Annotated in this window: 35 protein-coding genes (2 of these 35 only partly in view); 26 read left to right on the forward strand and 9 right to left on the reverse strand. The window is 66.0% G+C overall.

The genetic code is table 11. The features are described 5' to 3' along the window. The 6 genes from MWN34_RS03200 to MWN34_RS03225 all read left to right on the forward strand — a co-directional run. Nucleotides 1-1,793, forward strand: the 3' portion of a protein-coding gene (locus tag MWN34_RS03200; protein WP_247026361.1) for an ArnT family glycosyltransferase. 1 nt of this gene lie to the left of the window's left edge; the window shows 1,793 of its 1,794 coding nt (coding positions 2-1,794); its start codon straddles the left edge of the window (only 2 of its three bases are visible, at nt 1-2); its stop codon occupies nt 1,791-1,793. A 72-nt stretch (nt 1,794-1,865) separates the two neighbouring features. Next, nucleotides 1,866-2,366, forward strand: a complete 501-nt coding sequence (locus tag MWN34_RS03205) for a GtrA family protein (RefSeq protein WP_247026363.1) — start codon at nt 1,866-1,868, stop codon at nt 2,364-2,366. Nucleotides 2,367-2,483: 117 nt separating this feature from the next. Then, on the forward strand, nt 2,484-3,335 hold the full coding sequence (locus tag MWN34_RS03210) for an ImuA family protein (protein WP_247026365.1): 852 nt from the start codon (nt 2,484-2,486) through the stop codon (nt 3,333-3,335). 247 nt (nt 3,336-3,582) lie between these two features. Beyond that, nucleotides 3,583-5,187, forward strand: coding sequence for a Y-family DNA polymerase (locus MWN34_RS03215; RefSeq protein WP_247026367.1), 1,605 nt, complete (start codon nt 3,583-3,585; stop codon nt 5,185-5,187). Nucleotides 5,188-5,303: 116 nt separating this feature from the next. Beyond that, the gene (locus tag MWN34_RS03220) at nt 5,304-9,059 is read left to right on the forward strand and encodes an error-prone DNA polymerase (protein ID WP_247026369.1); all 3,756 of its coding nucleotides are present in this window, start codon (nt 5,304-5,306) and stop codon (nt 9,057-9,059) included. Nucleotides 9,060-9,631: 572 nt separating this feature from the next. Further along, nucleotides 9,632-10,915 carry an MFS transporter gene (locus tag MWN34_RS03225; protein ID WP_247026371.1) on the forward strand — a complete coding sequence of 428 codons (1,284 nt, stop codon included), beginning with the start codon at nt 9,632-9,634 and terminating at the stop codon, nt 10,913-10,915. A 26-nt stretch (nt 10,916-10,941) separates the two neighbouring features. Here the strand turns inward: MWN34_RS03225 and tagF are convergent, their stop codons facing one another. From tagF to MWN34_RS03260, 7 genes are all read right to left on the reverse strand, one after another. Then, complete coding sequence (gene tagF / locus MWN34_RS03230; RefSeq protein ID WP_247026381.1) at nt 10,942-11,643, reverse strand: type VI secretion system-associated protein TagF; 702 nt, start codon at nt 11,641-11,643, stop codon at nt 10,942-10,944. A gap of 3 nt (nt 11,644-11,646) precedes the next feature. Next, nucleotides 11,647-15,228: a type VI secretion system membrane subunit TssM gene (gene tssM, locus MWN34_RS03235; protein ID WP_247026383.1), complete on the reverse strand. Its 3,582-nt coding sequence runs from the start codon at nt 15,226-15,228 to the stop codon at nt 11,647-11,649. A 30-nt stretch (nt 15,229-15,258) separates the two neighbouring features. After that, a complete protein-coding gene (icmH, locus tag MWN34_RS03240) occupies nt 15,259-16,668 on the reverse strand; it encodes a type IVB secretion system protein IcmH/DotU (protein ID WP_247026385.1) in 1,410 nt (469 codons plus the stop codon). Then, entirely contained in the window at nt 16,665-18,002 is a 1,338-nt protein-coding gene (gene tssK / locus MWN34_RS03245) for a type VI secretion system baseplate subunit TssK (RefSeq protein WP_247026393.1), read from the reverse strand. Before tssK ends, icmH begins: the two co-directional genes overlap by 4 nt. 16 nt (nt 18,003-18,018) lie before the next feature. After that, a complete protein-coding gene (gene tagH, locus MWN34_RS03250; protein WP_247026395.1) occupies nt 18,019-19,671 on the reverse strand; it encodes a type VI secretion system-associated FHA domain protein TagH in 1,653 nt (550 codons plus the stop codon). Between the two features lie 153 nt (nt 19,672-19,824). Further along, the gene (locus MWN34_RS03255) at nt 19,825-20,382 is read right to left on the reverse strand and encodes a DUF6931 family protein (RefSeq protein ID WP_247026397.1); all 558 of its coding nucleotides are present in this window, start codon (nt 20,380-20,382) and stop codon (nt 19,825-19,827) included. A gap of 80 nt (nt 20,383-20,462) precedes the next feature. After that, the gene (locus MWN34_RS03260; protein ID WP_247026405.1) at nt 20,463-22,421 is read right to left on the reverse strand and encodes a type VI secretion system Vgr family protein; all 1,959 of its coding nucleotides are present in this window, start codon (nt 22,419-22,421) and stop codon (nt 20,463-20,465) included. A gap of 308 nt (nt 22,422-22,729) precedes the next feature. On the opposite strand from MWN34_RS03260, the gene MWN34_RS03265 reads away from it, so the two are divergent. The 17 genes from MWN34_RS03265 to MWN34_RS03345 all read left to right on the forward strand — a co-directional run bounded on the left by MWN34_RS03265 (nt 22,730) and on the right by MWN34_RS03345 (nt 48,746). Then, entirely contained in the window at nt 22,730-24,088 is a 1,359-nt protein-coding gene (locus tag MWN34_RS03265; protein ID WP_247026413.1) for a type VI secretion system protein TssA, read from the forward strand. Nucleotides 24,089-24,259: 171 nt separating this feature from the next. Beyond that, a complete protein-coding gene (gene tssB / locus MWN34_RS03270) occupies nt 24,260-24,802 on the forward strand; it encodes a type VI secretion system contractile sheath small subunit (protein WP_247026426.1) in 543 nt (180 codons plus the stop codon). Then, a complete protein-coding gene (gene tssC / locus MWN34_RS03275) occupies nt 24,802-26,295 on the forward strand; it encodes a type VI secretion system contractile sheath large subunit (RefSeq protein WP_247026428.1) in 1,494 nt (497 codons plus the stop codon). Before tssB ends, tssC begins: the two co-directional genes overlap by 1 nt. 234 nt (nt 26,296-26,529) lie before the next feature. Next, nucleotides 26,530-27,018 (forward strand): Hcp family type VI secretion system effector, encoded by a 489-nt coding sequence (locus MWN34_RS03280; RefSeq protein ID WP_247026430.1) that lies wholly within the window; start codon nt 26,530-26,532, stop codon nt 27,016-27,018. A 287-nt stretch (nt 27,019-27,305) separates the two neighbouring features. Beyond that, complete coding sequence (tssE, locus tag MWN34_RS03285; RefSeq protein ID WP_247026432.1) at nt 27,306-27,851, forward strand: type VI secretion system baseplate subunit TssE; 546 nt, start codon at nt 27,306-27,308, stop codon at nt 27,849-27,851. 4 nt (nt 27,852-27,855) lie between these two features. Continuing rightward, complete coding sequence (gene tssF, locus MWN34_RS03290) at nt 27,856-29,820, forward strand: type VI secretion system baseplate subunit TssF (protein ID WP_247026434.1); 1,965 nt, start codon at nt 27,856-27,858, stop codon at nt 29,818-29,820. A gap of 26 nt (nt 29,821-29,846) precedes the next feature. Beyond that, nucleotides 29,847-30,953 (forward strand): type VI secretion system baseplate subunit TssG, encoded by a 1,107-nt coding sequence (tssG, locus tag MWN34_RS03295; RefSeq protein ID WP_247026436.1) that lies wholly within the window; start codon nt 29,847-29,849, stop codon nt 30,951-30,953. A gap of 14 nt (nt 30,954-30,967) precedes the next feature. After that, complete coding sequence (gene tssH / locus MWN34_RS03300; protein WP_247026438.1) at nt 30,968-33,598, forward strand: type VI secretion system ATPase TssH; 2,631 nt, start codon at nt 30,968-30,970, stop codon at nt 33,596-33,598. Nucleotides 33,599-33,669: 71 nt separating this feature from the next. After that, nucleotides 33,670-34,044: a peptidoglycan-binding domain-containing protein gene (locus tag MWN34_RS03305; RefSeq protein WP_247026440.1), complete on the forward strand. Its 375-nt coding sequence runs from the start codon at nt 33,670-33,672 to the stop codon at nt 34,042-34,044. A 139-nt stretch (nt 34,045-34,183) separates the two neighbouring features. After that, a complete protein-coding gene (locus MWN34_RS03310) occupies nt 34,184-34,993 on the forward strand; it encodes a hypothetical protein (RefSeq protein ID WP_247026442.1) in 810 nt (269 codons plus the stop codon). A gap of 745 nt (nt 34,994-35,738) precedes the next feature. Continuing rightward, nucleotides 35,739-37,127 carry a tetratricopeptide repeat protein gene (locus tag MWN34_RS03315; RefSeq protein WP_247026444.1) on the forward strand — a complete coding sequence of 463 codons (1,389 nt, stop codon included), beginning with the start codon at nt 35,739-35,741 and terminating at the stop codon, nt 37,125-37,127. Nucleotides 37,128-37,213: 86 nt separating this feature from the next. Further along, a complete protein-coding gene (locus MWN34_RS03320) occupies nt 37,214-38,194 on the forward strand; it encodes a DUF4424 family protein (RefSeq protein WP_247026445.1) in 981 nt (326 codons plus the stop codon). A gap of 162 nt (nt 38,195-38,356) precedes the next feature. Next, a complete protein-coding gene (locus tag MWN34_RS03325; protein WP_247026454.1) occupies nt 38,357-40,114 on the forward strand; it encodes a hypothetical protein in 1,758 nt (585 codons plus the stop codon). A 127-nt stretch (nt 40,115-40,241) separates the two neighbouring features. Beyond that, entirely contained in the window at nt 40,242-43,922 is a 3,681-nt protein-coding gene (locus MWN34_RS03330; RefSeq protein WP_247026456.1) for a caspase family protein, read from the forward strand. Nucleotides 43,923-44,209: 287 nt separating this feature from the next. Then, nucleotides 44,210-44,989: a PP2C family protein-serine/threonine phosphatase gene (locus tag MWN34_RS03335; RefSeq protein WP_247026463.1), complete on the forward strand. Its 780-nt coding sequence runs from the start codon at nt 44,210-44,212 to the stop codon at nt 44,987-44,989. Nucleotides 44,990-44,993: 4 nt separating this feature from the next. Continuing rightward, nucleotides 44,994-47,054 carry a serine/threonine-protein kinase gene (locus MWN34_RS03340; protein WP_247026465.1) on the forward strand — a complete coding sequence of 687 codons (2,061 nt, stop codon included), beginning with the start codon at nt 44,994-44,996 and terminating at the stop codon, nt 47,052-47,054. Between the two features lie 45 nt (nt 47,055-47,099). After that, nucleotides 47,100-48,746, forward strand: a complete 1,647-nt coding sequence (locus MWN34_RS03345; RefSeq protein ID WP_247026474.1) for a nucleotidyltransferase family protein — start codon at nt 47,100-47,102, stop codon at nt 48,744-48,746. On the opposite strand, the gene MWN34_RS03350 is transcribed toward MWN34_RS03345, so the two are convergent. Beyond that, a complete protein-coding gene (locus MWN34_RS03350) occupies nt 48,671-49,033 on the reverse strand; it encodes a hypothetical protein (protein WP_247026475.1) in 363 nt (120 codons plus the stop codon). The genes MWN34_RS03345 and MWN34_RS03350 overlap by 76 nt on opposite strands. 36 nt (nt 49,034-49,069) lie before the next feature. On the opposite strand from MWN34_RS03350, the gene MWN34_RS03355 reads away from it, so the two are divergent. The 3 genes from MWN34_RS03355 to MWN34_RS03365 all read left to right on the forward strand — a co-directional run bounded on the left by MWN34_RS03355 (nt 49,070) and on the right by MWN34_RS03365 (nt 56,798). Then, nucleotides 49,070-49,393: a hypothetical protein gene (locus MWN34_RS03355; protein ID WP_247026477.1), complete on the forward strand. Its 324-nt coding sequence runs from the start codon at nt 49,070-49,072 to the stop codon at nt 49,391-49,393. 560 nt (nt 49,394-49,953) lie between these two features. Continuing rightward, a complete protein-coding gene (locus MWN34_RS03360) occupies nt 49,954-52,290 on the forward strand; it encodes a trypsin-like serine protease (protein ID WP_247026479.1) in 2,337 nt (778 codons plus the stop codon). Between the two features lie 341 nt (nt 52,291-52,631). Then, the gene (locus MWN34_RS03365; protein WP_247026481.1) at nt 52,632-56,798 is read left to right on the forward strand and encodes a beta strand repeat-containing protein; all 4,167 of its coding nucleotides are present in this window, start codon (nt 52,632-52,634) and stop codon (nt 56,796-56,798) included. Nucleotides 56,799-57,040: 242 nt separating this feature from the next. On the opposite strand, the gene MWN34_RS03370 is transcribed toward MWN34_RS03365, so the two are convergent. Beyond that, nucleotides 57,041-57,671, reverse strand: the 3' portion of a protein-coding gene (locus MWN34_RS03370) for an FAD-dependent monooxygenase (RefSeq protein WP_247026482.1). The gene runs 476 nt beyond the window's last position; the window shows 631 of its 1,107 coding nt (coding positions 477-1,107); its start codon lies off the right edge, out of view — the gene reads right to left on this strand; its stop codon occupies nt 57,041-57,043.

Genomic DNA, 57,671 nt, shown 5'->3' on the forward strand with positions numbered 1-57,671 from the left:
TGAGCCTGCGCGTTTCGGAACTCCCCCTGGCGGGTGACGAGCCTGCCTCCTTCATCGCCCGTGCCTGGCGGTCCGCCCGGCTTACCCGCCTCGCCAGCCTCGGGCTATTCGCGGCGCTCACCGCCTTCGTGCTGCTGACCTTCCGCGATTACGGGATCAGCAATGACGAGCCGGTGCAGCATACCTATGGCCAGCTCCTGCTGACCTGGTACGCCAGCGGCTTCACCGACGACCGGGCTTTCCACTATATCAACCTCTATCTCTATGGCGGCCTGTTCGACATGATCGCCGCCGGGCTGGAGCATGTCGTCCCGCTGCCGGTCTATGAATGGCGGCACCTTCTCTCGGCGATGTTCGGCCTGTTCGGCTTCGTCGGAGTGTGGAAGCTGGCGCGGCTGCTCGGCAGCGAGAAGGCCGGCATTCTCGCCGTCGCGCTGCTCGCGGTCACGGGCATGTATGGCGGGGCGATGTTCACCCACACCAAGGACGTGCCCTTCGCGGCCTTCATGGTGTGGAGCCTCTACTGCATCACCGCGCTGGTGGTGCGGCTGCCGGAACAGCCCCGCTGGCGTGTCGTCGTCGGCCTCGGCCTTGCGGTCGGCTGTGCCTTCGGCCAGAGGGTCGGCGGCGTGTTCGCGGTGCTCTATCTGCTGCTCACCGTCGGCATTGCGGCCGTCGTGTTCCGCGACATCCGCCTGCCGTTGCGCCTGCTGCCTCGCCTCTGCGTCGCCGGGCTGATCGCGTTGGCCATCATCGCCGTCACCTGGCCGTGGTCGATGCTGCCGCCCACCAATTTCTTCAAGGCGATGGGCGCCTTCAGCAACTTCACCTTCGACCTGTCGACCCTCATCAACGGGCAGGACACCCCGATCAACGAGCTGCCGGGCACCTATATGTCCGAGTATCTGCTGATCAAGCTGCCGGAAGCGACGCTGCTTGGCCTCGTCGCGGCGCTGGCGGTGGCGATCGTCGCGGCGGCCGGGCTGGTGCGAGCCGGCGGTACGGGCGCCGCGATCCGCCTTCATCCGCGCCGGGTTCTCGCTTTCCTGCCGCTCGGCCTCGCCATCGCGGTGCCGGTCGCCTTCACCCTGATCGAGCATCCCCCGCTTTATAACGGCATCCGTCACTTCCTGTTCGTGATGCCGCCGGTCACCATCCTCGCGGCGCTCGGCTTCCGGGCTGCGTGGCGGCGGATGAACGCGAGGGCGCTGCCGCTCGGCCTCGCCTTCGGCGCCGCGGCGCTTGCGGTCTATGCCTACAACCTCGACATCTTCGTGCGAATGCACCCCTATCAGTACGTGACCTATAACGAACTGGTCGGTGGCACGGCCGGAGCCTGGGGCCGCTTCGAGGGCGACTACTGGTCCGACAGCCTGCGCGAGGCGGCGATCGACCTGCGACGCGGCATCGAGCACGAGGTGCAGGCTGCCCCGCACCGCTACAAGGTCGCGGTCTGCGCCGAGGATGTGCAGGCTTCCACCTATCTCGGCCCTAATGTCGATATGACCGAGAACTGGGACGAAGCCGACTTTCTGTTGACCGCACGCAATATCGGCTGCGACGACGTGGTCTCGGGGATGACCTACAAGACCGTGACCCGGATGGGCATTCCGCTCGCCATGGCGGTGGACATGCGCGCCCGCCACACCCCGCTCGCCGAGCCGCTGCCGTGGGACGACCGCGACGACGGCACCAGCAAGGGTGTGGATCCCGATGCGCCGGCCGTCTCGCTGAAGGACAGCGGCGGCACGGCGGTGGCCACCCAGACCAACCCCCTGAGCGCGACCCCTTGAGCGATGAGATCGTTGCGGGACGGCCCCGATGCCGCCCCGCAGCCGGTACAGGCAGGATTGAGGACACAGGCGATGACCCCCGGCGAGGCACAGGCCCGATCGGTTTCGGCAGAAGGTGTGGCGGCAGCCCTGCCGGCCGGCGGCCTGTCGGCGAGGCTGCGCCATATTGCGCTGTTCGCTGCGCTGGGCGCGGTCGGCACGCTCGCCCATTACACGGTGCTGATCGGACTGGTGCATGGCGCCGGCCTCGGGCCGGTCGCGGCGTCCAGCGCCGGCTTCGTCACCGGCGGTCTGGTGAACTACCAACTCAGCCGCCGCATCGCCTTCCGCTCCTCGAAGCCGCATGGCGAGGCCCTCGGAAAGTTCTTCATTGTGGCCGGCATCGGGCTGGTGTTGAACGCGCTGCTCATGGCGCTGCTCACCGGCCCCTTCAGCCTGCCTTATCTGCCCGCGCAGGTCGGAGTGACCGCCTTTCTTGTGCTTTGGCACTATGGCGGCAACGCGGTATGGACCTTCCGCGAGGCGCGCCGCGAGCACGCGCCCGGGGCCGGTCCTGTCCTGCCCCCGGCGTGAGCCCTGTCATATCTTTCTTTTTCCGTTGTTCTTTCGAAAGCCGCACGGTCCGTCACGGACCGCTTGACTCTTGCGCGGCACGGAGTCGTTTTAAGAGAGAACAAAACGGAAACATTTATGCGTCCGACTCCCGACATCACCGCCTTGCGGAAGACGCTGGCGAGCCACGAAGCCCCGCGGCTTTCCGTGGCCGGGCGGCGCTTCTCCTTCGGCGTGGAGGGGCTCGACAGCGCGTTGGGCGGAGGCCTTCCGGCCGGCGCGTTGCACGAGATCATCGGCGCCGCGGGAGCCGACCTGCCGGAGGGAGAGGCCTTCACCGCCCTGCTCGCGGCTCGGGCGGCACAGGGGCGGCCGATCCTGTGGATCCGGCAGGATCTGATGGCGAATGAGGGTGGCATGCCGGATGCGCGCGGGCTCGCGGCGCTGGGGCTGGATCCCGGCGCCTTCCTGCTGGTGCGGGCGCGCAATGGCGAACAGGCCCTACGCGCGGCGTCTGATGGCGCGGCCTGCACCGCCCTCGGCGCGGTGCTGATCGAGATCTGGGGCGAGCCGCGCCGACTCGACCTCACCGCCACCCGGCGTCTGGCCCTGCGCGCGGCCGAATCCGGCGTAACGCTGCTAATGCTGCGCCTCGCCGCCCGTGTCCTTCCGAGCGCCAGTCATTCGCGCTGGCGGGTCGCCCCCCTGCTTTCGGTGCCGCTGGAAGCCCGGGCGCCGGGCCCGCCGGCCTTCGCCCTCACTTTGCTGCGCCAGCGCGCCGGTCCTTCCGGCGTTGCCGGGGAAGCACCCGGACAGAACTGGAATCTCACCTGGCAGCTGGAGTGGGACCGTGACCAGCAGCGTTTCCGCACACCCGATTCCCGGCGCAAGCCCCGCTTCCTCGACGGGCCGGCGCTATCTCGCCCTGTGGCTGCCCTTCCTGCCGGCCGACCGGCTGGCGCGGGACGCGCGGACCGCAAGGCCGGGTGAAGGGCGTGCGGCATCAGAAGGGGCGCCGGAATATGGAGTCTATGCCGCTGCTCCGGTGGAGGGAAGAAATGCAGGCAGCGGAAACCATGGGGGAGCGGACGGAGCGGTCGGAGGGCATGGCGGGCACCGCCCGGCCGGGAACATGGCATCTTCGGCCAGACCGGCTCCCACTCCAACCTTTCCCCCCCATGAGGCTGACGGGGCAGGCGCGCAGCCTGCCTCCGCTTCTGCAGGGTGCGAGGAAGCAATGACCGCCCACACAGGCGGACAGGCGCGCACGGGACAGCATGCAACTCCGCAAAAGCCGGAGCATCAGGAAAAGTCGTGGCATGAGGACGAGCGGCCCAGTGCGTCTCCGCTCGCCTTCATCGAACGGGTGCGCGGGGCGGTGCGGCTGGTGGCGCTCGATCCTGCGGGGCTCGCCCTCGGTCTCAGACCCGGCCTTACCCTGGCAGATGCCCGCGCTCGCGTGCCGCATCTTGTGGCGGTGGAAGCCGACCCTGCGGCCGATGTCCGGCTGCTGGAGCGGCTGGCGGATGATTGCGATCGCTGGACCCCCCTGGTCTGCCTCGACCTCCCCGACGGACTGATCCTCGACATTACCGGCTGCGCCCATCTGTTCGGCGGCGAGACGGCGCTGCGCCAGCGTCTGCTCGCGCGGTTGGAAAGGCTCGGGTTCAGGGCCCATGCCGTCATAGCCGGCACGCCGGATGCCGCTCGCGCTCTGGCTCGCTTCGGGCGTTCCGGTCTCGTGCCGGAGGGCGAAGAGGCTCGATACGTCGCCTCCCTGCCGGTGGGTGCGCTCGATCTCGGCGAGGAGGCGACGCTGGCATTGGCCCGTGCCGGGCTCAAGACCATCGGTGCGCTCGCCGGCCGGCCGAGCCTGCCGCTCTCCGCCCGTTTCGGCGAGGCGGTGCGGGTTCGGCTTGCCCGCGTGACCGGACGAGAGGACATCCGCCTGACCCCGCGCCGAGCGCTGCCGGACCTGATCGCCGAGCACCGTTTCGCCGAGCCGATCGGCCGGGCCGAGGATATCGAGGCGACGCTGGAAGGACTGGTGCGCCAGCTGGCGACGATGCTGGAGGCGCGCGGGCAGGGCGGCCGGCGCTTCGAGGCGAGCTTCTTCCGGGCGGATGGCGCGGTGCGCCGCATCCCGGTCGAGACCGGCCGGCCGACCCGCGAGCCCGGTGCGGTGCTACGCCTGCTGCGCGAGCGGCTGGACAGCCTTGCCGATCCCGTCGATCCCGGCTTCGGCTTCGATCTGGTGCGGCTGGCGGCGAGTCGTGCCGAGCCGCTCGGTGCGCTTCAGGTGAGGCTCGACGGCCGGGTGGTGGAGGATGAGGAGATCGCCGCGCTTCTCGATCGCCTGACCGCCCGCTTCGGTCGTGCCCGCGTGCTGCGCTTCATCGCCCGCGACACCCATGATCCCGGGCGTGCCACCGGGCTTGTGCCGGCCCACGATGCGCCGGCGGGGGCCGGTTCCGCCCTCCCGCACGGCGAGCCGGATGAGGCGCCCACGCGGCCCTTCACCCTGTTCGATCCGCCCCATCCGGTGGAGGTGGTCGCCGAGGTGCCGGATGGCCCGCCTTTGCGGTTCCGCTGGCGCCGTGTGCTGCATCAGGTGATGCATGCCGAGGGACCGGAGCGCATCGCGCCGGAATGGTGGCGCTTCCCCCATGGCGGCACGCTGTCGCCCGTGCGCGATTATTACCGGGTGGAGGACCGGGAGGGCCGGCGCTTCTGGCTGTTCCGCGCCGGTCTCTATGAAGAGGCCTCGCACCCGGACGTTGGGATGGATACTGCGCCGGCTATGGATATGCCGCGCTGGTTTCTGCACGGGCTTTTCGCATGAGCGGGGCGGGGGAGGAGTGCGCGGCGGAGCCGGGCCGGGCAAAGGATGAGGCACCTGCGCAGGGAAAGGGAAACTGCGCGCCGGCAGGGCCGTGGCTCAATGACGAGGCTTCATCCGTGCTTCGTTTGCCGGGTGTCGAGAGCCGCGCGAGGCGGGCGCGGCACATTCAGGAAGGAGTCTCGGCCGGGCGTGCGGACCGGGCCGGCAAGGCTGGAAACGAGGGGCCGGCCTTCACCGCGCCGTTCTATGCCGAGCTGTCCACCGCGACCAATTTCTCCTTCCTGCGCGGGGCCTCGCGCGCGGACGAACTGGTGATGACCGCCCTGCTGCTCGGCCACGCCGCCATCGGCGTCGCCGACCGCAACAGCGTCGCCGGGGTGGTGCGCGCTTATTCGGCGCTGTGCACGGTGAGCGAGGCCTATCGCGACCTCCGCGCCGAGGAGGAAGCGGCGCGGAAGAAGCCGGCGGAGGCCCCCGCAACGGCCGACCCAGAGCCCCACGCGTCCGTGTCCCACGCGCCCGTGCCCCAAGCGGCTGCGGCCCAGCAGGCCGGGGCTCAAGAGGCTGCCCTCCAAACCGCGCTGCCCCCCGATTCGTCATTCCGCGACATTCCCCCCGAAGAGCGCGTGCGCGAGGATCGGCGCCGGCTGGAGGATCCGCTGGCGCGGCTGGGGCGGGATCTGGCGGGGCAAGCGCGCTTTGCGGGATATGAGGAACTGCCCTTCCGGCTGGTGGTCGGCGCCCGCCTTGTCTTTGCCGATGGCACGCCGGACATCCTTGCCTATCCCGAAAGCCGCGCAGGCTGGGGGAGGCTGTGCCGCCTGCTCACGGAAGGCAACCTGCGCGCGCGCAAGGGATCGTGTACCCTCCACCTCGACGATCTCCTCGCCGATGCGCGCGGGCTGCTGCTCATTCCGGTGCCGCCTGTGGAGCTGGGCCCCGAAACGCTGACGGCGCTGGCCGCCACGCTCGGCCGGCTGAAGGAGGCGGCGCCCGGTGCGCTCTGGCTCGGCGCCGCCATGCTGCGCCGGGGCGGCGACCGCCGCCGCCTCGCGCGGCTGAAGGAGGTGGGCGAGGCTCTTGGCGTGCCGCTCCTCGCCATCAACGAGGTGCTTTATGCCGACCCCGCCGCGCGCGACCTTCAGGATGTGATGAGCTGCATCCGCGAGGGGGTGACGCTGGAGAATGCCGGCCGCCGGCTGGAGCCCAATGGCGAGCGGCATCTCAAGACCCCCGCAGAGATGGCGCGGCTGTTCGGCGATGCGCCGGAAGCGATCGGCGAGATTGCCGACCTTCTGGCCCGCATCGACTTTTCGCTGGGTGACCTCACCTATGAATATCCGAGCGAGCCGGTGCCGCCCGGCCGTACCGCGCAGAGCCATCTGGAGGATATCGTCTGGCAGCGCGCGGCCTTGCGGTACCCGTCGGGGGTGCCGGAAAAGGCAGAGCATCAGCTCGTCAAGGAACTCGCCCTGATCGGCGAGCTGAACTACGCCCCCTATTTCCTCACCATTCGCGACATCGTCGCCTTCGCCGAGGAGGAGGGCATTCTCTGCCAGGGGCGCGGTTCGGCAGCCAATTCGGCGGTTTGCTACGTGCTTGGCATCACCGCGGTGGATCCCAACGAGAACGAGCTGCTGTTCGACCGCTTCATCTCGAAGGACCGCACTGAACCGCCCGACATCGACGTCGATTTCGAGCATGCACGGCGCGAAACCGTCATCCAGTACATTTATGAGCGTTACGGACGTACGCGTGCGGGCATAGCCGCCACCGTCGTCTCCTATCGCCCGCGCAGCGCGATCCGTGAGGTCGGCAAGGTGCTGGGCCTCACCGACGACATCACCGCGCGCCTTGCTTCCACCGTGTGGGGAAGTTGGGGCGACGGGCTCCCGGACCCTCAGGTGCGGCAGGCGGGGCTCGACCCGGACAATCCGCTGATTCGCCGCGCGGTGGCGCTGGCGACGCGGCTCATCGGCTTTCCGCGCCATCTCTCCCAGCATGTCGGCGGTTTCGTGCTGACTCAGAACCGGCTCGACGAGACCGTGCCCATCGCCCATGCAGCGATGAAAGACCGCACCTTTATCGAATGGGACAAGGACGACATCGACGCGTTGAAGCTGCTCAAGGTCGACGTGCTGGCGCTCGGCATGCTGACCTGCATCCGCAAGGCGTTCGAGCTGATCGCCGGCCATGAGCAGGTCGAGTACGAGCTCGCCACCGTCCCGCCCGAGCAGCCGGATGTCTATGCCATGCTGTGCCGGGGCGATTCCATCGGCGTGTTCCAGGTGGAAAGCCGGGCGCAGATCAACATGCTGCCGCGCATGAAGCCGCGGCGGCTCTACGACCTCGTCATCCAGGTGGCGATCGTGCGCCCCGGTCCGATCCAGGGCGACATGGTGCATCCTTATCTGCGCCGCCGGGCCGGACTGGAGGCGGTGGATTACCCATCGCCCGCCCCGCCGCACGATCCCGACGAACTGCGGGCCGTGCTGTCGCGCACCAAGGGGGTGCCGCTGTTCCAGGAACAGGCGATGAAGCTCGCTATGGTGGCGGCGGACTTCACCCCGAAGGAGGCCAACGAATTGCGGCGTGCCATGGCCACCTTCCGCCACATGGGCACCATCCACCGATTCGAGACGCTGATGGTCGAGCGCATGGTGGCGCGCGGCTATGAGGAGGCGTTCGCCGCACGCTGCTTCAACCAGATCAAAGGCTTCGGCGAATACGGCTTTCCCGAGAGCCATGCCGCCTCCTTCGCCAAGCTGGTCTATGTCTCGGCCTATCTGAAATGCCGGCACCCGGCGGCGTTCGCCTGCGCGCTGCTCAATGCGCAGCCCATGGGATTCTATGCCCCCGCGCAGATCGTGCGCGATGCGCGCGAGCACGGGGTCGAGGTGCGCGGAATCGACGTCAATCACAGCACCCATGACAACACGCTGGAGGGCGAGGAGGACGCGCCGGTGCTGCGCCTCGGCTTCCGCCAGATCGACGGGTTCGCGGAAGGCTGGTCGGACAGGCTGGTGACGGCGCGCGGCGCGGGCTTTGCCGATGTCGAGACGCTGGCGCGTTCGACCGGCCTGCCGGGCGAGGCGCTGCGCAAACTGGCGGATGCCGACGCCTTCGGTTCACTCGGCCTCGGTCGGCGGCAGGCGGGGTGGGAAGTGCGGCGCCAGCCGGGCGATGCGCCGCTGCCGCTTTTCGCTGCGGCGGATGCCCGCGAACTGGGGAGCGAGCCGGATATGGCGCTGCCGGCCATGCCGCTGCCGGAGGAGATCGCCATCGACTACCAGACCACCCGGCTCTCGCTGAAGGGCCACCCCATGGCGATGCTGCGCCCGCTGTTCCGGGCGGAAGGAGGTGTCTCCCGGGGAATCCGCGCCCGCATCCTGAGCTGCGCCGAGGCGACGGTGCAGGAGGATGGGGCGCTGGTCCGGGCCGCCGGCATCGTGCTGGTGCGCCAGCGGCCCGGCAAGGGCAACGCCATCTTCATGACGCTGGAGGACGAGACCGGCATCCTCAATGTGCTGTTCTGGGCGCGGGTGTTCGAGCGTTTTCGCGGCACCATAATGGGGGCGCGGCTGGTGACGGTGACCGGGCGCATCCAGCGCAGTTCTGAAGGCGTGATTCACCTCATGGGCGAGCATGCGGAGGACCACACCGCCAGGCTGTCCAAGCTGTTCGAGGGAGAGGTCGAGGAAACGCCGGCACCGGCGCTGGCCTTGCCGCTAGATGCCGGGACGGCCCGGAATACCGACGGCGCGCCGCAGCCTGCGGAAGAGAGCCCGCCGCATCCTCCGGGGCGGGGCTCTCCGCGCCACGGTCATCCCCGCAACGAACGCCTGCTGCCGAAATCCCGTGACTTCCATTGAGGCAACGCTGATCAAGCCTGTGGCGTATCGTGGGGAGATCCTCCGCCCCTCCCTCCGGATGCCATCCCGTTCCCACCGGCGCGCAACGTAGAGCCGGCATCGGGATGGAGGCGCGCCTCCAGCGCCCATGCCGCATAGGGCGACCCACGAACCACATCGGCGAGCTAACGGCGCCCGGCTCTCTGGCCGGGATGACGACAGACTCATAACGACGGATCGAAGATGGCAGTGCGGAGGTCGGTGAGTTGCGGGTTCGAATGTCGACGTCAAAATGACGTTAAGTAATATATATTTTGAATTTTACATTTCGTTTGAATGAAATCCACAGAACCATAACATGATACGTCGATTAGCATCGATTGGTCAGAAATGTTCGCCTAATGGTGAATTGGCGAGGGAAGTGGGCGCTTCTATTTCTGTAGAAACTGTCCATGCGTGAGAACTATTCTTGACGCAGCGGCAGGTGGTCGCGACCTCCAGGCAGCCCGCGCCGGCGGCCGGGCCGCCCTCTGACGCCCGCGCGGAAAGCCCGCGAGCGTTCCACCAACGCTCATCACAGCCGAGGAAGCGCCATGGCCATCCTGTCCGAACTTCGGGAACTGACCGCGCCGCAGCGCAAGGTCATCGTCGCCAGCTATCTCGGCTGGACGCTCGATGCGTTCGACTTCTTCATCATGGTCTTCGTGCTCAAGGATATCGCCCAGACCTTCGGCACCGATATCACGTCTGTCACCTTCGCCATCATGCTGACGCTGGCGATGCGTCCGGTTGGCGCGCTGCTGTTCGGTCTCGCCGCGGACCGCTATGGCCGCCGCCCGGTGCTGATGCTGAACGTTCTGCTCTATTCGGCGCTGGAATTCGCCTCCGGCTTCGCACCTTCGCTCACCGCGCTCATTCTCCTGCGCGCACTTTACGGCGTCGCGATGGGTGGCGAATGGGGTGTCGGCGCCTCGCTCACCATGGAAACCATACCGGAGAAGGCGCGCGGACTGGTCTCGGGCATTCTGCAGGCCGGCTACCCGTCGGGCTACCTGCTGGCCTCCATCGTGTTCTTCGTGCTCTACCCGTTCATCGGCTGGCGCGGCATGTTCATGGTCGGCGCGCTGCCCGCCCTTCTGGTGCTCTATATCCGCCAGCATGTCGAGGAATCGCCTGCCTTCGAGCGGCGGCGCGTGCTGGCGGCGCAGGGCGTGCGCATGGTCGGCATCTTCGAGGCGATCCGGGGGAACCTCGGCCTGTTCCTGTGGGCGGTAGCGCTGATGACCGCCTTCAACTTCTTCAGCCACGGCACGCAGGATCTCTATCCCACCTTCCTGGAGGTGCAGCGTGGCCTCTCCACCCATGCGGTCGGCGCCATCGCCATCTTCTACAATATCGGCGCCATCATCGGCGGCCTAACCTTCGGCGTGATCTCGCAGCGCATCGGTCGGCGCCGTGCCATCGTCATCGCCTCGCTCATCGCGCTGCCGGTCATCCCGCTCTGGGCCTATGCGCCCAATGCCATTCTGTTGGCGGTGGGCGCCTTCCTGATGCAGTTCGCGGTTCAGGGCGCTTGGGGCGTGGTGCCCGTTCATCTCAACGAATTGTCGCCCGATGCCGTGCGCGGCACCTTCCCCGGCTTCACCTACCAGCTCGGCAATCTCATCGCCTCGGTGAACGCGACCCTGCAGGCCGGCCTCGCCCAGTCCCATGGTGGCGATTATGCTTATGCGCTGGCGGTGGTCATCGGCGTGGTGGCGCTTGCCGTCGCCTTGCTGGCCGGCTTCGGCTTCGAGGCCAAGGGCGTTCGCTTCGGCCATGTGGAAGGCGAAACGCCGGCCGAGGCGAGCAGGCGCCAAGCCTCCTCGCTGGGATAGCCTCTCCTCCTCGCTGGGATAACCTCTTACGTCTGGGGACGGATCGTCTCAAAGACACCGTTCATCAAGCCGGCGAATTGCTCGACGGCAGGCAGTTTCAGCCCCACCAGCGCCTGGGCGGGAATATCCTGTCCGCCCAGGGTCCAGAACACGCAGCCTCGACCCCATTGGGCGTGGTCCGCGCCCTGGTCGAGTCGGGCCAGCACCTTCAGGAGCCCTTCCGCGGGTTCCGTCGCTGTGACCCGCAAAGTCCCATCGGCAAGCAGGTGCAAGCCCTCTGGTGGTTGCGGCGGCAGGATGGTGGCCGGCTCGGGCAATCCATGCAAATCCGCCAGCACGGATTCAAAGTCGCGCCCTTCCTCGAGGGTAGAGAGCAGCAGATCCTCGACCGACGCGAACCAATCCTCCCGCGGGTCGGCCTGCGGCGGCGCGAAGGCCTGCCCCGGGGGTGCCGTTGCGACGAGCAGAAGCGGAAAAGGTCGCCCCACCCCGTCGATGGAAGGCATCAGAGCTCCGAGCACGCTGGCACCGCAATAGCCCGGCGCCAGCCAGAACCGCCAGATCGGTGCAGCGTAATAGATCGCCTGCCAGCGCGCTCCGAGCGTGATCCGGCTCGCGCTGATGCCGCCCTGCAGCCACGGCTCGAAAACATCGAGGAAGCCGCGCGAAACGGATTCGGCGATGAAATCGCGCTTGGCCGTAAGCTTCCCGTAGAGACCGCAAGCCATGTTCTATTGCAGCGTCGAAGGGCAGTTGAATTCGCGCAGTGCAGGCATCGTCAGGGGATTGACCGTCGAGGTCGTGTTGTACTGGTAGCGATAGTCCCGCCCGCTTACGGGGATGGTAAGTATATAGGCGCTGCCCTGGCGCTGCACGCCATATTGGTCGGCAACGCGGAACAACGCCCAAGTGCCGGGTTTTTCCATCAAGGGAAAAATGTCGCCGGTGCTGTCGGCGACGGCGAACAGCGCGACCCGCTCCCGGCCGAGCAGCCCCGGCCATTGGACCAGCGTCGGCGTGGCCGGCTGTGGCTTGGCCGCCGGCGGGGGCGGCGGCGCAAACAGGCCGCCGGCGGCCGGTGGCGGCTCCGCTACCTTTGCGGAGGTCACCTGAACGCCATTGACCTCGAGCTTCACTGTCGTGCCGGGAATGGACGGGGTAAGTGCCAGGAATGAGAGATTGAGGTTGGGCTGGGTGCCGCCGGCGCCGAAGAAGACATCCTTTATCTGGGATGCGCGCTGGAATTCGCGCACCGAGGCCGGCGCGAGCATCGCGCCGATGCGGCTGTCCTTGAGGGGGGTCCAGACTTCGCGCGAGGTATCGATATAGCTCTTGAGTTCCTGCGTGTAGAAACGGTCCATCAGGCCGCCGGGAGAGAACACCCTGGCGAAGTCCCCCAGCGCGACGTCCTTGTCGCTCTTGTCGAACGGGTAGCGCCCGGTGATCGCCTGCCGACAAGCCTGGGTGACGTTCGCGGCAAGGCTCTTCTGCAGGTCGGCGATGACCGAGGTCGCCACGTTGCCGTCGAGTTCGTCGGCGGCATTGCGGAGCAATCGGTCGAACGGGGCGGGGAAGCGTGCCGAGCTCGCCCGCAGCGAGCGGATGCTGTCGCGCGTCGCTGCGTTGATCTGTGTCGTCGGACCACTTTCGGTCGCGGTGCCGATGAGGCCCTGGAAGATGTCGTTGAGAATACCGACGACCTGATCGACCGGTCGGTTGGCGCCGTCACCCTGCAGCATCGCATAGAAGGGGCGGAAATAGGTCTCTATGCTGCGCCCGGCCGCATTGTCGGAAGAAAACACCACCGGCGGGCGTGCGGGATTGGCCGGCGGGGGGCTGCCGGTGGCCACGTTCGAGGCGGGCTGTCCCGCGGGTGCAGGCTTGCGCTCGCGCGAGAGATCGGTCTTCTCCTTGATCTGCTCGAAGATCTGCTTCAGCGGCGAGGCCGCCGCGGAAATGGCCGCAAGCGCGAGGTAGCGTGGCTTGTCGGCCGTCAACGGCTTGATCTGCAGTCGGCCCAGCGCCGCGCTCCAGGCGGCGATGAAGTCCTTCGCATAGAGCTTCAATATGTCGTCGGCCAGCGTGTCGAACTGGCTGGTGACGATCGACTGCTGGCCGGCATCGCCCAGCACCCACCGGTCACGTTCGAGTTGGCCCGCGATGTCGGGCAGCCCATCGATCAGTCCGTATTGGAACCCGTCATAGGTGTAGAAGCCGGGCACCTCGATCGCGTCGAGCCCCCCATTGTCCGTGGAGGTGAAGACCGTCGCCATGTCACTGCCGGAGCGAGCGGGCGACCACGGCTTGATGCGGTCGCTATGGGCGCGGGACCGGAGGATCTGATAGGCACGTTCCGCAACGTTCATACGTACCAGTGATTGCTGCACCTGCCGCATCAGCGTGTCATTGAGCGGAACCATCGGTTCTGCTCCGGTGTCGAGGTCGAGCATCGCGGTCAGATGCCCTTCCAATGCCTCGCGCATGCCGGCGCGCTCGGGACCTGGATAAAGCCGATTGGTCCAATCCTGCCGCATCCAATCAACGATCATGCCCTTCTCGACAGGTCCCCGCCGACCGAGCATCAGATAGACCTTGAAGGCATCGTAGATGCCGCTGTTGTCGGAGCGCGTGGTGTCGGCATTGGCCTGCTCGATCACCTCTTCCAGTCGAAACAGCATGCGTGGGCGCAGATAGCGCTCGAGGCCGGAGCGGTAGGCCGACTGGGTGGAGGACGCGAGGCGGGGCCGCTGGGCGAGGCCGAAGCCCTCGCTGAGCGGTACGCCCTGGTCGCGCTCGGCATAGCCTGTCGGCAGTCGTGCCAGCTCCTCCAGTACGGGAAGGATCTTCTCATATTGCCGGTCGGCAATCTGGGTCTCGGCCAAGGCCGGCGCCGCTGTGGTCTTGTAGTTCGAGACACCTTCACCCGTGGCGCCGACCAGCCGGTCGTTGCGGGTGTAGCTTGTCGTCCATGCGGCCACGCCACCAGCGACCACGGCAAACAGCAGTCCGTAACCGGCGCTCTTCCACAGGACGTTGCGCCGGACCGCCGCCCGGTCAGTGGAAACCCACGCCGCCTCGCCGATGATGACCTTCCGGATCAGGTCGTTGAGAAAATAACTCTTGCCCGTGCCCGACAGGAAACCTTCGCCCAGAGCTTCGGCGCCGAACGACTTGGAAAGCGAGCCGATGATGCGATCGATCGGCGTGCCCTGCTGCGTCCCCGAGGTGAAGTAGAAGCCCCGCAGCGTAGCGTTGGCGTGGTAGCGCGTCGGCTCGAAGATCTGGTTGACGAAGTCGACAACCGGCTGTTTCAGCGTGGCGACCTGCGCTGGAAAGCCGAAGATGCGCAGGCGCGCGGTTGGGTCGTTCTCCTGCTGCAGCCGGTCGGGAACGAATTCGGTCAGGCGCTCGACCAGTGCGTCGAATTCCTCGCCCACACGCCCGACCTGGTTATCGTTTTTCTTCTCCGGCCGGAACGTGGTGCCCCATACCATGCGCCGTTGGAGTTCGTTCAGATTGATGAAGAACTCGGAGAAACCCGCGATGAGGTCGAATTTGGTGAGGATGACATAGATCGGAAAGTCGATCTTCAGACGCTCGTGAAGTTCCTGCAGGCGGGCCCGGATTGCGCTGGCATGGGCCAGTCGCTCGGCTTCGCTCAGTTCGACGATGTCGGCGATGTTGATGGCAACGATCACGCCATTGATCGGCTGTCGTGCGCGGTTCTTCTTCAGCAGGTCCAGAAAGGCGAACCAGCTCTTCTTGTCCGCTTTCTCGTTGGAATCCTGCGTGGTGTAGCGCCCGGCCGTGTCGACGAGGACCGCATCCTCGGTGAACCACCAGTCGCAATAGCGCGTGCCGCCGACGCCCGCGATCGCTTGCGGCGACCGGCCCTTGGCAAGCGGGAAGCTGAGCCCGCAATTCACGAGCGCGGTGGTTTTCCCCGACCCGGGAGGTCCGATGATGAGGTACCACGGCAGATCATAGAGAAAGTCGCCGTGGCCTCCGCCCGAGGCCTTCAGCGTTGCAAGCGCATCCTTCATCCGGTCGCGCAGCACATCGCCGTCATCGACCGGCTCGGCGACCGCTTCGGCGATATTGCGCGTCGATCGCAGCCGGCTGTGGATCTCATAGCCGATATAGGCAAAGCCACCCAGGCCGATCAGCGCGATGGTGAGAAGACGTATCCATTCCTCGTCGAATGGAGCAAAGCCCGCGACGGCGATGAGCGGCGCCACGAACCAGACCACGCCGGCCAGGGCGAGGGCACCGGCGGCGATAGCCGCCACTGTGAGCCACATGTTCTGACTCATCGCGACACTCTGCCTGACGTTGCGCGCAACTCAATCCACCTTGTCGATGAGGATTTCGACACGCCGGTTCTTCGCCTTGTTGGCGGGCGTCGTGTCCGGCACGAGGGGCTCGTCCTGTCCACGTCCCTCCGCGACCAGCCGTGTCGAATCCGACAGTTTCGGTGAGAGGGCGTCTACCACGGCCTTCGCCCGCGCTACTGAAAGCTCGAAATTCGACTTGAACCTTTTCGTGCGCAACGGTGTGGAATCAGTGTGGCCGATCACCTTGATGGGACCGGCCTCGCGGTTCAGCACGCTCGCGAGCTTGCCGGTCATGGCGAGGAATTCCGACTTGACCTCTGCCTTGCCCGCGTCGAAAAGCGCTGCATTGGCCAGCCTTATCGCGATATGCGTGCCTACGGCTTCGGCACTCGCTTCGCCTGCGGCGATTTCCGACGCCAGCGTGGTGCGGATGCGCTGCAACTGCGTCGGCACCGCATCAGGCGGCAGATCGGCCGGCGGAGGCGGGGGAGGGGCCGGTACCTTGCGGTACAGGGTGAGATCAACCGGGGGATGCAGCCCGGATGCCTCGCTCGCGACTGCTTCGGCCTCTCCGGAGAGCAGCGTCCAATAGGTGAGATAAAGGCCGGAAAGAGCGGCCACCGCGACCGCCGCCACCGCCCAGAAGGGCAATCGCGCGCGGCCATGGCGGGATTTGAGATCCATGCCGACCCATCGAGGCGACAGCTCGGAAGGCGTTGGGGGCTTGACGCCCTTCAGCACTTCATAGGTGCGGCGCTGCGTGTTCTGCAGCACCGCCTGGCCGTTGGACGCCGTGCGCTGGATGCCCTGGAACCCGAGGGCGAGGCAGGCGTGAAGCAGCTCCAGAAGATCCGCATTCGCCACCGGATCGGCGATGGCCTTGTCGAGTTCCTGAAAGAACCGCACGCCGCCGGTGCGCTCGCCGAAGAACCGGCTCAGCATGGAATATTGCGTCCAGACGTGGCGGTCCTCGGAGGGAATGTGCTGGACGATGTCGTCCGCTGTCGCGCACAGAACATATTTGGCGGCGGTGGCCTGCGCGGCGGGAACGCCGGCCTTGTGCACCTCGACGTCGAACGCTTTTATCGTCTCCGCCGCATGATCCATCAGTTCGGCGAACGAGGCCCGCATGAGTGCGACCCGCAGGCGCCCCAGCAACAGCAGTAGCGGTCCCGCCGCGCGCATGATCGGGTTTTTCTGGGGCAGCGTCATCAGGCTGCGTTCGAGCAGGGCGGGTCGCGGATAGGCTTGCGCCGGGGGAGGCTCGCGCTCCTGTGGAGAGCCCCAGTTGTCGCGCGCGACAGGCGCCTGCGGGGCCGCGATGTCTGGTGCAGTCGGTGCCGGGCTCGGGCGGCGCCCTCCGGGATTGGGCCGGAAGACGGTGCGGCCGTCATTGTCGTCGAATGGATCGCCGCTCATCGACGGTCCTCCAGGACCGCCCACAGATCAAGCGTCAGGCCAGGCCATTCGTCGGAGAAGTGCATGCCGATCGAAGATGCCGTGCTGAATTCGGCCCAGAGCGGCGAGGTGCGGTCCAGATAGAAATAGACATGGTTGGTGATGGTTCGGATCTGCGGCGGCGGGGTCGGGAGGTGGACCAGCGGAACGCCGGGCAAATGGGCATGCACGATCTCGTTCATCTTGGACGAGGGGCCTACCTTGAACAGCGGAGGAAACTGCAACTGGATCTCGCTCAGCGGGCGGGATGCACCGACTTCCAGAACGAAGGTGGCATTGCGAAACAGCGAGCGGTCGCGAATGACCGAAATGAACGCGTTGGGCGCGCGCTCGATGATGTCCAACCGGATGGCGCGACGGCCCAACCGGGCGCTCAGGAAGTCCTGGATGTCGCGCAGGACGGGTTCGAACACGGCTTCGAGGTCGTCATGGTTGTAGGCCGGGTAGTCGCGGGCGCGTCGTTCCGCGGAAGCAAAGGTGGCGAGTTCGCCGGCAAGCCGCAGGAACTCCTCATAGAGTCGTTCGGGATGCACATAAGTCGAGCGGCGCAGATGCCGGAACACCGGGATCGCGCGGTTGAGAAGCTGCAGCACGAGATAATCGACGCTCTGGAGGCCACCGCCGGCGGAAGGGTCGGCGGCGTAGCGGGCGAGTTCTTCGAGCTTGGTGTCGATCCAGCCGATGACGCGGTCGATCCAGCCATCAACCACCAGACTTGCCGAGGCAATGAGGATCGGCGGGATATACTTCTCGTCGAGCAAGACGGTGCGGTCGCGGACTTCGAGAATGCGGGCGATGCCAAGATTGACGTGACCCGGCTTCGGGGTCTTCCGCAGGTCGTAGCTCAGCCGCAACTGGGCAACGTCGATCTCCTCCTCCTGCCGCAGATCGGCGGTGGAATCGATGAAGATCTCGGGTTTGGGGAAATAGCGAGCCGCACTCTCTCCGTTGCGCTGGTCGATCTCGCGGACATTGACGGAGGCACTCGGCAGCGTCAGCCAGACAATCTGCTTCGCGGCTCCTGCAGGAACCGGGATGGGCTCGGGCGGAAGACAGTTGGCCGGAACGTCGAACGGCGTTCCGTCGGGCAGGATTCCGGTGGCGCGGCGAACGCCGAAACGCCCCTGCTGGGCGAGGTCGCGGTCGATCTCAAGGTGAGAAAAGCCCCAGGGATAAGGCGTTACATGGCGCACGCGTGCTTCGAGAAGCGCTTCGACGTAGCGGTCGCTTTGCTGGAAATGCTGGGGGCGCATGAACAGCCCCTCTGACCAGACTACCTTGCTATGCCACGACATGACCGGGCTCGATCCGTTACCGTCCGCCACCGGGAATAGTCGGCCGGCTGGACGGTTCACGGCGTCGCTCGCCCTCCGCACCGTGCTCGCGCTGCATCGCACCAAGCCTGTCGTAGCATTCCGCAAAGTACGTCATGAACAAGCCGACCATCCCATCGTCGCTGCGTTCGGTCTTCGCCCGCCAAACAGCGGTATATTGATCCCATAGCCGTGCCCGGCGAGAACCGCCGAGCAGCGCGCCCATCCCGCGATCGGAGGCGACGGAAACATCTATCGCCGCGGGATCGAGGTCCTCGACCACCATCGCAAGTGCCTGTTGCATGGCGGAGAAGACCCGGAGCTGGTGGTTCGCGAGGTCCTCGAAACCTTGGGCGAACGCAGCGCTGCCGGTCAGGTAGCTGCGCGTGGGCGGGCCGAACAGCACGCGCAATGCTTCATCGGGCGTCGGCTGGAACTTCATCGGATTGTTGTCCAGCGGGCCGATCATGGTGTGTTCGGCACTGCGCATCGAGCGCTTGGCGCCCGCCCTGGCTGCGAGAAGCTGCATCATGCTCTGCACGACGACGTGCAGCGTGCGGCCGATCTCCTCCATCAATTCCTCGCCCCCGCGCCGGGTGAAGGTATCGACAGACACGCCGGCGCCCCGCGCCAGTGCGGCAAGTGCTGCTTCCGTCGCCGAGGGGTGCGCAGTGTTGTCGTTCGGCGAGGCGGGAGGCGTGACGGGGTGGGGCGGCGCGACCGGGGAGGCAGCCGGTGTTGGCTCTGGAATCGACTCGGCGGACGCGGTTTCCTGACCAGCCGGTGGCTGGAATGTCGCCGGTGGAAGCTTCCTCGACGGAAATGCCGCATCCTGCGCCGGCTGGGGACGCAACCAGTCCGACTCCGCAAGATTCGGGGAGACCAGATCCCGCGAACCAGGATTGGATGACGCAAGATCAGACGCGATCACGTTCGACGATGCCTCGTCCGATGCAGCGGGTGCCTCGCGCGGCGGTTCGGGCAATGGGCTGGCCGGCGTGTTATCCGGCGGGTTAGGCCGCACCGGACGTGGCGTGCTCAGCGCCCATGCACCCGTCGGAGTCGAAGAGTCGACCCAGAAGGACCGTGACGGTGCCTCGGCCGGCTGGCCGGCGCCGCCCCGTGGCGCCCCGAAGCTGCTGTCGCCGGGGACAAAACCGCCGCCTGCAGGCGGAACGTCGACCGCCCAATCGAGAAAATCGGGCTCGGCCGACCGCTTCGCCACGCGCGCCGCAACCTCATCACGCTCCACCGGCGGCGCGGCTCCTTCGCCACCCCAGATGTCCTGTGACGGTGGCCGCGGCCACGCCGGCATCTGGGCCGCGGAGGCCGGGGCATCGACCGTTGCGAGAATGATGTAGTTGCCGATCAGGACGCGATCGCCGTCCCTCAGCGTATGGGGACCCTGCATCCGCCGGTCACTGCCATTCACGAAAGTGCCGTTGGTGGAGACGTCGTAGAGAACATAGTCGCCGTTCTGGAAGCGCACTTCGCAATGTTTGCCGGAGATGTATCGGGAGGAGTCCGGCAAGGTCCAGTCGAGGTGCGGATCGCGGCCGATGTCGATTCCCCGCCGTCCGCTGACACGAATGCTGAGAGGCCCGCCATCAGGCAGGCTGGTTTCGTTGTCGATGCGCAGCGTCAGCGCCATCCGGCACGACCTCCGGCCGACATCTTCGGCGGCATGCCGGCAAGATCGCTCATCGGCCCCGCACGCCATCCCATGTTCGATCCCCTTCGCTGCCGGATCAACACGCCGGGCACGTGCCCCTCGTGTCCTTCAAGTATTTGTTGCATGACATCTTCAGAAAGTCAGGGCACCTCCTGCGGCAAATCGTGCGCCGGCATCGACACAACATCGTGCCGAAGCCGCCCATTTCAATGGATCGGTCATGCCGAGGCCGACCATGAGCGCCGCGTTGATCGCTTTCGGGGTGAGGTGGGGCTGGGCCGCCATTGGACGGTCCTCGATCAGCGAAACGTTCCCGCCCGACCACCCGGCCGCCTGGGCACACCATACGCCGGGTTGTCGCTTGTCGCCTTCCACGGCAATCCGCAGTGCCGCACGCTGGCGGGCATCGCTGGGCTCCTTCACCCAGTCTTCCGCAGCGGCAATGCGGGCCTCTTCTGCCGGCACCGGTTCGGGCAGCAGATGGCGCACGCAGCGGCACGCCCACCAGACGGCCTCGCGCCGCGGCAGCAGATAGGCGAGGAAGGCGATCGCCTGTTCCGGGTGGCCTGCGGCGAGCCGGGTGACGAAATCGAGCGGTGGAATCTCCTCCGCCGGCGCACGGATGTCCTGCTCCGCTGTATCGAAGGCAGCATAGACATCCGAAGCATGCGCGAAACGGATGCGGGACATGGCGGGCGAGGCTCCAGCTCTCGATCGGGCGAGGGGCACGCCATGCGCCGCCGTGACCGGGCGGGCAGGGCCTGTGTCGTCTAGGTGAGTGTCACGTTCATTCCGGGATAGGGGATCATACCCGCACCCGCACCCTGCAGAAGGATCGACGGTGCGAGCACCGTCACATTGGCCGAGCCCAGCACCTGTACCATCGGCGCGACGATCGTGAGGCCCGCGGGGCTCAGCGTCAGCGACGTCGGGCCGCAAGACAGGGTAATTGACATCGGCGCAATCACCGTGACCGACATGCCGGCTGTCAACGAATCCGACATGCCGATGCTGGTGGAGCGGTTCATCCCGACCGTCGTGGTGTCGTTGACAGAGACATTCGTCGTCCGGTTCAGCCCAATCGTCAGATTTTGTTCCTGGGCAATGGTGATGTTCTGATCGCCGGTCGAGATGTCGAGCTGGTCGTCGCCTTTTTCGATCGTCGTCTTGCGCGACGGACTTCCCTTCGGGGTTTCGAAGGTCTCACCGATCTTCGTCGTTTCGGCGTGGCGGATCGTGACCTCATGGTCCTTCTCCGCATGCATCCGTATTTTTTCCGAACCCTTCTTGTCGTCGAAGACGAACTCGTTGTACCCGCCGCCGCCTATGCTGGAATTCGATTTCCAGCCGGTGATCGTCTTGTTGTCGGGCAGCGCATAAGGGGGCGTATTCTCCCCGTTGTAGACGACGCCGGTGACGAGAGGCCGGTCGGGATCGCCCTCCAGGAAGCTGACCACGACCTCCTGCCCATGGCGCGGATGGAATACGCCGCCCCATCCCTTGCTCGCCCATAGCTCCGCAACGCGGATCCAGCAGGATTGCGTGGCCTTGCGATCCCAGTGGAACTGCACCTTGATCCGACCATGCTCGTCGACGGTGATCTCCTCGCCGGAGTCGCCGACGACCTTTGCGGTCTGGATGCCGTGGACGACCGGCTTCGGCGTCACCATCGGAGCGCGATAGGGACGCGAGGCCGGCACCAGGACGTAATTGCCCTGATACGGCGTGTCGACGCCCCGACCACCTCCAGACGAGCGATAGGACTGCTCGGCAACCACATGCGACGCGCGCACGGCGAGATACTTGACGTTCTCCGACTCCGGCTGCAGGCCCGTCACGGAAAGCGTGCCGCCGGCATAGACGTTTGGCGCCTCTCCCGCGGTCACGCGGCGGTGGTCGAGCGCCTGCTCGGCCTCGAGGCGGAACTTGGCCAGTTGTTCGCCCCAGCTCCGGTCGATGTAGCGTCCCGGATAGTCGTAGACTTCCAGCTTTGAGCGCTCGTAGGGTTCATTACCCTCGCCTTCGGCCTCGATCTTGGCATTGGGTTTCTTGAAATCATAATCATTGACCACGAAGCGACCGGAGCGGAAACGGCGTTCGCTGTTCCATTGCTGGAGGTGCTCCTCATTCCGCGCGTAGCTGCCGCTCAGCGGAATATAGGCCAGCGTCCCCGGCGCGATCGCCTCATGTGCACTCATCGCATCGGCAAGCATCAACATGTGGGTGTCGTCGCTGTGAACGAAGTAATAATAGATGCCGTGCTCTTCCATGAGCCGTGAGACGAAGGTGAAATCGCTTTCACGGTATTGGACGCAATACTCCAGCAAGGGGTAGGATCCGCTCAATCTCATGCGGTAGTCATCAAAGCCGGCATCGCTGAAAACCTTGCGAATGATATCCGGTGCCGTCATGTTCTGGAAAAATCGGCAGTCGCCTCGGTGCGACAGCAGCCATAGCCAGGGTCGCAGCAGAAGCCGATACGTGTAGAGGCCGGCCCGTGTGCCGGTCCAGCGCGCCTCGACCAATATGCCGTTGAAATAGCGGGTCCGACCCTCATAAGTATCAATTTCTACGGTGCAGGATCGGCCTATCGCCTCGTTGAAATCAATGTCTTCTTCTTCGCTGACGGCATCGACGGAAAACTCGAAAACCTCGCTGAGAGCTTCTTGCCCATCGAAGCGCGCGAGCGCCAGGCGGTTCTGTCCGAGCGGCGTCCTCAGTCGCGCCATGCGGGTTTTCTGATCAAGACTCACAGCGATCGCCACCCCTTAGCGGACAAGCCTTCGACAGACGCGCCTCCGACCCGGGTCGACCGTGCTCCATGCCTGGAGCCGCATGTACCTTCGAGCCCCACAATAACGGAGGAACCGGGCACAGCTGACATCGCTGCCCGCGCCGTTCATCTGCCGGCCCACCGCCCACAACTGGCACGACCAAACGTTCCGCAGCGTTCCGATCATGCTCGATTGGCAGAAGTATTGACCTCTCGAGGAGGTAGCGCAAGCCTTGTTGCCTCTCTAGGGATCGCGAGGAGCCCATGGCCAACATCGACGTCGCCTCTCTTCTGCGTCCCGTGACGGAGGCTGCTCCCTGCGGCCCGGACCTGGATCTGGACGGTGACATGGAGTTCCTCAACTTCCTGGCGCGGGCAGAGGGGGTACTTCCGACGAGCTTTCTGTCCTTCAGGCGCGAGAGCGTCGACTTCGCCGCCGAACTCGCGACCATCGGCGACTTTTCCCAACAGACGCGGGATCTCCGGCTTCTGGTCCTGCACGCCAAACTGTCGATCCTCAATCGGGATCTCGATGGTTTCGCCAATGCGCTGGATGCCGTCGTGGCGCTGCTCGCCGAGCGCTGGGACGAGGTCCATCCTCGCGGCGAAGATGGAGATTTCGGTCTGCGCGTGGCCGTGGTGCAGGCATTGGACGACCTGCCCCATGTCGTGCTGCCCATTCAGGAGGTTCCGCTCGTCCGGTCGCGCCGGTTCGGGCCCGTCACCTATCGCATGTGGCTGATCGCCGACGAGAAGGTCGAGGCTCGCGAGGGCGAAGCCATACTCGATGCCGCGACCATCGAGCGCGTCTTCACCGAAACCGACGTGGACGTGCTTGTGGCGCTGCGCGATCGGATCGCCGGCATCGACCAGGCGGCCGCGGCGCTGGAGCAGACATCCATTGCGCGCGCCGGCTATCGGTACACGATCACTCTGCCGCGGCTGAGGGGCCTTCTCGAGCCCATGATCACCTTTCTCGATCAGCAGGTCGCTCGGCTCGCTCCTTCGGCGGCCCTCTCGGCCGTGCCCGTGCCCGCGGACGCCGACGCCGTGGAGGACGGCGGCGACCTCGCGCCATCCGCCGCGCCGGGCGCATCGCCTGCTCCCGGCATTGCCGATGCACGGCCTGGCATCGCCGTCGCCACCCGACCTCAGGCGGTCGCGGCCATCCGCGCCGCAGGTGCGTATTTCCGTCGCTACGAGCCGTCGAGCCCCACTCTCCTGCTGGTGAATTTCGCTGATCGCCTGATGGGAAAGCCCTTCTACGAGGTCCTGCGCCTGATGATGCCGCGCTTTGCCGGCGAAGCCGAGGTACGGCTGGCGCAGAACGCCTTCCGCCTGACCTACGAGCACGTCACCGAGACGGTGGTGGCGGATTCCGGATTTGAAGAGGGCATGGCGATCGAAGCATCGGAGGAGGGACCGGAGATACCGCAGGTCGACAATCGTCGCGAAGCGCTACGCCTTCTCGAACAAGTGACGATCTTCCTGCGCGGCGCCGAGCCATCGAGCCCGATCCCCTTGGTGCTCACACGCGCGAGGGACTTCGCGGAACGCGATTTCGCAAGCCTGATGAAGGACATGTTCTCCGACCCGATCCTCAAGGCGATGGCCGACGATTGAGCTGGGCGTTCCGGAAAGCACGATTTTGGGGTCGTTTTTTCTTCGCAATGCAAACAAGGTGGCTCCAGAAACACGCAGAAACGCTCAGAAACAGGAAGAAACGCGGTTGCAAACGCTCCGGCGAAGATTACGATCCGCGAAGGATAACCAACCGGCACCGGGGGGCGCACGATGGTTTCTAATAGCGGCCAGAGCTTTATCGGCCGGAACAGAAAGCCACGGGTCCACATCACCTATGAGGATCCCTACGACGCCAACAAGCTCGTCGAGATTCCATTTGTTGTCGGCGTGCTGGCCGACCTGTCGGGCAACGCCTCGCAGGTCGACAAGCCCGACATGAACGAGCGGGGCTTTCTCGAATTCGACATGGATAATTTCGAGCGACGCATGCAGGCCATCCGCCCGGCCGTCGCATTCCGGGTCGAGAACAAGCTTGAGGAAGGGGCGGGCGGACAACTGCCGGTGAGCCTCACGTTCAGCAGCATCGACGATTTCGGTCCCGCGGCGGTGGCAAAGCAGGTGCCGGCGCTCGCCAAGTTGCTGGAAGCGCGAACCCAGCTTTCCAATCTGCTTCGCTACATGGATGGCAAGGTCTCGGCGGAGGAGGCGCTGAAAAAGCTGCTGAGCGATCCCGAACTGATGAGTGCGTTGAAGAGCCGTGCCGCAAGCGCACCCGCTGCCGACACGTCCAATGACGATGAGGAGGCCCGGTGATGAGTGCCGAGCTGCGCCAGGACGTTACCTCAGCCACCGGAGCCGAACAGGCTCTTGGCGAATTCGACAGCCTGCTGAAGCAGAGCTTCAAGCCGCGGACGGAGCGTGCTGCTACGGAAGTGGACAATGCGGTTTCGACGCTGGTGCAGGAAGCACTGCGCGATTCCAGTTTGGTGAAAGATGATGTGATCGACACGATCGAGAGCATCATTGCTCAGATCGACAAGAAGCTTACCGCACAGGTGAATGCCATCATCCATGCGGACGAATTCCAGACGATTGAAAGCGCGTGGCGCGGGTTGCATTATTTCGTCTACAATTCGGAAACCGATGCGAACCTGAAAATTCGCGTCATGAATGCGTCGAAAACCGAGCTCTACCGAAATCTGCGTACCTATCCGGGCGCGAAGTGGGATCAGAGCCCGTTGTTCAAACGGGTCTACGAGCACGAATTCGGCCAGCTCGGCGGCGAGCCCTATGGGTGCCTGATCGGCGATTACTATTTCAGCCATCTGCCGACCGACGTGCAACTGATGCGGGATCTCAGCCGCATCGCTTCGGCGGCTCATGCTCCCTTCTTCGCCGCTGCCGAGCCGACGATGCTCGGCATGGACAATTGGACCGAGCTCAGCAACCCTCGCGACCTGTCGAAGATTTTCGATACGCCGGAATATGCCGCCTGGAAGAGCCTGCGTGATTCCGAGGATTCCCGCTATCTCGGCCTCTGCATGCCCCGCGTGCTCGCGCGCCAGACCTATGGCGCCAAGACCGAGCCGGTCGAGGAGTTCGCCTTCGAGGAAGAGACCGATGGTCACGGCGGCGAGAACTACGCTTGGATGAACGCGGCCTATGCCATGGGTGTAAACGTGACCCGGGCCTTCAAGGAATATGGCTGGTGCACCCGCATTCGCGGCGTCGAGTCCGGCGGCGAAGTCATCAACCTGCCGACCCATACTTTCCCGACCGACGATGGCGGCGTCGACCTGAAGTGCCCGACCGAAATAGCGATCAGCGACCGCCGCGAGGCAGAACTCGCTAAGTCGGGCCTTATTCCGTTGATCCACCGGAAGAACACCGACAAGGCCGCCTTCATCGGTGCGCAGTCTGTCTACCGCCCGAAGAAATACGACAAGCCGGAGGCGACGGCGTCCGACAACATGTCGTCGCGTCTGCCTTATATGTTCGCCGTTTCGCGCTTCGCGCACTATTTGAAGTGCATGGTGCGCGACAAGATCGGCTCAACAATGGAGCGCGATCAACTGGAACGGTGGCTGCAGGAATGGATCACGCTTTACGTGACCCCCAATCCGGCGACGGCGACCGAAATCCAGAAGGCACGGCAACCTCTGGCGGCAGCCGAAGTAAAGATCGTCGCGGACGAAGAAAACCCGGGATATTACAATGCCCGTTTCTATCTGAGGCCGCACTTTCAGATGGAAGGTATGGATATCGGTCTCAGCCTGGTTTCCCGCCTTCCCGGCAGTCAGAAATAGTCCAGAGCCGCGAGGGTGCCATTAGCGCCGTCGCGGTTGCGCCGTCCGCGCTGCCGTTGCCCGCAGGATCAGCGGCGACGGTTCAGTAAGGGCAGCATCTGTTTTCGCAGAGTAAAGGCGAGTGTGGGATCGCCTTGTCGTGTGTTCAACGTGAGCACGCCAGACAATTTTGCTCGCGTGAGTTGCGTGCCTGACGTTCAACATTGTTGGCGCATGTAGCGCCAGGGGGCAGCCATGGCAGTCGATGGATATCTCAAAATCGGTGACGTGAAGGGCGAATCGCAGGATGCCGGGCATACCGACTGGATCGATGTGCTCTCCTGGTCTTGGGCCATGCAGAATTCCGCGAGTGGCCATGTGGGCGGTGGTTCCGGCGTCGGCAAGGCCGATGTCCAGGACTTCCACTTTGTGAAGAAGGTGGATACGTCGAGTATCGATCTCTCGAAATATCTTCTCCTTGGAAAACATTTCGACAAAGCTACCTTTGAATTGATGAAGCGTGGCGGTGATGCGAAGCCGCTTCTATACTATAAAGTCGAATTCGAGCAGGTTTATATTTCAAGCCTAAGTTTTGGCGGTGCTCCTGAAGGCGGTGCATTCATGGAAAATCTCAGTTTCAATTTCGCGAAATTCAAGATCTACTACACGCAGCAAACCAAGACGGGTAGCGGTGGCGCAAAGCCGAATTTCGGCTACGACGTGGCCAAGCACGACGAGTCGTGATCGCTGTCGCGCGAACGCCCGGGGCCGAATGCCCGGGCGCGGTGGAGACCGTGGGATTGCGAAGGCAGACACGTCTTCACGCTGCGGCTATTGCGACACGAAGCGTGCGGGCTGCCCGCGGGATCCTGCAGCGACGTTGCCCCTGTCGAGGATAGCGGCCCAAGGGGCTGTCCGTTGCGTGCCGGCGGCAGCTTTGGGCGCTGGCGGGTTGTGGGCCGACGCGCAATGCCATGCCGCCACGACCACGGACCTGTGCCGACAGCATCTTGGGAGGGGACACCGAGATCATGAAGAATTCGCGAAACCTGTCGCTCACCATGCCGTTCATGCACGCTTTCCGTGCGGCGAGCGAGGCGCGTGACGCACGCCTCGCTCTCGATCTGCGCGACACGTCCGGTGAGCGGGTGATCGCCGGCCGCCGCACGGCGGCTCGCGGCGCGGTGAACGAGCAGGTGTTGATGAGCGAAATTCTGCGCGATCTCGAAACCCTCCTGAACACGGTGCAGATGGGTTCGACCCAGAATCTTGAAGGCTGCGATGAGGTCGCGCGCTCGATCCTCAATTTCGGGCTGCCGGATCTGGTCCATCGCACGGTGGAGGAGGATGCGATCTCCGAGATCGTCGGAGAGATCGAGACGGCGATCCGGCGCTACGAGCCGAGGGTTCGTGCGCGCACGCTGGATGTGCGGCGCGACACCACGCTTGATGCGGAGGACATGAAGATCCGCTTCCTCCTGTCGGCAGAAATCGTTCTCGACGAGCGCAACATTCCCGTCGAGTTCGTAGCCGATATTGCGACGGACAGCGGCAAGATCACCGTGATCCCGACCTAGCGCCATGGACCGCGAGTTCCTCGAACTCTACGATCAGGAACTTAAGCTCCTGCGCGAACAGGCGAAGGAATTCGCCGAGGAATATCCCGGCATCGCCGACCGTCTGGGCGGGCTGATGCAGGATGCGTCCGACCCAATGGTGCTGGGCCTTCTGCAGGGCGCCGCCTTCCTTGCCGCGCGCGTGCAACTGAAGCTCCGGCACGAATTTCCCGAATTTACCTCGAACCTGCTCGAACAGCTCATCCCCGGCTTCCTGGCCCCCAATCCGTCAGCCATGCTGGTCGGCGTGAAGCCGGCTTATGGAGACCCTGCTCTCATCGAAGGTCGGCGCGTACCAGCCGGTTCCTATCTCGACGCCACCTTCGTCGAGCGCGACCGGCGCATCGCCTGCCGTTATGCCCTGCGCAGCGATATTACGCTCTGGCCGCTGGAACTCACGGCGGCGACCTACAATGCGAGCACCGCCGCGATCCAGGCACTGGGCATTCCCGCGGAGGAAAATGAGCGGGCAGGGCTCCGACTGTCCTTCACGACACGGATGGCCGCACGGCCGGAAGCCGAGATCGGCGACAAGGAGGCCCTCGCCCAACCGCCGTTCCTGGCGTCCGCCTGCCGGGTAGACGCGCTGCCGCTCTATCTCATCGGGGCGGAAAGCGACGCGGCCGCGCTTTATGAGCAGGTTTTTGCTCATCGCACCCGGATATTCGTGCGCTATCTGGATGCCTTCGGCGATCCGGTCTGCTTCGAAATGGACGTCGCCGCGGTTCACGAGCTGGGTATGGGCATCGACGAAACCCTGGTGCCGAGCGATGCCCGGATCTTTCACGGGTTCACCCTGCTCAAGGATTATTTCCTGTTCGCACGCAAGTTCCTCGGCTTCCGGATCGACCAGCTGTCGCGGATCATGCCGCGTGTCCGCGCCAAGTCCTTCGACATCGTCATCCTGTTCTCGCAGGCCAATCCGCGCCTGCCCTCCAGCGTCGATCGGCAGGGTTTCGCGCTCTATGCGGCGCCGGCGGTCAACCTGTTCGAGAAGACCACGGACCGCATCCCCGTCTCGCTGGCCCAGCACGAGCATCATGTTGTGCCGGACCGCAGCCATCCTCTCGATCTCGAACCCCATCATGTGTTGCAGGTGTTCGCCCATTACGTGGGAAGCAGTGAGAAGGTGCCGGTGCTGCCGCTCTATTCGGCTCCGCGCGATCCCACGGCGGCACCGGTCCGGCTGTTCTACACCATCCGCCGGCTGCCGCGTCGTCGCTCGACGCAGGAGCGCCGGCTCGGCCGGGCGTCGGACTACACCGGCACCGAGATGTTCCTCAGCCTCATCGATACGGGAGAGGAGCCGCGCGGCCGGCCGGTAGCCGAACTCAGCCTGAGGACCCTTTGCTCCAACCGGCACCTGACGGAATCGCTGCCGGTCGGCATGGGCGGCGCCGATTTTCATCTGCTTCAGGACACCAGTCTCGATCTGCATTGTCTGGCCGGCCCGACACCGCCCACCGAACCGATTGCCGGCTATCTGCGCAGCCGAGCCGAGACCGCCTCGACCGGGTCGGTCGCCTGGCGCCTCGTCAATATGCTGGGGCTGAATCATCTCGGCCTCATCTCGCGGGGGGCCGCACGCAACGCACAGTCGCTGCGCGAAATCCTGGCGCTGTTCGCAAACCCGCGCGACCCGGTGACGGAGCGCCGCATCAACGGCATCCGTGCGCTCGACAGCCGGCCGATCGTGCGCCGGCTGCGCCGCAAGACGGGCATTGGCGCTGCACGTGGACTGGAAATTGTCGTCACCATCGACGAGAAGGCCTTCGAAGGCTCGGGAGCCTTCCTGCTGGGCGCGGTGCTCGACCGGTTCTTTGCCGAATATGTCGCCATCAATCATTTCACCCAGACCGTCATCGTCTCAGTGGAACGCGGCGAGATCATGCGGTGGCCGGTGCGGATCGGCGAAAGGAGGCCGTTGTGACCTCGCTTCCGCCCGGAGCCCATGCCATGGAGGACACCGTCCCCAATGCGGAAACCCGCTCCGGCTGGCTGGACGAGATCACTGCCGAGCCGTGGCGCTTCGATTTCCTGGCGACGTTGCGGCGGCTGGAGGGGATGCACAAGGAGAAGCCGCGGATCGGTGCCAGCGCCGCTTTGCGCGAGGAGATCGTCCGCATCGGCCAGAATCCTTCAATGGATTTTCCAGCCAGCAACATCGAACAGTTCGCCACGCGCGCGGATGGCAGCTACCAGATCATCGCCCGGTTTCTCGGCCTCATGGGCCCGCAGGGCGCGTTGCCGCTTGCCGTTACGTCCGAAGCACATGGCTGGTTGCATTCCAGCCGCGACGACGCCTTTCCGCGCTTTCTCGATCTCATCAATAATCGCTTCCTCCAGCTCTTCTTCCGGGCATGGTCCGATGCGCGGCCGATCGGGCAGCACGAGCGCCCGGCCGAAGATCGTTTCGCCACCTATATCGGCTCGATGATCGGCATGGGGCGCCCGGTCTACCAGGATCTCGACACGATACCCGACGGGCAGAAACTCGCCCACGCCGGGCTGATGGGTGCCGCCGCCAAATCCGCCGTCCGGCTGGAAGCGCTGTTCGCTGGGGTGCTCGGCCTGAAGGCGGAAGTGATCGAATTCGTCGGTAGCTGGCTGCCGGTCGACCGGGCGGAGCAGTCGCGGCTTGGCATGCGCAATTCCGTTCTCGGAGCCGATGCGATGGTGGGGGCGTCCTTCTACAGCATCACCGACAAGATCACCGTGCGGGTGACGGCGGAAGACCTCGCGGCCTATGAACGGCTGCTGCCGGCCGGCGCCCTGGCAGCTCCGATGGCCGACCTCGTCTTTTTCTATATCGGCGAGGCGCTGGAATGGGACGTCGAGCTGGCGATCCGTGCCCACGATGTGCCTGCCGCCCGCCTCGGTCGCTCCGGCGCGCTGGGCTGGACGAGCTGGCTGGCACCGCGGCCGGCGCCGGAACACGCTGTGCGCTGCGACGCACGCTTCAACATTGCGGAGCGATTGCGACGCCTGCGCAGCGTCGCCGGGACGACAGACGGCGCGCAGCCGCCCCATCGGGGCCCGCTGCCTTCCGCGCCGCAGAACTGACGGGGGATGGTCACATGGCGGATATCAGCTACGAAGCCGTTACCGGCAAGCTCAACAGGGTCGGCTATGAGGCTTTCTTCATGGCCCTGCGGCACGCCAAGAGCGCCGGGCACCGCCATGTGGAACTTGCGCACTGGCTGTTCCACATCCTGCAGAAGGATCGCACCGATCTCGGGCTCACCTTCGACCGCTTCAAGGTCGATCGGGCGAAGCTGCTGGCCGACATCGCCCGCGTGATCGACGGCTTCCGTCGCAACGAAACCGAGATGCCGGGCATCTCCAATACCATCGTGGATGCGCTGGATCGCGGCTGGCACTATGCGACGTTGTTCTTCGGCGAGACTCAGATCCGCACCGGTCACCTTCTGGTCGGCTCGTTGAAGACAAACGAATTACGGCGCGCCTTCAACAGCATTTCCCCCGAATTCGGCAAGCTGAATCCCGACACCATCGCCGCCGAGCATCGCACCCTCTGGGCAGGCTCCGAGGAGGAGACGCTGCAGCCGATGGATGGCTCGGGCGCCCGGGCGGCCGGTACGCCGGGCGCCGCACAGGCATCAAGAAGCGATACCCCGCTCGCCCGCTTCGCCCAGGATCTTACGGCGAAGGCGGCAAGGGGCACCATGGACCCTGTTCTGGGGCGCGACGACGAGATCCGCCAGCTCGTCGACGTGCTGATGCGTCGCCGCCAGAACAATCCGATCCTCACTGGAGAAGCGGGCGTCGGCAAGACGGCGGTGGTCGAAGGCCTCGCCCAGCGCATTGCCGCCGGCGACGTGCCCCCGCCGCTGCGCGGCGTGCAACTGCACGCGCTCGACATCGGGCTGATGCAGGCCGGCGCTTCCATGAAAGGCGAATTTGAACAGCGCCTGCGCTCGGTGATCGATGAGGTGCAATCCTCGCCGATCCCGATCATCCTGTTCATCGATGAAGCGCATACGCTGATCGGCGCTGGAGGCTCGGCGGGCACCGGGGATGCCGCGAACCTGCTGAAGCCGGCGCTCGCGCGCGGCACGCTGCGCACGGTGGCCGCCACCACCTGGTCGGAATACCGTCAGTACATCGAAAAGGATCCCGCTCTCACCCGCCGCTTCCAGCCGGTCAATGTCGACGAGCCGGATGTGAAGCGCTGCTGCGACATGCTGCGTGGCATCCTGGCGCCGATGGAAAAGCACCATAAGGTCAAGATATCCGATGCCGCCGTCGTCGCGGCGGTGGAGCTCTCGCAGCGCTACGTGCCGGCGAGGCAGCTTCCCGACAAGGCGGTGAGCCTGCTCGATACCGCCAGCGCGCGGGTAGCGATCAGCCAGTCCACGACGCCGGCCGCCATCGAAGACACAAAAGTCGCGATTGCGGGGCTGGAGACCGAGAAAGCCGCGCTCGTTTCGGACCGTGACCTCGGGATCGAGAGTGAGGAACGTATCGCCGAGATCGACGAGGAGATCGCGCGCCTCACCGCACAGAACACCAGGCTGGGGGACGGGTGGACACTGGAGAAGGCGATTGTCGAGGAGATCGCTGCGCTTCGGGCCAGTCTGGGAACAGAGGGTGCCGATGTCGGCGCCATCCGTGCCACGCTCAAGGAAAAGGCCGAGGCGCTCGAAACCATCGGTGCCGAGAACCGCATGATCTACAGCCATGTCGACGAGCACGCCGTCGCCGCAGTCATTTCGGACTGGACCGGTATCCCGGTCGGCCGGATGGTCAAGGACGAGATCGAGAATGTGCTGCGGCTGCCGGAGATTCTCAACCGGCGCGTGGTCGGGCAGAGTCACGGCCTGGGCATCATCGCCAAGCGCATAGAAACCAACCGCGCCAAGCTCGACAATCCGAACAAGCCGATCGGTGTCTTCATGCTGTGCGGTCCTTCGGGGGTCGGCAAGACAGAGACGGCCCTCGCCCTCGCCGAGGCTCTCTATGGCGGCGAAAGCAACATCATCACCATCAACATGTCGGAGTTCCAGGAGGCTCATTCGGTGTCCTCCCTCAAGGGCGCGCCTCCCGGCTATGTCGGCTATGGCGAGGGTGGCCGCCTGACCGAGGCCGTGCGGCGCAAGCCCTACAGCGTCGTCCTGCTCGACGAGGTGGAGAAGGCCCACCCGGACGTGCACGAACTGTTCTTCCAGGTATTCGACAAGGGTGTCATGGAGGACGGCAACGGGCGGCGGATCGACTTCAAGAACACCCTCATCATCCTTACCTCCAATGTCGGCACCGAACTGATCATGGATGCCGCCCGGGATCCGGCGAATCGGCCGGATGCGGAGGCGCTGTCCGTCGCCTTGCGCCCGGAACTGCTCAAGGTCTTTCCTCCGGCATTGATCGGCCGTCTGGTGCCGATTGCGTATTACCCCCTCTCGCCAGAGATGCTGTCGGGCATCGTGCGTCTGCAGCTCGACCGTATCGGGGCCCGCGTGCGCGACAATCACGATGCCAGCTTCGCCTATGAAGACGCGGTGATCGACCACATCGTCGCCCAGTGCAACGACCCCGATTCCGGGGGACGCATGATCGATAACATCATCACCAATACCCTGCTGCCTGCCTTGTCCCGTGAGTTCCTGAAGCGAGCGCTGGAGAAAAGCGAGATCCGCGGCGTCGAGGTCGGCGTCAGCGGTGGGGCGTTTTCCTACGCATTCCATTGAACCGCCGCGGTCGGGCCGGAGACCGCCCGAACGCCGACCGCTCCTTCCTCCAGAGGACGAGACAGACCGCCATGCCGCTTGTTTCGAAACTTCTCAGTGGTGATTCCCGGCTCCAGAACTGTCTGGTCTCCGACCCCGCCCACGTAACGCCGGGCAGCAAGGGCCCCTATGTCTCGCTCATCCAGAAGGCGCTTATCCTGCTCGATGGCCTGCAGATCGACGATGCCGAACTGCGGCAGGGCGTCTACGGCCCTTCCACTGCGGCGGCCGTGGTGGCCTTCAAGACCAGGCGCGGCATCATCAACCGGGCGTATCAGCAAACCGTCGACGACATCGTCGGAAAAATGACGATCGCCGCACTGGACCGCGAGATGGCAGCGCGGGAGCTTGCCGCGGTGCTGCCGTGCAATCCGCGTGACTTCAGCATATCGACCTGTCGGCGCTGATGCCGCCGCGAATGTCCGTCTGAGTTGAAGCGTCAGTCCACATCCGGCCCCTGCGCCGGATCCATCAAGGGCCGAGGAGACACGCATGGCATTGAGCACGGTACCGGGCTCGGTCTCGATCACGTCCGCCTTCGCCAATTTGAAGCCCGACATTCTCCTGCCCCCCAGCGGGCCCAGCGCCATCTGCCATCTCGGCAAGGGCTTCGTGTCCGAAAACAACGTCAGCTTCGCCTGGACGGCGAACGGCAGCGTCAAGATGACCGGCACGCCGGAGGAACTGTCGTCTGCCGAACTGGGGTTCATCCAGTTTGCGGAACAGTTCGAGTTGGGCATCGAATATAGCGGTGCCGAACCCGCAGGTGGGAGCATCGCCATCGATCCCGCTCAGCCGCCGACATGGACCCATTCGACACAGTTGCTGGACAGCGACATCGGTTTCCGTCCCTGGACCCGGCCGAGCCCGCGCTTTACGACGCTCAACGCAGTGTCAACGGCCGAAACCGGAGATCATCCCATGATCAAGGTGGCGCGCAAGCTTACCAACCGGACCACGCAGACCGAGAATTTCCTGCGCTCGATCACGGATTCGCGCCACTTCACGACGGTGTTCACCCTGAAGGACACATCGACCAATCCGCAGCGTCCGACGGGGCCGCGCAACCAGTATCTCGCGCATTTCACCTGGGATATCCGCTACCGTTTCGACCTCATCTGGAAGGGCGGGGTGCCGCATGTCGAGATGAACGCCAGCAAGGCGACGTTCGGGCCCATCACGATGGGTCCGCCGCCGGCGATGGCGAATATGCTGAGCGAAAACAATCAGGCCGGGCCCGATTTCAACGAAATCAGCCGGGCGGCACTCCGTTCCGCCGTGGTCTTCGGACAACCGCCGGCACGGCGTGACGAGGCAACGCGTTTCCTGTCAACGCCGAAGAATTTCTTCACCTGATGCGGATCATGCCGGTTGACCAGAACGGCCCGTATGACCGATCCGCAGGCATCATGTCTCGCTGAATTCGTAGCTATAATAGTATTTTGATACCTTTAACGGTATCACTATACCATGCGCCAAGGACGATGCTCAAGACGCTGTGCGGCGGGCAACCTGGACCCGATCGTTCAGAAGCCAACGCCCATCAGGATGAAACCCGGGCACAGCAACGTGTTGCACGGTTCAACGGCACGCATCGCCACACGGGGACGCACGACGGCCGCATCGCGCCGCGGAGCCGGAGCGGTGCTCACGACACGCTTGCGCGGAGGACGGGTCGGGGGAAGCGGTACGGCGTCAACCGGCTGCGCCATATCGGCAGAGGCCGTGACGGGTGCCGCCATCTGCGTCGGCAGATCCGATTCGGCTCTCACCCCCGGCGTTACAAAGCCGGACATGACGAGCACGCTGCATGCTGCCGTCAGGATTACGGTCGCCCGAAGCATAACCGTTGCCTCCATCTCCAGACGTCACAAGGACGGTAAGTCGAACGTCAGGCAAGCCAAAAAGTTTCCTCTCAGGCAGACCCCGCAACTATAATATCCTGACTTGAAGAAGAAGGCCAATGCCGCGCATGGTTGCACAGGCAAGGAGTGCGGGGGGGCGGATGCACGGGCAGACTGGAGCGAGCGAGCCGTCCGCCGAAATGGCCGAGCAGGTTTCTGCTGAGCCGCGGGACGCGACGCCTGACGATGCAGTTGCCGTGGCGGTTCAGCTTTTGCGCGGTGGCCGGCTGGAGGAAGCCGACCACGTGCTCCGACAGGTGCTCGCGGATTTCCCGGACCATTCCGACGCGCTGCATTTCTTCGGTCTGTTGCGGTTGGAGAAGGACGACCCCGTCGAGGCCCTCGATTTCGTCCGGCGGTCGGTCGAGATCGCCCCGGACAATGCAGGGGCGTGGAACAATCTCGGCAACCTGCTGTTGCGCCAGAGGGCGCTTGCGGAGGCAGGCGAGGCTTATAGCCGCTGTCTTTCGATCGTGCCGGATTTTCCCGAGGCGATCAGCAATATCGGCTTCCTCCTACGCATGAACGGCGAGGTGGACGAGGCCGAGCAGCTCTATCGCCGGGCCCTCGAGGCCCGACCGGATTTTCCCGAAGCACTGAACAATCTCGGCGCCATTCTGCTGGCACGCGGCGACGACATCGGAGCCGAGGTCCTGTTCCGGCGCGCCCTCGCCATCGAGCCGCTCTTCGCCGATGCTTTCACCAATCTCGGCCGGGCACTGTCGGGGCAGGGGCGAATGAGAGAGGCGTCCGACTGCTTCTGGCGCTCGATCGCGTCCCGGCACGGCAAGCGCAGTGCGTACCGGCTGCTGATCTATGCCCTGGTCCAGACCGGCGAGCGCGACAAGGCTGTCGCTGTCGCCAGGCAATGGCTGGAGGAGACTCCCGACGACCCCGGCGCTCGCCACCATCATGCGGCGGTGACCGGCGGCGAGATCGCGCGGGCGTCGGATGCCTATGTGGAGACGATCTTCGACCTCTATGCCGACAGTTTCGACGCCTCGCTGAGCCGGTTGGGTTATGCGGCCCCGCAGCTCTGCGCCAAAGCGCTGGGCAGCTTCGGACTGGAGGCCGCAGGCCGTCTGGACGTGCTGGATGCAGGCTGCGGCACCGGCCTGTGCGCTCCCATGCTGAGACCCTATGCTGCGCGTCTCGACGGCATCGACCTGTCCAAGGGCATGCTGGCCAAGGCTGCGGCGCGCGATCTCTATGACCGTCTCGATCGGGCAGAGATGGCCACCGAGATGGCGGCACGCCCAGCTACCTACGACGTCATCGTCTCGGCCGACACGCTGTGCTATTTCGGCGATCTTTCCCAGGTGCTGGCTGCCGCTGCAACCGCTCTGCGTCCGGGCGGGCATATGGTCTTCACCGTGGAATCGCTGGATCTGCTGGAGGATGTCGGCGCTGTGCCTGCCGGCTTCCGGGTTCACCCCGGCAGTGGTCGCTTTGCCCATTACCGTGCTTATGTGACCGGCGTCGCTGAGCGGGCCGGCTTCGACATCCCAATCTTTGCCGCTGCCGATCTGCGCATGGAAGGCGGCTTGCCGGTCCGCGGCTACGTGGTAGGCCTGCAATGTCGGTGACCCGGTTCACCCGCACATGCGAGGCCATCGGCCCGCGGCCGCGGGCGAGGATTCTCCCGCCGTTTCTTCTGACGATGGCGTTGGGCGTGACGGTGCTCGCCACCTTGGCGACGGTGACGGTACCGGCTGCGGCGGAGGGGGCGGAGCCACTCACCGCCGGTGGGATCGCCTTCACCGTCAATGCCGGCATAACGATCAAGACCGAGAGCGTCCGGATCTCGGTGGCCGAGATCACCATCGACTACGAGTTCGTCAACGAAACGGGGGCGGATCTCGTCACCCTGCTTGCCTTTCCATTGCCCACGCTTGGTTCCGGCGATCCTTCCATCGCCGACTCCCTGCCGCGTGGCCAGGATCCGGTGAACTTCCTGGCAGCCACCACCACAATCGACGGCAAGCCGGTCCAGCCCCAGGTCGCGCAGCGGGCCTCGGTTCTGGGGGTCGACATCACCGATCGGCTGAGGGCAGACGGCGTCCCGCTCAATCCTTATGCCGCCCCGGCGGGGCGCGCGGCGCTCGCGGCACTGCCGGCCCCCAAGCGTGCCTTCTACCTGCAGAACGGCCTCGCCCAGTGGTCCGGCAACGATCCGGTCTCCTTCGGCTGGGACGTCGCCACGAGCCTGTACTGGCTGCAAACCTTCCCGGCCGGGAAGACCGTGAAGGTCCATCACCGTTATATCCCGGTCTCGGGCTCGGGCCTGTTGGGGCTGGCCGATCTCGACGCCGCGCCGGCGGGTGGGGTGCTGTCCCGAAATTATTGCCTCGACGAGGGTGGGATTGCCGGCATACGCAAGGCGCTGAGCGGGCAGCAGGACAGGAACCCGCTTCCGACCGCGATGCTGCAGCGCGCGACGCTCGGTTATCGCCTCGGCATGGGAGCGGGATGGAGTGCGCCGGTCGGGCTGTTCAAACTCACGGTCGAAAAGCCGAAACCGGACGACATCATGAGCATGTGTTTCGGCGGCAAGCTGGACAAGGCCTCGCCCACGAGCTTCACTTTCACGGCACGGAACTATCTGCCGCAGGATGATCTCGCGGTTCTTTTCGTAAGCACCGGCACGCGATGACGGGCGTGGCGGGGGTGTGCCGCCGGAGCCCTGGCCGGGACATCCTCGATGCCGGCAGACATCCTCGATGCCGGCATGAGATGTGGTAGATTCGATCGCCATCCTGGGCTGCATCCGGTGCCGTCGCAAGGCTTCCGAAACAGCCGTTAGAGGAAAGACGCCATGCCGCTGGAGGGGGGCTTCGCGTGTGGTCTTGACGCCGGACCTGCACGGACGCGCGAGCGCCTTTTCCGGCGCTTTCCGGGCACCGCCCATCCCGTGCGCGGCGCCTTCCTTGCCGCGAGCATCTGCCTCGCCACTGTTTCCGGTTTCGTCGCCGCTTCGCCGTCGCAAGCGCAGGAGGAGGCGCGCGTGGTCAAGCGCCTTCCACAAGGGGAAGGCGGGAATTCGGTCGGCGTGGTGCCGGGACGCGAGGACATCGAGGCGGTCGGCCCCTCCGCGATCTATGCCGACGACAAGGGCGGCGTCTATCTGCTCGACCAGGTCAATGGCCGCATCCTCTCCATGAATGTCGACAACCCGTCGGCACCGCCGGAGACGCTTCACCTACCGCCCGGCCTGGAGCCCACCGACATGGTGGCGATGAAAGACATGCTCTATGTGTGGGACGGAAAGGTTCACGCCCTGCAAGGCGGCGCCACGGACAATCCTGCCGCCGTGGGCCCGGCGCCGGGCACCTCTTCCACGCTTGAGGCACGTTCGATATCGGATCCCGACGATCTCACCCGCTCGGCCTTCGCGCAGATGGGTTCGCAGACCCCGTCCAGCGACGAGGAGGTGATCGGTGCGGTCGGCCGCAGCCTGACGCCGCAGGATTTCGAGGCCCCGATCAAGCAGACCGTAGCCTCGCGCACGCTGGGGCAGGTCTCGGTCGTCGTTCTGCCGGGCAGGAACGGCAAGAGCGCCGTCGTCGAGGCCCGCCCGCTGAAGGATCCGCTGAGCCTTTACCGCTTCGAGGTCAATGTCAGCGACCGGCTCGGCTCGCTGGAGGTTCTGGACATCGACACGTCGGGCAACACCTTCGTGTTTACCGAGAATATTCCTCCCAAACCGGGTGCGCGCGCCTCGATCTTCGTTGCCCGCTATACGAGGGCCGGCCGGCTCGATCGCATCTACGACCTGCCCATCACCGCGGACCAGATCGGCTCGCGCCGCTTCGTCACCATCTCCGCCGGCGGCAAGGTGCTGTTCCTGAAATCGGATGCGACCGGGGTGAGCATCGTCGAGCTCGCCTCCCGCAGGGCGAAGCGGCAGTTGCTCGATCCTCCGCCGCTGAAGGTGGCGGGCTCGGCCATGGAATACGCCGATCCGGGCATCATCACCGCGGTGCGACCCAATTCGCGCCTCGGCGTGATCCAGATGGGGCTCGGCTTCGAGGGTTTGAAATGGCAGGTATCGCCGCAGAGCTACGGCAAGGATCCGGACATGCGCTGCACCGGCTTCGACGGACGGGTGAGGCGACCGGGCTATCTGGACGGCCAGGTCGGCCAGGAGGTCCGGGGCGTGCCCTATTGCTGGGGGTGCTTCGGAACGCTGATCCAGTTCAAGCGCAAGGTCGACGCCGGGGCGCTCGCCGGCAACTGGTGTACGCGCGATGATCCGCGCACGGATGTGGTGGGCGTCGACTGCTCGTCCTTCGTCAGCGCCACCTGGGGCCTGTCGCGACATTATACGACCGCGGAAATCCCGCGCATCACCAAGCCGCTCGATAATCCGTGGGACCTCAAGCCGGGCGATGCCCTCAACAAGGCCGGCTCCCATGTCATGCTGTTCGTGAAGTTCACGCCCGATCGCAAGGTCGAGGTTCTCGAGGCGTCGACCGGAGGATGCAACGGCCGGGTCTGCCGCAATGTCTATCCGCTGTCGGTGCTGCTGGCGCGGGGCTATCAGCCTGTCCGCTATCCGCTGCTGACCGATTGATGTGGGGATCGTGTGCCATGGCGCCACGCCGACAGGCCCCACGCTGCGCGGGCGCTTCGTCGCCGCTTGGTGTATCCTCACTCACGGTAACCGATGGTCCCGGCGCGTTCGTCCGGTGCGCGGAGCGATGTCTGCATCGATGAGTGGCTGGAAAGCATGGCTGGCGGCGATTGCAGGCGCTTTCGCGCTGCTTGCCGCTTCCATGTCCGCCGCCAGCGCCGAGCGCCGGGTGGCGCTGGTCATCGGCAATGCCTCCTACCAGAAAGTGGTCGCGCTCACCAATCCGAAGAACGACGCCGCCGACATGGCGACCACGCTGCGCGACCTCGGCTTCGAGGTCATGCTCCGCGAGAACGTGAAGCGGGATGAACTGCCCAACCTGCTCAAGGAGTTTTCCCGCCTCGTCAACGGCGCCGACGCTGCGCTGGTCTATTATGCCGGCCATGCGCTGGCCTATCGCGGCGCCTATTATCTGGTTCCGATCGATTCCGGCCTCGAGGATGAGGATGCCGTCAAATACGACATGCTGCCAGTCGAGGACTTTCAGGAGGTCCTCGACAAGGTCAAAGGCGTCCGTATCCTCATCTTCGATGCCTGTCGCAACGACCCCTTCCGTGATCCGGGTGCCGACGGCAACAGCCGGGCCGATGCTGCGCCGGCGCGACCGGGCAGCGTGACGGTCTACGCCACTGCACCTTTCGAGGTGGCCGAAGACGGCAAGGAACGCAACAGTCCCTTCACCCGGGCCCTGCTGCGCCGGCTGCGCGAGCCCGACCTCGACCTGCCGCTCGTGCTGCGGCGAGTGGCGCTCGATGTCAGCACCCAGACCGGCGGGCGGCAGGTGCCGGATATCCAGATGTCGCTTCGCGAGCGCTACGTGCTCAACCGTGCGGAGACGGATTCCAGCCATTGGGCACGCATCCGTTATTCGAGCGACCCGCGCGACTTCGAGGATTTTCTCTCCCGCTTCCCCTCTTCCGCCTATGCACCCGAAGCCCTGTATCGCAAGCAGGTGATCGAACGGGCCGCGACCTTTCTGGCGCGCCGCCGCGACGAGATCTGTACGCGCGAGGCGGGCCAGATCGACACGCTTGTCGCCGCCCGCCGGGGCAATGAACTGACCGCCTTGCAGGACCGGGTCCAATGTCCGCAGAGCGCGGGGCGCATCTCCGCCGGGCTGGCATCGATCACGCAGGCGATCGCGCGGGAAAAAGCGGTGTGCGACCGCGAAGCCGGTGACGTCGCCACATTCGGCCAGGCTGGCCGCTCCGAGGATCTGCGCCGGCTTCGTGCCGCCGCGACGTGCCCACAGACGGCGGCGCGCGTCGACGAGGCGCTGGACGACATCGCCCGGCGCGAGGAAGCCGAGCGCGCCCGCCGTGCGGAGGAAAGCGAACGCCAGATCCGGGAGGCTGCCTGTCTCACCGAGGCCGACAGCATACCCGCCATCGCCTCCTCGCGCGGGGAGGCGGGCCTCAACGAGCTCAAGGCGAAGTCGGCCTGCCCGCAGAACGGCCCGGTAATCGCCGACGCCCTCGCGGCGCTTGCCGCACAGAAGCAGGCGGCGGCGAAGGCATGCCGGGACGAGGCGAACGGCATACCCGCCATCGCCTCCTCGCGCGGGGAGGCAGGCCTCAATGAGCTGAAGGCGAAATCGGCTTGTCCGCAGAACGGCCCGGTAATCGCCGACGCCCTCGCGACGCTCGCCGCACAGAAGCAGGCGGCGGCGAAGGCATGCCGGGACGAGGCGAACGGCATACCCGCCATCGTCTCCTCGCGCGGGGAGGCGGGCCTCAACGAGCTGAAGTCGAAGTCGGCCTGTCCGCAGAACGCTCCTGCGATCGCTGACGCCCTCGCGGCGCTTGCCGCGCAGAAGCAGGCGGCGGCGAAGGCATGTCGGGACGAGGCGAACGGCATACCCGCCATCGCCTCCTCGCGCGGCGAGGCGGGCCTCAACGAGCTGAAGTCGAAGTCGGCCTGTCCGCAGAACGGCCCGGTAATCGCCGACGCCCTCGCGGCGCTTGCCGCACAGAAGCAGGCGGCGGCGAAGGCATGCCGGGACGAGGCGAACGGCATACCCGCCATCGCCTCCTCGCGCGGCGAGGCGGGCCTCAACGAGCTGAAGGTGAAGTCGGCCTGTCCGCAGAATGGCCCTGCGATCGCCGCTGCCCTTGCCGCGTTGACGGCGCAGAAGCAGGCGGCGGAATCCGCCTGCCGCGACGAGGCTGCGAGCATCGCAGGCATCGCGACCGTCCAGGGCGAGGCCGGGCTCGATGCGCTGAAGGCACAGTCCGCATGCCCGCAGAACGCACCGGCCATCGCCGCCGCCCGTGCGGCCGTCACCGCGCGTAAGCAGCAGGAGGCCGAGAAGGCCGACAAAGCCTGTCGCGACGAAGCGGACGGAATGGCCGGCGTCGCCGCCACGCAGGGCGCGTCCGGCCTGGAGAATCTCAAGAGGTCGTCCATTTGTCCGCAGAACGCGGGCGCGATCACAGCCCTGCTTGCCACCTGCGCGAACGAGACCACCCGCATTGGCAGCCTCGTCAAAGCCGACGATGCCGATGGCCTTGCGAGCCTGCGTGGAACCGCGCGCTGTGCCGAGACGGCGAGCCGAATCGATGCGGCATTGATGGCACGCGAGCAGCGTATTTCTGAACGGCGGGCTGCGGAGCAGCGGGCGGCCGAACAGGCCTGTCGCACCGAGACAGCGAGGGTGGAGGCTCTCGGTGCCTCCGGCGAAGAGGCGTCGCTGACGTCCATGCGCCCCGGCGCGGCGTGCCCCGAGAGCCTTGCCCGGATCGATAGCTGGCTGGCCGTCTTCGAGGACAAGCGCCGCCAGGCTGCCGCCGAGCGCCAGGCTGCCGCCGAGCGCCAGGCTGCCGCCGAGCGCCAGGCTGCCGCCGAGCGCCAGGCTGCCGCCGAGCGCCAGGCTGCCGCCGAGCGTCAGGCTGCTTGCACGGCTGAAGCCGCGACGATCGCGGGCCTCAAGCAGGCGGGCGATGCAGCAGGCCTCGATGCTCTTGCCGAGACGTCCACCTGTCCGGACAATGCCCGGCTGGCCAGCGCTGCCAGCGTGGCGGTAAAAAAGGCGCGTGACGACGCCTGCCGTGCCGCCGAGGCGGATTACCGAGCGATCGATGCTTCGGATCCCGCCGCGCTCGAGGCATTCGCCAGCGCGGATCGAGGTTGCCCGCCGATCAGTGAACGGGCCGAGGCAGCCGCCGCGTCGGCGCGCGCGCAGCAGCGCGTCGCGGCGCTTGTCACGCCGGCGGCACCCGATGCAGTTGACCGGCCCGAGCCTTCCCCCGCCGCCGTCGCGCCGGCAATGAACACGGCCGAGCAGGTTCAGCGGGCCCAGAAGGCCCTCGCCGGCGTTGGCTGCTACAGCGGTGCCGCTGACGGCAAGATGGGCGCCGGCACCCGGCGGGCGCTGGAGAAATATTTCCGCGTGGCCAAGCCCGGCACCGATGTGCCGGACGATATCGACGAGAACCTTTTGCTGCAGCTCGAGCAGAGCGGTACCGACCGGGTGTGCCCATTGGAGTGCGGTGCCGGCAAGGTGGCAAAGGGAGATGCCTGCGTTGCGGCAGTCGAGCCTGCCGCCAAGCCGGAAAAACCGGAAAAGCCGGCTGCCGGCAGGCCAGCGGCGAAACCAAAGCCCGAGAAGACTGCGAAGCCTTCTCCCGTCGAGGCCAGCCGTTCCGCCAAACCGGCCACAGCTCAGGCGGAGCCGGTCCAGCGACGGCAGGAGCCGGCCAAACCGGCACCGGCGTTTGACCTGCGCACCAGGGTCATTCCCATCCAATGAGAACGTGGCGTGACGGCACCCTCATGCCGGCGCACCGGTACGGTGTCCTGCGCAGCCGCAACCGTTTCGTCTTCGTATCCGTGTCTTCGAAATTCCCCTTCGCCGCAGCTCGCGGACAATTGAAGCGCCGCTGCGTCCGGGCTAGCGTCCGCAGTGGCGTGTTTTGCACGGCAGGATTGCGCATCGGCCTGCCGACCTCGTCGAGCGTATGAGCGTCGCCCCGGGCCGGGCCGGTGGTGGCGCCGGACCACGCGTGCCGGCACCGCTTTCTTCTTTCAGGGTGCATCATGAACAGGACGTCATTTGTCTTCGAAACGGGCGCCACGACCCATGAGGGCAAGGTGCGCGAAGTAAATGAAGATAATTATCTGGTGCGGTCCGGCATCGGGATGTGGGCCGTCGCCGACGGCATGGGCGGCCACCATGCCGGCCGGCTGGCGAGCACGGCGGTCATCAATACGCTCGCGACCGTGGCCGAGTACGAATCCGCTTCCGGCTTTCTCACCGAGTGCGCCCATGCGCTGGAGGCAGCCAATGCTCATCTGCGTGAAGCTGCGCGCAGCATGAGTCTCGACATGATCGGGTCGACTGTCGTGCTGCTGCTGGTGCGCGGCAGTTCTTATGCCTGCGTGTGGTCCGGCGACAGCAGGATGTACCGGATACGTGATGGCGTCATCGCTCAACTGACCCGGGATCATTCGGAAGTCGAGGACCTGATCACCCAGGGCGTGCTGTCTCGTGAGGAAGCCAGGCACTGGCCCCGCCGCAACATCATCACCCGCGCCATCGGCGCCGGTGAGCAGGTCGAGCTGGAGATCGTGAACGGCGAGGTCGAGGCCGGCGACGTGTTCCTGTTGTGCAGCGACGGCCTCACCGGCCATCTCGACGATGTGGAGATCGCAAGCCGGATGATGGGCGACGATCCGCAGAAGATGGCCGACTCTCTCGTCGAGGCGACGCTGGAACGCGGTGCCAGCGATAATGTCACGGTGGTGGTGGTGCGGTGCGCGCCCCGCGAGCCGACCGTTACGGATGTCGCCGGCTCGCCGAACTGGACGGCGGGCTAATGTGATGGCATCGCACCCGCCATCCGGCTCCTCCGGGACCTGGCTTCCACCGGGAACCCGGCTCAACGATCTCTACGAGATCGAGGAAGGCATCGCCGCCGGCGGCATGGGTGAGATCTATCGTGGCCGCGCGATCCATACCGGGGAGGCGGTGGCGATCAAGACCATCCGGTCCGACATCGCCGAGACCGACATCGCGCTCGCCATGTTCCGGCGTGAGGCGGCAGCGCTGTCCACCCTCTACCATGAGGCTATCGTTCGCTATTACGTGTTCTCGGTCGATCCGGTGCTGCAGCGACCTTACCTCGCCATGGAATATGTGTCGGGGCCTTCGCTGTCGGCGATGATCAAGGATGGTCCGCTCGACTACGAGTCGGTGCGGGTGTTCGGCATGCGGGTGGCCGATGGCCTGCACGCCGCGCATCGGCGCGGCATCTTCCACCGCGACATCTCGCCGGACAATTTCATCGTTCCGGAAGCCGACGTCGCCCAGACGAAGATCATCGATTTCGGCATCGCCCGGCAGACGCAGGCCTCGCACGGCACGGTGGTGGGCGACGGCTTCGCCGGCAAGTACAATTACGTCTCGCCTGAGCAACTCGGCATGGCCGGTGGCGACGTGACGGCGGCGTCCGACATCTACAGCCTCGGCCTCGTCTTTGCGGAGGCGGTGGCGGGTTGCGCCATCAACATGCGGGGCAATCCGGTCGAGCAGATCGAGAAGCGTCGCGTCGTTCCCGATCTGTCGCATATCGACCCCCGGCTTCAGCCGCTGCTGGAGATGATGCTGCAACCTGATCCGCGGGATCGGCCGGGTTCGATGACCGAGGTCGCGGCCTGGTTGCGACGCGGCGGTACCCGTGCGCCCGTGCATGGCAGCTTCGAAGACGACCACGAGCCGACAGTGATTTCCTCGGCCGCGCTGCCGCGCGAACGCTCGGCCGGCGAGCCGTCTTTCGCGCCGGGCCGCGAGACCGGCACCGGCAGGCGTATGGCGACCGGCACGGACGCGGGGCGGCCGACGACGGGGCGCGCGCCGACCGATCGCCCGATGCAGGGCGGCTTCTCCGCCCGGGAGACGTCGGCCTCAATGCCGGTCTCCGGGCGGGCGACGTTCTCCGCCCAGCGGGACGCCGCGCAGGACGGGGCTTTCGAGGAGCAGAGCCGCGGGCGCGGCCGTTTGCTGGCGCTTCCGCTCGCGGCGGCGGCTCTGCTGCTCCTGCTCGCGGGCGGCGGTGCCTACTGGATGCTGGCTGGCGGCAAGGTGGTGCAGACTGCCAGCACGGACACCGCCGATACCACCAGACCCTCGGCGACACCCTCGGCGACGCCGTCGATAGCCGGCATCCCCAAGCAGCCTGCTTCCAATCCTGCGAAGCCGCCGCCCATGGGAAGCGCGGCGCCGCCGAGGCCGGGGTCGGATGCGATGGCGGCGGTAAAGGACGTGCCGGCGGCGGCGTTGGGCCGCTATCTCGCCGATTATGGTGCGGGGCCCTGTGTCTTCATCAGTCCGCTGGTGATCGCCGACAATCGCGCGACCGCCGAAGGCTATGGCCGTGCGCAGACCGACTTCGACCAGCTCGACAGCGACTTTCGTGCTGCCAACGGCTTCGATCCCGATATTCTGCTGCGTCAGGTGGACCCGGCGCAGTGCCCGATGGTCGAGCTGCTGCAGAAGACCCGTACCGATGGCGCCGCGCGCCCGCGCCTCGAACTTGCGTCCCACGAGGTGAAGCCGGGCGATATGCTGCTCGGTGAGGCGGCGACGGTGGCCTCTTCCTATGTCGCCGTCGTTTTCATCCTGCGTGACGGCACCACCCGCGTTGTGATGGGGGCAACGCGGCAGGCCGGTGATCCGCTCGCCTTCGCCGTGCCGCTCGAGGCCAAGGCCGCCGTGGATTCGCCGGTGATCGTCGCGGCCATCGCCGCGCCGCGGCCGCTCGACGTGCTGAAGCAGGATCTTGCCTTGCCCGCGGGCGCCTTCGCCGAGCGGCTGCTCGGCCAGGCCTCCGATGCCGGCGTCCGTCTCGCGACCACGGCGCGCTATGCCCAGATCGCCCCCTGATCGCCGCGCTCCTGACATCGGGCGCCGGCTTCGCGGCAGCGCCCCATGAGCGCGGATGGGGTCGTGGTCTTCGAAAGCGGCTGGGGCACGATCATCATTGCCCGCGGCCTGTCGACCCGCGGCCAATTCATGAAGTCGAGCCGGGGCGCTGAACTGGCCTACGCGCTTCGCGCCTATCTGCTGCAGGGCGGCAGTATCGAAAGGCTGGCGGGGTTCTGGGCACAGAATGGCGGCACGCGGTGCAGCCCGGCTATCGCGCCGCTCATTGCCGAGGTTGCGGACGCCGTGGACCGCGGTCGGCTCAATGCCTGGATCTTCCGCCAGCCGCAGATGGGGTCGAAGGCGGATTTCAACAGCCTGGCGGAACAGGCAGAACGCGGAGTGCAGCAGAGCATGCGCTCGTCGCGACGCCCGCCACCCCCGCCAACGGCGGCGACCCTTGCTCCTGCCGCCGGCCTGGGGACGCCCCTCGCCGCCGCGCTGCCGGTCAGAAGCGTCGGCGACATGAAGCTTGCGGAACGCCTCGCGATCGTGCTGCGCCGTACGCCGGACCACCTCGCCGGCGATCTGGCCGAGCCATTCCGGGCCTTCGTCGAGAATCCGGAAACGCTGGCCATGGCGGTGCTGGCGGGAATCCTCCTGACCGAGCTTCACGCCGTGGCGGCGGGCGAGGTCATCGACGGCGCGGTTCTGACGGCGCTCATCGTCTGCGCAGTCATGCGGGGGGAATCGGGCTATGAGGCCGTGCACACCACGCTGGCGGCGGCCGAGAGCGTGGTGCGCTTCCTGATGCTGACATTCGGCGCAAAGACCGAGCGCGATCTCGACGAGGCGGCGAAGCTGCTGGCACAGGCGGTGGCGGCGGTCGGCGTGGCCGCGATCATCTTCCTGTTCCGCCGCATCACGGGCGAGCGCCAGGACGGGCCGAAGCAGAAGGCCGGAAAGGGGCGGCCGGTTGCGGCGATGACGGAGGAGGAACGCCTGAGGGCGAACCAGGGCAAGCCGCTTTCCGGCCCCGCGCCTGCTCCCAATCCCACGCCACCGCCACATCCGACTCCGCCGCAGCTATCGCAGAAACCAGGCTCTCAGGCAGGCCCGCAGGCAGGTCGCCCCAGTGCACGGGAGCTTCTGGCCGGCCAGCCGCACAACACCGTCGAGGACATCTACAAGGTTGCGCCGAAGCATCAGGCGAAGCTTGCGAAAGCCGGCCAGAGCATCGAGGCTGAACTGGGCGTCGACTGGAAGAATCCCGGTATCAAGGACCGGGAGACGGCCGCCGCCAAGATGGAGCGCAAGAAATACAGGTCCGTGAAGCAGATGAGCGACATCGTGCGGGGCGGATTCGTGGTGGATACGCCCGCGCAGGCGGATGCCGTCGTCGCCAAACTGGGCCGCCGCTTCGACATTCTCGACGAGGGGTGGAAGGCCTCGGACGTGGGATATGTGGACCGGAAAGTGCTCGTGCGCTTTGACGACGGGACGGTGGGAGAGGTGCAGATCTGGAACCGGGCCATGTATGCCGCCAAGGATCCCGGCTCGAAGCTTTATACCCAGCGTCGAAGCCTACCGGCGGGTGATATTCGCCGGCAGGAGCTCGAACGCCAGGAAAGAGCTCTCTATTCGGCAGCGGTCAGCGAATCCGGCGAAGACTGGTCGGCCATCAGCGCGGCATCCGGGACGGGCGGCAATTGACCATACTCGGGAAGAAATCGCTCACGCATCGCGGCTTCCGATGGAAGGAGCCGATCATACGCGGTCTCGTCCGGGTCGATCTCCTCCCAGTCCTCGCCCGGCCCCAGGACGGCCCATGCCCGGCGCGGAAAGCCCGATGTCACGATGGCCGGACGGTATTCCCAATCAACGAAGATCATCATGTGCTCCGAGCAAGAAAACGACCGCACACATCTGTGCAAGGCGCATCGCCCGCGCCAGTGGCCGCCAGGTGCGGCTTCCTCATTGTCCTCGATCTTCCTGACCATATAGGCTCCTCCCACACCGTGGAAAAGGCAATCCTCATGCCTCAGATCCCTTCCGACCACGCCGCCATCGATCGCCGGCTGGTCGATGCGCTCTTCGACATCGTGCCGGATGACTGGAAGGCTTTCCGGCTCAGCATCCGGCCGCCGGAAGCGGAGGATGGCCCGCTACGGCTCGCCGTCGTCAATCCCGATGTCGCGGGGGCCGATGCGGTGCCGGACGCGCCGCTGCGCGCGGCGGCGGATGAACTGGCCGCCTTTCTTGCCCGCGAAGGGCGTGCCTGGGAGGTGCTGTCCTATAGCGGCCATCTCGGCGCCGACGACGAATGGCACCTCAAGATCGTGGTGCCGTTGCCGGACTGAATGTCCGAGCCTCGGGTTTCTGGGAAAGCCGTGCCGTGGAAAGGGGCGAGCGGCGCTTCGCCGTCGCGCCACGCATGGTTGCATGCTAATCTGCCATACGAAATACGGACATGCCGGACGCTCGCCGGAGGATCCGCCCCGGCGCTCACGGCGCAGCCGGCCGGCGCGAGCCTGCCTTGGAGGCGCGGTGCCTCGATCCGGCGGAACGTCTGCATGCAGGGTCGGCGTGGCGAGGCGGTCGCCGCGGTTTTCCGCGCACCGGGATTGGTGTGGCATTGTCGATGCGGAACGACATGACGGAGATGGTCGGGACGAGGCGGGGCACGGCTCCCGCACATGGGGCACATGCCGGCGGCGCGGTTGCGCGATCGCGGGTCGCGCTCCGTGGCGGCGCGTTGTCATGGTTGCGCTTCGTCCGGGCGTGGCTTCTGCGTGCTGCGCAGGCCGGTGTGGTCGTGGCCGGCGTAGCGCTCCTTCCCGCTTCGACGGCAGTGGCCCAACAGGGGGCCGCGGCCGAGTCCGACGGCGGAACGTCCTCCGTCTCCGTCCCCAATGCGCCGGTGCCCGGCCCCGATGCCGAGCGCGGGTTGACGCGGGTGATCGGCGGCCGCAAGGCGGTGGACGGCGCCTGGCCGTCGCAGGCCAAGATCTATGTCACCGATGCCGCCGGGCGCGGGCGGATGCGCGCTCTGTGCGGTGCCACGGTGATCGGCGCCAACTGGCTGGTGACGGCAGCGCATTGCTTCGTCACCCCCGCCGCGGGCGGCGGACGGGGATCGACGGCCCTCGCCCAGGACCTGCTTGTGGTGACCGGTGGCACCCGGCTGCCGGCGCTCATCACGGCGGGCGACGCCACGGCGCAACGCGGCATCCGCGTCCGCAGCGCCATCCCGCACCCTGATTTCAACCCCGATACCTACGCCAACGATATCGCTTTGGTCGAACTCGACCGGCCGGCCAATGCGCCGGCCATGGCCGTGCTCGGCGGGCCGGATCGCACTAGCGACCATGCCGGGCTCGCCGCCACGGTGGTCGGCTGGGGCCTGACCAGCGAGGTGATCGGGGCTACGACCAGCGACCTGCCGGCCGATCTGCAGGAGGTCGAGATGCCGCTGGTCGACATTGCCGGCTGCCGCGCCGCCTATGCCGACAGCGCGCTGCGCAAGAACACCATCAGCGACAACAATCTCTGCGCCGGCTTCCGCAGCGGGGCACGCGACGCCTGCAGCGGCGACAGCGGCGGCCCGCTTATGCTGCATGGCGCGGCCGGGGGATGGGTCCTCGCCGGTGTGGTGAGCTGGGGCGAGGGCTGCGGGCGCCGCAACCGCTTCGGCGTCTACACCCGCGTCGCCAGCTATGAGCCATGGCTGCGAGCCCTCACCGCCGGCCAGATGGCCCCCACGGAACGCCCGTCGGAAGCTTTCACCCTTTCCGCCGACGACATGACGCTCGCCGCCCTTTCGACCGGGCGTTCCGCTGAGGGCGCCCCGGCACCCACCAGCGCGGCCGAGGTCGCCCGCACCGCCGCGGCGGTGCCGCCCGGCGATCGCGCTTTGGTCATCGGCATAGACCGCTATCCCGGCCGCCTGGCGCTGACGGGGTCGGCCAATGACGCGGCGTCGATCGCCAGCCTGCTGGTCGATGTGTTCGGCTATCGCCGCGAACAGGTGATGACGCTGACCGACGAGGCCGCCACACGCGCAACGCTCCTGGCGGCGTTCGACAGCTGGCTGGCGCAGGGATCCCGGCCTGGCTCGCGGGTCTTCGTCTATTACAGCGGTCAAGGCTTCCAAAGCCGGGTTTTCCCCGCGCTGCGCGACGGCCCGGCCGGGCCGGCCCTGGCCCCGGTGGATCTCGCCCTGATCCGCGATGGCGAGGACCGAGTGTGGAATGTCGGCGGCGCCATCTCTCCCGAGGAACTGGACCGGCTGTTCACGCGGCTTGCGGATCGGCAGGTCACCGCGGTGTTCGACACCACGCAGATGTCGCGCCGCGAGTTCCAGCGCCCCGCGCATGCCCGGCCGGACGAGATCGGTACGGTGCGCAGCGTCGAGGCGGTGGTCGATCTCGCCCCCTCGGCGAGCGAGGTCTCGCTGCGCGAAGCGTCGGCTGTCGGCATCGGCGCCAATGCCGTGCTCTGGATGGCCGCTGCCCCGGATCAATGGGCGCTGGTCGACCGGGAGAGCGATCAGCCGACGGGCGTCTTCACCCGCAGCTACATCGCCGCGCTGCGGGCGGGCCAGCTGGTCGGCGCCGGGCGTAGCGCCACCGTGGCCAGCCTCTATGACGACGTCCGCGGCGGGCTGCGGCGCTATTGCGAAGAGGCCGCGACGCGTTGCCGGTTGAGCATGACGCCGCAGATCTATGCGCCGGCCTCCGTCCGCGATGTTGCCATCGCCGAGCTGGCGCGTGCCACCGGCACGGCTGCCCGTCCCGCGCAGCTCATGCAGAACACCGCCGGCTTGTCGGTTCGCGCCACCGCGACGGGCGTGAGCATCACCGCCCGCAAGGCCGGCTTCCTTGTCCTGGTCGGCATAGACCCCGCCGGGCGGCCGCAGCAGATCTTCCCCGACCCGGCGGTGCTGGAGCGCCAGAGGCGCGCGGCGATGGATATCAACCGGCTGGGCAGCAATGCGACGGCCGAGGTCGCGCTCACGCTGCGGCAGGCGCAGCTTCCCGTTCTGCTGGCGGTTCTGTCCGACCGGCCGGTGCAGGCGCTCGATCTGCCCGAGCAGGCGGGCGACGGCGCCGACATGATGGGCGGCTTGGTGTTCCTCTACGATTATGTACGCTCGCTGCGCGTGCCCGATCCGGCAAATGGGCAGATCGCTGATGTCGAGTGGTCGTTCGAGGCCCGGCTGCGACCGGACGGCGCAACGAGCGCCGCCACGCCCTGATCCGATTCGAAATGAGCCCACAACCAGACGCTTCGTTCGGCGCGAGAGCTTGCAGTCATGCCGGGTGTGTCTCCGGCGCCACATTCGTGTCGGAATATCGCAGCCCGTTGAACCGCTGCCCGCGGCGGCACCGCTTCCGGCAGAGCGGGTTGTGGCTTCTTCTGGTTGTAACCCATTGATTGCACTCGCGTGGTGTCGAAATACTCCGGCTGGCGTGGCGAATGCTGGCGTGTAGCAAGGTTTTGCGGGCACTCTTGAAAGGTTTCGGAACGACCCATACGCTCGACTACGGGAAAGCTGATGTTCTAATTCTGAGCATTCGCTTGTGGGCGGAGACTATAATGACCTTATTCGTGGCGGGCGGCCGCAGGTCGGGTGTGGTGCGTGCCGATGGTGGTCTTTCCGCCGGCGTCAGCGATGGCAGGAAGATCCGGCGGACAGTGCGTGGCCGGGCTTCGGTGCTGGGACGGTTCCGGTGGCATCTGGCGGGAACGACGGTGCTGGCGACGTCGCTCGGCATCGGCGCGGCTCTCCTGCCGCAGGGCGCATCGGCGGAAACGCTGGTTCTGGGCGGCGGGGACCAGGACTTCCTGTTCGGCGCCCAAGGGTCTTCCTGGGATCGCACCTTCGAGGTGACGACGTATAGCCCCACCGTCATCGTCGTGCGCGACGACTTCCTGGTCGGCGACCAGTTCGAAGTATTCAAGGACGGCACCTCGCTCGGAACCACCAGCGTCCCGCCGCCCTTCAGCACCGGCACCTTCACGATCGGCGGCGACAGCGGGACGACCGGGGTCACATCGACCATCTCTGGCACCGCGATCCAGTCGCCCTATGGTGAAGGCCGCGCCTACATCCAGGGTTATTCGCTCTGGATCGACAAATCGCAGGCCTATTTCACCCAAGCGGACCCGGCGGCGCAGCAGACGCCGATGACCTTCAATGGCGGCATCCTCCAGCCGACGGGGGGTGTCACTGTCACCTTCAACCAGCCCGTCACCATCAAGGCGACCGGGGGCACCCTCGATACGACGAATGCCGATACGGTCTTCAACGGCGCCGTCACGGCTGCAGGCGACTTCACCAAGACCGGCACGGGCACCTTCACCATCGCCGGGGGCGGCAGTTTCCTGGGCCTCACCAACGAAGAAGGCACGACGATCGTCACCAGCAACCTCGGCGCGACCGGGGTAACCAATGCGGCGGGTGCTGCGTTCATCGTCGGTTCGACTGTGGTCGGCAGTTCCACGACCCTCACGATCAGCGGCGGCACGTTCGAGAACCAGGGCGACCTGACCGTCCGCGACACCGGGACGATCAGTGCGGCCGGTGTCAACAACACTGCGGCCGGCACGGTCGAGAATTACGGAACGATCACGGCCGCCAACGTCAACAATACCGGCACGGGTACGATCGAGAACTACGGGTCGATCAACGGGAATGGCAATAATTCGGGCTTCCGGTTCCGCAACGAGCTCGGAGGCGTCATTTCCGGCAACGCGACCAACACGGGCAACACCTTCGTCAATGCGGGCGAGGTGACGGGCAACGCCACGAATTCCGGGACGAGCTTCACCAACTCCGGCACCATCGACGGCGATGCCGTCAATACGGCGAACACTTTCGCGAATTCGGGCCTGGTCAAAGGCAACGCCAACAACATTGGCGGCACCTTTGACAATACCGGCACGATCAACGGCACCGCCAGCAATTCCGGTTTGCTGTTCACCAATGAGGCGGCGGGCATCATCAAGACGAATGCCAGCAATTCGGCCGGCACGTTCCAGAACAACGGTGTGATCGGCACCGGCGCGGCGGGCACCGGCAATGCCGTCAACACGGGTACCGGCCTGTTCGTGAACACGAACCAGATCCTGGCCAACGCCACGAACTCCGGAACCAGCTTCAGCAATTCCGGCACCATCGGTGCCAACGCCACCAATACGGGGGGCGCTTTCGTCAATGCCGGCACCATCGGCGGCGATGCCACCAATACCGGGGGCACCTTCGACAACACCAACAGGATCAAGGGCACGGCCAGCAATTCCGGCACGACGTTCACCAACGCGGCCGGCGCCGTCATCGAGACGAATGCGAGCAATTCGGCCGGCACGTTCCAGAATGACGGCGTGATCGGGACGGGCGCGGCGGGCACCGGCAATGCCGTGAACAGCGGCACCGGCCTGTTCGTGAACACGAACCAGATCCTGGCCGACGCCACCAACTCCGGAACCAGCTTCAGCAATTCCGGCACCATCGGCGCCAACGCCACCAATACGGGGGGCGCCTTCGTCAATGCCGGCACCATCGGCGGCGATGCCACCAATACCGGGGGCACCTTCGACAACACCAACAGGATCAAGGGCACGGCCAGCAATTCCGGCACGACGTTCACCAACGTGGCCGGCGCCGTCATCGAGACGAATGCGAGCAATTCGGCCGGCACGTTCCAGAATGACGGCGTGATCGGGACGGGCGCGGCGGGGACCGGCAATGCCGTGAACAGCGGCACCGGCCTGTTCGTGAACACGAACCAGATCCTGGCCGACGCCACGAATTCCGGAACCAGCTTCACCAATTCCGGCACCATCGGCGCCGATGCCGCCAATATGGCGGGCACGTTCCTCAATGCGGGCACGGTGGTCGGCGTCGCGACCAATTCCGGCACGGGCCTGTTCACCAACGATGTCGGCGGCAAGGTCGGCGCCGCCGTCAACATCGACTATGGCCAGTTCATTAATCACGGCACGATCAGCGGAAACGTGGTCAATGCCGACAACGGCACGTTCAGCAATACAAGTTTCAACACCATCGTCGGTGATGTGCTGAATACCAACGCCGCCATTTTCGCCAATACGGGCGGCATCGACGGCAGCGTCACCAATAGCGGGTCGGCAAGCTTCTCCAATGCCGGTTCGATCGGCGGTGATGTCGCCAACCTCGACGCCGCGACCTTCGCCAATAGCGGCACTATCGTCGGGTCGGTGACGAACGAATCCGCCTTCGTCAATTCCGGCAGCATCGGCGGTGCGCTGACCAACCTCTTCTCGTTCTTCGCGACGGGCGGCAGCATAGGCGGCGATGTGACCAACGCCGCCGGCGCGACCTTCACGGTCGCTTCCACGACGCCGGCCTCGGTCGGCGGCAGCTTCAGCAATGCCGGCACCATCGAGATGCGTTCCGACGGTACCACCTTCAACACCCTGAACATTGGCGGCAATTACACGGGCACCGGCGCTTCGCAAGCGAACATGGACGTCAATCTCAGCGGCGCGAATGACGGCGTGCGCAGCGACGTCATCAACATCGCTGGAAGCGTCGGCGGCTCCACCACCCTGAACCTCTACAACACCAGCGGGCAATACAGCCTGTTCGCCAACCCCATCACGGTGGTAACGGACAATGGCAGCGGTGCGGCGTCGGCGTTCACCTCCACCAACCTGCCCAGCGGCGGGCTGATCGAGTACAAGCTCCAGCGTCAGGGCGACAACTGGAACGTCGTCTCGCAACTCAATCCCGACGGCGCGGGTGCGGCGGCAGCCTCCGTCGCCTCGTCCATGCTGGCCATCGCCACCGGCTTCAACGAGCCGACCAGCGCCTTCGTCTCCGCCCCGCCGGATCCGGTGAAGGACCAGCTGTCCTTCGGCCTGTGGTCGCGCGTCAAGGGCGGTGACTACAACATCTCCGCCGACACCACGACGCACATCTCCGGCGCATCATCCAGCGTGACCAGCCCGGCCAACTACGAGTCGAGCTTCTTCGGCTTTCAGGTCGGCGCGGATATCAGCCGCGCCAACATCAACGGCTCCGGCTGGAACGCCCATGTGGGCCTGACCGGCGGCGACGTCTGGGTCAACAATACGGGCGTCAGCTACCCCGGCTCGTCGGACGTGGACGCGCCGTTTTTCGGTGCCTATGCCGCCATCACGGGCTTCGGCTTCTATGCCGACGTGCAGGTGCAGCGGAACTACTATGACGTGAAGCTGAACAATGCCGTCGCCGGCCTCAACAATTACAAGCTCAATGGCGACGGTTATTCGATCATCGCCTCGACCGGCAAGGTCATCCCGCTGTCGAGCACATGGTTCATCGAACCGTCGGCCGGCCTGACCTACGTGACCGCCAGCGTCGACGACGTCACCATCACAGATGCGTCGGGCACCGCCGGCGTGGTGAAGCAGGACGATATCGAGAGCGTATTGGGCAGCCTGCGGGTGCGGGTGGGCACGGTGATCGCGGCGTCGGACAAGCTGATCCTGCAGCCCTCCGTCCAGGCCAGTGTCTGGCACGAGTTCTCCGGCGATGCCAATGCCTTCTACCAGCCGGAGGTGTCCAGCGTCGGCGCCGATATCTCGACCTCGCGCGTGGGAACCTTCGGTCAGGTCGGCCTGGCTCTGTCCGGCCAGTTGGTCGGCACCGGCTTCCTCGGCTTTGTGCGCGGCGACTACCGCTTCGGCGAGAACATCAATGGCTACTCGCTGACCGGGGGTCTGCGCTACCAGTGGTAATGCCGATGGCCGGACCGCCCCGGCCCGAGCGCCGCGGCGGTCCGGCCGGTCGTCTTGCGGGCACAAGTCCGGCCATGGGAAGCGGCACCGGATGGCGGGATTTATGAGGTGATGCGCGGAACCCGCCCGTGCCGTGATCGTCGATGCCGCCGCCTTGCACCGGATCGGGCGCCATCTCCGCCGGCCGTGGCAGTGCCGCCCCGGTTCGCACCGGGCATGGCCCGCTGGGTTCGGAACAGACCTCACGCGCTCCGGCGTTCGGCGATGCTGTCGTAGCGGCCGAGGATCGGGTTGCAATTGCTGGCCACCCGTTCGTGCTGCCCGTCGAAGTCGAACAGCGGGCGCGATCCCCGCACCACGTTCCCGACCCAGGGTATGCGCGCGCGCTCATAGGCATCGAGCGCGGCGGCGAGATCCTCGTGCTCCGCCAGCGCCGCCTTGAGGATCCGCACATCCTCCAGCGCCTGGCTCGCACCCTGCGCCATGCCCGGCAGCATCGGATGGGCGGCGTCTCCGAGCAGGGTGATGCGCCCCCGCGACCAGCGCGGCAGCGGCGTCACCAGGTCGCGGATCTCGTTGCGGATGATGGTCGAGGGGTCCGTGGCGGCGATGATGGCCGGCACGCTGCTGCGTTCCCACCGGCTGAAGAAGGCGCGCGCATCGTCCGGTTCTGTCGTGATGCCGTCCGCCGCGGCGAACCAGTAGGCGCGCCCGCCGCCGATCGCCATGTAGCCGAAATGGCCGCCCGCTCCCCACACTTCCACGGCGGCGTGGGGATCGACCTCGACATCGGCGAGATCGAACAGCCCCCGCCAGCGCACCAGTCCGTCGGCGCTCAGCGCCTGCGGGCCGAACAGGGCGGCACGCACCGCC

The sequence above is a fragment of the Ancylobacter crimeensis genome (assembly GCF_023016805.1).
In the GTDB taxonomy this organism is placed as follows: Bacteria; Pseudomonadota; Alphaproteobacteria; order Rhizobiales; family Xanthobacteraceae; genus Ancylobacter; species Ancylobacter crimeensis.

Coding starts and splice junctions, on each gene's coding strand:
- MWN34_RS03205 (WP_247026363.1), top strand. CDS start 1,866: ATGACCCCCGGCGAGGCACAGGCCCGATCGGTTTCGGCAGAAGGTGTG.
- MWN34_RS03210 (WP_247026365.1), top strand. CDS start 2,484: ATGCGTCCGACTCCCGACATCACCGCCTTGCGGAAGACGCTGGCGAGC.
- MWN34_RS03215 (WP_247026367.1), top strand. CDS start 3,583: ATGACCGCCCACACAGGCGGACAGGCGCGCACGGGACAGCATGCAACT.
- MWN34_RS03225 (WP_247026371.1), top strand. CDS start 9,632: ATGGCCATCCTGTCCGAACTTCGGGAACTGACCGCGCCGCAGCGCAAG.
- tagF (WP_247026381.1), bottom strand. CDS start 11,643: ATGGCTTGCGGTCTCTACGGGAAGCTTACGGCCAAGCGCGATTTCATC.
- tssM (WP_247026383.1), bottom strand. CDS start 15,228: ATGAGTCAGAACATGTGGCTCACAGTGGCGGCTATCGCCGCCGGTGCC.
- icmH (WP_247026385.1), bottom strand. CDS start 16,668: ATGAGCGGCGATCCATTCGACGACAATGACGGCCGCACCGTCTTCCGG.
- tssK (WP_247026393.1), bottom strand. CDS start 18,002: ATGTCGTGGCATAGCAAGGTAGTCTGGTCAGAGGGGCTGTTCATGCGC.
- tagH (WP_247026395.1), bottom strand. CDS start 19,671: ATGGCGCTGACGCTGCGCATCGACAACGAAACCAGCCTGCCTGATGGC.
- MWN34_RS03255 (WP_247026397.1), bottom strand. CDS start 20,382: ATGTCCCGCATCCGTTTCGCGCATGCTTCGGATGTCTATGCTGCCTTC.
- MWN34_RS03260 (WP_247026405.1), bottom strand. CDS start 22,421: ATGGCGCGACTGAGGACGCCGCTCGGACAGAACCGCCTGGCGCTCGCG.
- MWN34_RS03265 (WP_247026413.1), top strand. CDS start 22,730: ATGGCCAACATCGACGTCGCCTCTCTTCTGCGTCCCGTGACGGAGGCT.
- tssB (WP_247026426.1), top strand. CDS start 24,260: ATGGTTTCTAATAGCGGCCAGAGCTTTATCGGCCGGAACAGAAAGCCA.
- tssC (WP_247026428.1), top strand. CDS start 24,802: ATGAGTGCCGAGCTGCGCCAGGACGTTACCTCAGCCACCGGAGCCGAA.
- MWN34_RS03280 (WP_247026430.1), top strand. CDS start 26,530: ATGGCAGTCGATGGATATCTCAAAATCGGTGACGTGAAGGGCGAATCG.
- tssE (WP_247026432.1), top strand. CDS start 27,306: ATGAAGAATTCGCGAAACCTGTCGCTCACCATGCCGTTCATGCACGCT.
- tssF (WP_247026434.1), top strand. CDS start 27,856: ATGGACCGCGAGTTCCTCGAACTCTACGATCAGGAACTTAAGCTCCTG.
- tssG (WP_247026436.1), top strand. CDS start 29,847: ATGGAGGACACCGTCCCCAATGCGGAAACCCGCTCCGGCTGGCTGGAC.
- tssH (WP_247026438.1), top strand. CDS start 30,968: ATGGCGGATATCAGCTACGAAGCCGTTACCGGCAAGCTCAACAGGGTC.
- MWN34_RS03305 (WP_247026440.1), top strand. CDS start 33,670: ATGCCGCTTGTTTCGAAACTTCTCAGTGGTGATTCCCGGCTCCAGAAC.
- MWN34_RS03325 (WP_247026454.1), top strand. CDS start 38,357: ATGCCGCTGGAGGGGGGCTTCGCGTGTGGTCTTGACGCCGGACCTGCA.
- MWN34_RS03330 (WP_247026456.1), top strand. CDS start 40,242: ATGTCTGCATCGATGAGTGGCTGGAAAGCATGGCTGGCGGCGATTGCA.
- MWN34_RS03335 (WP_247026463.1), top strand. CDS start 44,210: ATGAACAGGACGTCATTTGTCTTCGAAACGGGCGCCACGACCCATGAG.
- MWN34_RS03340 (WP_247026465.1), top strand. CDS start 44,994: ATGGCATCGCACCCGCCATCCGGCTCCTCCGGGACCTGGCTTCCACCG.
- MWN34_RS03345 (WP_247026474.1), top strand. CDS start 47,100: ATGAGCGCGGATGGGGTCGTGGTCTTCGAAAGCGGCTGGGGCACGATC.
- MWN34_RS03350 (WP_247026475.1), bottom strand. CDS start 49,033: ATGGTCAGGAAGATCGAGGACAATGAGGAAGCCGCACCTGGCGGCCAC.
- MWN34_RS03355 (WP_247026477.1), top strand. CDS start 49,070: ATGCCTCAGATCCCTTCCGACCACGCCGCCATCGATCGCCGGCTGGTC.
- MWN34_RS03365 (WP_247026481.1), top strand. CDS start 52,632: ATGACCTTATTCGTGGCGGGCGGCCGCAGGTCGGGTGTGGTGCGTGCC.